The 57,671-nt window shown below is 35.7% G+C and carries 57 protein-coding genes, 3 riboswitches and 1 other annotated feature (1 of these 61 only partly in view); of the genes, 13 read left to right on the top strand and 44 right to left on the bottom strand.

Annotation, left to right across the window (positions count from 1 at the left end; translation table 11 throughout):
* The 3 genes in view from ACQKM9_RS04350 to ACQKM9_RS04340 are tightly spaced (at most 30 nt apart) and all read right to left on the bottom strand, a layout consistent with a single transcriptional unit that may run on beyond the window.
* A protein-coding gene (locus ACQKM9_RS04350; protein ID WP_427733002.1) for a hypothetical protein crosses the window boundary here: on the bottom strand, positions 1–180 show its 5' end (the start). The gene continues 297 nt to the left of window position 1, outside the view; the window shows 180 of its 477 coding nt (coding positions 1–180); the start codon lies at positions 178–180; its stop codon lies beyond the left edge, outside the window.
* 24 nt (positions 181–204) lie between these two features.
* Entirely contained in the window at positions 205–1,080 is an 876-nt protein-coding gene (locus ACQKM9_RS04345; protein ID WP_427733000.1) for a hypothetical protein, read from the bottom strand.
* Positions 1,081–1,110: 30 nt separating this feature from the next.
* Positions 1,111–1,938: a MerR family transcriptional regulator gene (locus ACQKM9_RS04340; protein ID WP_427732998.1), complete on the bottom strand. Its 828-nt coding sequence runs from the start codon at positions 1,936–1,938 to the stop codon at positions 1,111–1,113.
* Positions 1,939–2,048: 110 nt separating this feature from the next.
* On the opposite strand from ACQKM9_RS04340, the gene ACQKM9_RS04335 reads away from it, so the two are divergent.
* The 6 genes from ACQKM9_RS04335 (at position 2,049) to ACQKM9_RS04310 (ending at position 7,624) form a co-directional block, all read left to right on the top strand.
* Positions 2,049–2,495 (top strand): GNAT family N-acetyltransferase, encoded by a 447-nt coding sequence (locus ACQKM9_RS04335; protein ID WP_427732996.1) that lies wholly within the window; start codon positions 2,049–2,051, stop codon positions 2,493–2,495.
* Positions 2,496–2,552: 57 nt separating this feature from the next.
* Positions 2,553–3,908, top strand: a complete 1,356-nt coding sequence (locus ACQKM9_RS04330) for an MATE family efflux transporter (protein WP_427732995.1) — start codon at positions 2,553–2,555, stop codon at positions 3,906–3,908.
* A 341-nt stretch (positions 3,909–4,249) separates the two neighbouring features.
* On the top strand, positions 4,250–4,642 hold the full coding sequence (locus ACQKM9_RS04325) for a DUF485 domain-containing protein (RefSeq protein WP_427732993.1): 393 nt from the start codon (positions 4,250–4,252) through the stop codon (positions 4,640–4,642).
* Between the two features lie 5 nt (positions 4,643–4,647).
* A complete protein-coding gene (locus tag ACQKM9_RS04320) occupies positions 4,648–6,171 on the top strand; it encodes a solute symporter family protein (RefSeq protein ID WP_427733387.1) in 1,524 nt (507 codons plus the stop codon).
* Between the two features lie 296 nt (positions 6,172–6,467).
* Positions 6,468–6,635, top strand: coding sequence for an AbrB family transcriptional regulator (locus tag ACQKM9_RS04315; RefSeq protein WP_427732991.1), 168 nt, complete (start codon positions 6,468–6,470; stop codon positions 6,633–6,635).
* A gap of 170 nt (positions 6,636–6,805) precedes the next feature.
* Positions 6,806–7,624: a carbonic anhydrase gene (locus ACQKM9_RS04310; protein ID WP_427732989.1), complete on the top strand. Its 819-nt coding sequence runs from the start codon at positions 6,806–6,808 to the stop codon at positions 7,622–7,624.
* A 114-nt stretch (positions 7,625–7,738) separates the two neighbouring features.
* Here the strand turns inward: ACQKM9_RS04310 and trpA are convergent, their stop codons facing one another.
* The 33 genes from trpA to ACQKM9_RS04145 form a co-directional block, all read right to left on the bottom strand.
* Positions 7,739–8,515 carry a tryptophan synthase subunit alpha gene (gene trpA / locus ACQKM9_RS04305; RefSeq protein ID WP_427732987.1) on the bottom strand — a complete coding sequence of 259 codons (777 nt, stop codon included), beginning with the start codon at positions 8,513–8,515 and terminating at the stop codon, positions 7,739–7,741.
* Entirely contained in the window at positions 8,505–9,713 is a 1,209-nt protein-coding gene (gene trpB / locus ACQKM9_RS04300) for a tryptophan synthase subunit beta (protein ID WP_427732985.1), read from the bottom strand. Before trpB ends, trpA begins: the two co-directional genes overlap by 11 nt.
* Positions 9,713–10,330: a phosphoribosylanthranilate isomerase gene (locus ACQKM9_RS04295; protein WP_427732983.1), complete on the bottom strand. Its 618-nt coding sequence runs from the start codon at positions 10,328–10,330 to the stop codon at positions 9,713–9,715. Before ACQKM9_RS04295 ends, trpB begins: the two co-directional genes overlap by 1 nt.
* Positions 10,327–11,115, bottom strand: coding sequence for an indole-3-glycerol phosphate synthase TrpC (trpC, locus tag ACQKM9_RS04290; protein ID WP_427732981.1), 789 nt, complete (start codon positions 11,113–11,115; stop codon positions 10,327–10,329). The genes ACQKM9_RS04295 and trpC overlap by 4 nt, the downstream gene beginning before the upstream one ends.
* Complete coding sequence (trpD, locus tag ACQKM9_RS04285; RefSeq protein ID WP_427732979.1) at positions 11,112–12,143, bottom strand: anthranilate phosphoribosyltransferase; 1,032 nt, start codon at positions 12,141–12,143, stop codon at positions 11,112–11,114. Before trpD ends, trpC begins: the two co-directional genes overlap by 4 nt.
* Before the next feature lie 22 nt (positions 12,144–12,165).
* The gene (locus ACQKM9_RS04280) at positions 12,166–13,539 is read right to left on the bottom strand and encodes an anthranilate synthase component I family protein (RefSeq protein ID WP_427732977.1); all 1,374 of its coding nucleotides are present in this window, start codon (positions 13,537–13,539) and stop codon (positions 12,166–12,168) included.
* Between the two features lie 74 nt (positions 13,540–13,613).
* Positions 13,614–13,857, bottom strand: a binding site (T-box leader).
* A 251-nt stretch (positions 13,858–14,108) separates the two neighbouring features.
* Positions 14,109–15,194 (bottom strand): helix-turn-helix domain-containing protein, encoded by a 1,086-nt coding sequence (locus tag ACQKM9_RS04275; protein WP_427732975.1) that lies wholly within the window; start codon positions 15,192–15,194, stop codon positions 14,109–14,111.
* Between the two features lie 473 nt (positions 15,195–15,667).
* Entirely contained in the window at positions 15,668–16,402 is a 735-nt protein-coding gene (gene fabG, locus ACQKM9_RS04270; RefSeq protein WP_427732973.1) for a 3-oxoacyl-ACP reductase FabG, read from the bottom strand.
* 4 nt (positions 16,403–16,406) lie between these two features.
* Positions 16,407–18,029: a long-chain-fatty-acid--CoA ligase gene (locus ACQKM9_RS04265; RefSeq protein WP_427732971.1), complete on the bottom strand. Its 1,623-nt coding sequence runs from the start codon at positions 18,027–18,029 to the stop codon at positions 16,407–16,409.
* Positions 18,030–18,042: 13 nt separating this feature from the next.
* Entirely contained in the window at positions 18,043–19,584 is a 1,542-nt protein-coding gene (locus ACQKM9_RS04260; RefSeq protein ID WP_427732969.1) for a sodium:solute symporter family protein, read from the bottom strand.
* On the bottom strand, positions 19,581–19,805 hold the full coding sequence (locus ACQKM9_RS04255) for a hypothetical protein (RefSeq protein WP_427732968.1): 225 nt from the start codon (positions 19,803–19,805) through the stop codon (positions 19,581–19,583). The genes ACQKM9_RS04260 and ACQKM9_RS04255 overlap by 4 nt, the downstream gene beginning before the upstream one ends.
* A complete protein-coding gene (locus tag ACQKM9_RS04250) occupies positions 19,784–20,551 on the bottom strand; it encodes an SDR family NAD(P)-dependent oxidoreductase (protein ID WP_427732966.1) in 768 nt (255 codons plus the stop codon). The genes ACQKM9_RS04255 and ACQKM9_RS04250 overlap by 22 nt, the downstream gene beginning before the upstream one ends.
* 17 nt (positions 20,552–20,568) lie before the next feature.
* Entirely contained in the window at positions 20,569–21,699 is a 1,131-nt protein-coding gene (locus ACQKM9_RS04245) for an acyl-CoA dehydrogenase family protein (RefSeq protein WP_427732964.1), read from the bottom strand.
* A gap of 5 nt (positions 21,700–21,704) precedes the next feature.
* Entirely contained in the window at positions 21,705–22,562 is an 858-nt protein-coding gene (locus tag ACQKM9_RS04240) for a 3-hydroxyacyl-CoA dehydrogenase family protein (RefSeq protein ID WP_427732962.1), read from the bottom strand.
* Positions 22,534–23,715 carry a thiolase family protein gene (locus ACQKM9_RS04235; RefSeq protein WP_427733386.1) on the bottom strand — a complete coding sequence of 394 codons (1,182 nt, stop codon included), beginning with the start codon at positions 23,713–23,715 and terminating at the stop codon, positions 22,534–22,536. The genes ACQKM9_RS04240 and ACQKM9_RS04235 overlap by 29 nt, the downstream gene beginning before the upstream one ends.
* Before the next feature lie 2 nt (positions 23,716–23,717).
* Positions 23,718–24,491, bottom strand: coding sequence for an enoyl-CoA hydratase/isomerase family protein (locus ACQKM9_RS04230; protein ID WP_427732960.1), 774 nt, complete (start codon positions 24,489–24,491; stop codon positions 23,718–23,720).
* 219 nt (positions 24,492–24,710) lie between these two features.
* On the bottom strand, positions 24,711–26,063 hold the full coding sequence (locus ACQKM9_RS04225) for a sigma-54 interaction domain-containing protein (RefSeq protein WP_427732958.1): 1,353 nt from the start codon (positions 26,061–26,063) through the stop codon (positions 24,711–24,713).
* Between the two features lie 294 nt (positions 26,064–26,357).
* Positions 26,358–27,869, bottom strand: a complete 1,512-nt coding sequence (locus ACQKM9_RS04220) for a cobyric acid synthase (protein ID WP_427732957.1) — start codon at positions 27,867–27,869, stop codon at positions 26,358–26,360.
* 17 nt (positions 27,870–27,886) lie between these two features.
* Complete coding sequence (locus tag ACQKM9_RS04215; protein ID WP_427733385.1) at positions 27,887–28,423, bottom strand: cob(I)yrinic acid a,c-diamide adenosyltransferase; 537 nt, start codon at positions 28,421–28,423, stop codon at positions 27,887–27,889.
* A 22-nt stretch (positions 28,424–28,445) separates the two neighbouring features.
* Positions 28,446–29,009, bottom strand: coding sequence for a nitroreductase family protein (locus ACQKM9_RS04210; RefSeq protein WP_427732955.1), 564 nt, complete (start codon positions 29,007–29,009; stop codon positions 28,446–28,448).
* 45 nt (positions 29,010–29,054) lie between these two features.
* Complete coding sequence (gene cobA / locus ACQKM9_RS04205) at positions 29,055–29,825, bottom strand: uroporphyrinogen-III C-methyltransferase (RefSeq protein ID WP_427732953.1); 771 nt, start codon at positions 29,823–29,825, stop codon at positions 29,055–29,057.
* Complete coding sequence (locus ACQKM9_RS04200) at positions 29,816–30,481, bottom strand: precorrin-2 dehydrogenase/sirohydrochlorin ferrochelatase family protein (protein ID WP_427732951.1); 666 nt, start codon at positions 30,479–30,481, stop codon at positions 29,816–29,818. The genes cobA and ACQKM9_RS04200 overlap by 10 nt, the downstream gene beginning before the upstream one ends.
* A complete protein-coding gene (locus ACQKM9_RS04195) occupies positions 30,457–31,827 on the bottom strand; it encodes a cobyrinate a,c-diamide synthase (protein ID WP_427732950.1) in 1,371 nt (456 codons plus the stop codon). The genes ACQKM9_RS04200 and ACQKM9_RS04195 overlap by 25 nt, the downstream gene beginning before the upstream one ends.
* Positions 31,828–31,894: 67 nt before the next feature.
* Entirely contained in the window at positions 31,895–33,019 is a 1,125-nt protein-coding gene (locus ACQKM9_RS04190; RefSeq protein WP_427732949.1) for a cobalt-precorrin 5A hydrolase, read from the bottom strand.
* Positions 33,016–33,798 (bottom strand): precorrin-4 C(11)-methyltransferase, encoded by a 783-nt coding sequence (gene cobM / locus ACQKM9_RS04185; protein WP_427732947.1) that lies wholly within the window; start codon positions 33,796–33,798, stop codon positions 33,016–33,018. The genes ACQKM9_RS04190 and cobM overlap by 4 nt, the downstream gene beginning before the upstream one ends.
* A complete protein-coding gene (cobI, locus tag ACQKM9_RS04180) occupies positions 33,798–34,505 on the bottom strand; it encodes a precorrin-2 C(20)-methyltransferase (protein WP_427732945.1) in 708 nt (235 codons plus the stop codon). The genes cobM and cobI overlap by 1 nt, the downstream gene beginning before the upstream one ends.
* Positions 34,498–35,712 (bottom strand): precorrin-6y C5,15-methyltransferase (decarboxylating) subunit CbiE, encoded by a 1,215-nt coding sequence (cbiE, locus tag ACQKM9_RS04175; RefSeq protein ID WP_427732944.1) that lies wholly within the window; start codon positions 35,710–35,712, stop codon positions 34,498–34,500. The genes cobI and cbiE overlap by 8 nt, the downstream gene beginning before the upstream one ends.
* The gene (locus tag ACQKM9_RS04170; protein ID WP_427732942.1) at positions 35,696–36,808 is read right to left on the bottom strand and encodes a cobalt-precorrin-5B (C(1))-methyltransferase; all 1,113 of its coding nucleotides are present in this window, start codon (positions 36,806–36,808) and stop codon (positions 35,696–35,698) included. Before ACQKM9_RS04170 ends, cbiE begins: the two co-directional genes overlap by 17 nt.
* Positions 36,809–36,810: 2 nt before the next feature.
* Positions 36,811–37,461 (bottom strand): precorrin-8X methylmutase, encoded by a 651-nt coding sequence (locus ACQKM9_RS04165; protein WP_427732940.1) that lies wholly within the window; start codon positions 37,459–37,461, stop codon positions 36,811–36,813.
* 12 nt (positions 37,462–37,473) lie between these two features.
* Positions 37,474–38,244, bottom strand: coding sequence for a precorrin-6A reductase (gene cobK / locus ACQKM9_RS04160; RefSeq protein ID WP_427732938.1), 771 nt, complete (start codon positions 38,242–38,244; stop codon positions 37,474–37,476).
* Positions 38,241–39,155 carry a sirohydrochlorin chelatase gene (locus ACQKM9_RS04155; protein ID WP_427732936.1) on the bottom strand — a complete coding sequence of 305 codons (915 nt, stop codon included), beginning with the start codon at positions 39,153–39,155 and terminating at the stop codon, positions 38,241–38,243. Before ACQKM9_RS04155 ends, cobK begins: the two co-directional genes overlap by 4 nt.
* 21 nt (positions 39,156–39,176) lie before the next feature.
* Positions 39,177–40,850 carry a precorrin-3B C(17)-methyltransferase gene (gene cobJ, locus ACQKM9_RS04150; protein ID WP_427732934.1) on the bottom strand — a complete coding sequence of 558 codons (1,674 nt, stop codon included), beginning with the start codon at positions 40,848–40,850 and terminating at the stop codon, positions 39,177–39,179.
* A gap of 28 nt (positions 40,851–40,878) precedes the next feature.
* Positions 40,879–41,244, bottom strand: a complete 366-nt coding sequence (locus tag ACQKM9_RS04145; RefSeq protein WP_427732932.1) for a (2Fe-2S) ferredoxin domain-containing protein — start codon at positions 41,242–41,244, stop codon at positions 40,879–40,881.
* A gap of 195 nt (positions 41,245–41,439) precedes the next feature.
* Positions 41,440–41,636, bottom strand: a riboswitch (cobalamin riboswitch).
* A gap of 237 nt (positions 41,637–41,873) precedes the next feature.
* Positions 41,874–42,057, top strand: a riboswitch (cobalamin riboswitch).
* Between the two features lie 202 nt (positions 42,058–42,259).
* Between ACQKM9_RS04145 and ACQKM9_RS04140 the strand changes: the two genes are divergently transcribed.
* Genes ACQKM9_RS04140 through ACQKM9_RS04125 form a run of 4 tightly spaced genes read left to right on the top strand, consistent with a single transcriptional unit; the run spans position 42,260 to position 44,957 of the window.
* On the top strand, positions 42,260–43,021 hold the full coding sequence (locus ACQKM9_RS04140; RefSeq protein WP_427732930.1) for an energy-coupling factor ABC transporter permease: 762 nt from the start codon (positions 42,260–42,262) through the stop codon (positions 43,019–43,021).
* Positions 43,018–43,320, top strand: a complete 303-nt coding sequence (locus ACQKM9_RS04135) for an energy-coupling factor ABC transporter substrate-binding protein (RefSeq protein ID WP_427732928.1) — start codon at positions 43,018–43,020, stop codon at positions 43,318–43,320. Before ACQKM9_RS04140 ends, ACQKM9_RS04135 begins: the two co-directional genes overlap by 4 nt.
* A 1-nt stretch (position 43,321) precedes the next feature.
* Positions 43,322–44,116, top strand: a complete 795-nt coding sequence (cbiQ, locus tag ACQKM9_RS04130) for a cobalt ECF transporter T component CbiQ (protein ID WP_427732926.1) — start codon at positions 43,322–43,324, stop codon at positions 44,114–44,116.
* Positions 44,109–44,957, top strand: a complete 849-nt coding sequence (locus tag ACQKM9_RS04125; protein WP_427732924.1) for an energy-coupling factor ABC transporter ATP-binding protein — start codon at positions 44,109–44,111, stop codon at positions 44,955–44,957. The genes cbiQ and ACQKM9_RS04125 overlap by 8 nt, the downstream gene beginning before the upstream one ends.
* A 321-nt stretch (positions 44,958–45,278) precedes the next feature.
* Here the strand turns inward: ACQKM9_RS04125 and ACQKM9_RS04120 are convergent, their stop codons facing one another.
* Entirely contained in the window at positions 45,279–45,488 is a 210-nt protein-coding gene (locus ACQKM9_RS04120) for a hypothetical protein (RefSeq protein ID WP_427732923.1), read from the bottom strand.
* Positions 45,489–45,549: 61 nt separating this feature from the next.
* Here ACQKM9_RS04120 and ACQKM9_RS04115 point away from each other — a divergent pair, with 61 nt between their 5' ends.
* Positions 45,550–45,753 (top strand): YolD-like family protein, encoded by a 204-nt coding sequence (locus ACQKM9_RS04115; protein ID WP_427732921.1) that lies wholly within the window; start codon positions 45,550–45,552, stop codon positions 45,751–45,753.
* Positions 45,754–46,008: 255 nt separating this feature from the next.
* Here ACQKM9_RS04115 and ACQKM9_RS04110 read toward each other — a convergent pair whose 3' ends face one another.
* The 7 genes from ACQKM9_RS04110 to ACQKM9_RS04080 all read right to left on the bottom strand — a co-directional run bounded on the left by ACQKM9_RS04110 (position 46,009) and on the right by ACQKM9_RS04080 (position 54,934).
* On the bottom strand, positions 46,009–48,399 hold the full coding sequence (locus ACQKM9_RS04110) for a heavy metal translocating P-type ATPase (protein WP_427733384.1): 2,391 nt from the start codon (positions 48,397–48,399) through the stop codon (positions 46,009–46,011).
* Between the two features lie 212 nt (positions 48,400–48,611).
* Complete coding sequence (locus tag ACQKM9_RS04105) at positions 48,612–48,938, bottom strand: ArsR/SmtB family transcription factor (protein WP_427732919.1); 327 nt, start codon at positions 48,936–48,938, stop codon at positions 48,612–48,614.
* 491 nt (positions 48,939–49,429) lie between these two features.
* Positions 49,430–50,071: an alpha/beta hydrolase gene (locus ACQKM9_RS04100; RefSeq protein ID WP_427732917.1), complete on the bottom strand. Its 642-nt coding sequence runs from the start codon at positions 50,069–50,071 to the stop codon at positions 49,430–49,432.
* 169 nt (positions 50,072–50,240) lie between these two features.
* Complete coding sequence (metA, locus tag ACQKM9_RS04095) at positions 50,241–51,149, bottom strand: homoserine O-acetyltransferase MetA (RefSeq protein WP_427732915.1); 909 nt, start codon at positions 51,147–51,149, stop codon at positions 50,241–50,243.
* A gap of 96 nt (positions 51,150–51,245) precedes the next feature.
* A riboswitch (SAM riboswitch) is annotated at positions 51,246–51,353 on the bottom strand.
* Positions 51,354–51,529: 176 nt separating this feature from the next.
* Positions 51,530–52,585: a UDP-glucose 4-epimerase GalE gene (gene galE, locus ACQKM9_RS04090; protein ID WP_427732913.1), complete on the bottom strand. Its 1,056-nt coding sequence runs from the start codon at positions 52,583–52,585 to the stop codon at positions 51,530–51,532.
* A 145-nt stretch (positions 52,586–52,730) separates the two neighbouring features.
* Positions 52,731–53,861: a glycosyltransferase family 4 protein gene (locus tag ACQKM9_RS04085; RefSeq protein ID WP_427732911.1), complete on the bottom strand. Its 1,131-nt coding sequence runs from the start codon at positions 53,859–53,861 to the stop codon at positions 52,731–52,733.
* Between the two features lie 437 nt (positions 53,862–54,298).
* The gene (locus tag ACQKM9_RS04080) at positions 54,299–54,934 is read right to left on the bottom strand and encodes a sugar transferase (protein WP_427732909.1); all 636 of its coding nucleotides are present in this window, start codon (positions 54,932–54,934) and stop codon (positions 54,299–54,301) included.
* Between the two features lie 895 nt (positions 54,935–55,829).
* Here ACQKM9_RS04080 and ACQKM9_RS04075 point away from each other — a divergent pair.
* Both ACQKM9_RS04075 and ACQKM9_RS04070 read left to right on the top strand, forming a co-directional pair.
* Positions 55,830–57,005, top strand: coding sequence for an aminotransferase class I/II-fold pyridoxal phosphate-dependent enzyme (locus tag ACQKM9_RS04075; protein ID WP_427732907.1), 1,176 nt, complete (start codon positions 55,830–55,832; stop codon positions 57,003–57,005).
* An 82-nt stretch (positions 57,006–57,087) separates the two neighbouring features.
* The coding region (locus ACQKM9_RS04070) for a hypothetical protein (protein ID WP_427732905.1) at positions 57,088–57,671 on the top strand (584 nt) is incomplete at its 3' end.

Raw genomic sequence — 57,671 nt, 5'->3', positions numbered from 1 at the left:
GTTAGTTTTGAACTGCTTATGCCTGTCACTTTTAGATACTAGTACAGCTCCCTTTGGAATTTTCGCTTCTATCATTCGCTCTGCATGCCTTGTTATATCGGAATGCACAATTAAAAAATAATACCCTACTAATACCACAATTAATAGTGCTCCTGTTAATACGAATATTTTCTTTGACAACACAACCGCCCACCTTAAACTGACTTATTCAGTCGTTTTAATAAATTGATAATAGATCATTTCATCAGTTACTTTGAAACCTGCATCTGTAAAAACATCCATCTGTTCATCTACATCTAAAAATAACTCAGTACGTGTAAAAGGATGATAGGAAAAGATATGCATCAATGATTTCCTTAATAACTGAGTACGCTTTTCTTTCTGTAAGTTTTGAAATGTATAATGGTGAATTTCTCCCAAATAGTGCATCGGTTCAACTCTTACATATGAATACCCCGAAATATTTTGTACTTCATCTATGTAGAAAAATAGTTTTTGGTCCTCATTTAAATTAGATGTGAACTTTTGCCATTCGTCTTCGTCTATTTGTAAGAACTTACAAAATGATAAATGAAAAGGATGAACATTCCATTGTATTTCAGATGTTTCTTCATTAGTATAGTTTTCAACAGAATCTCTCAATGCCTTTGTTAAATACATTCGTTTCACTTCATTTGCCTGTAGCTTTATTAGTAGCTGGCGAATGCTATAGTTATTTTCATTTACGAGAAATTCAAATGTTCGCAGTTTTGTTGGCATGTCCCTATTTAGTGCCAGCCACATATCTTCTGCTAAATAAGGATATTTTCCTGGATATTTGACAAACGGTCCACAAACTTTTGCTTTGTTTAAATTCATGTAGACATCAAAACCAAGCGCCCCTATAATTTCTCCACGATCATAAGCGACTACGAAAGATTCTTTTAATGGCAAATCAGAGAAATAATAAGTAAGCTTGGAATGGATAGTATGTCGCTCTAAACCACAAAAGCCAATATGATGCTCTTTCTGATTATTCATCATTTCTAAGAATACTGCTAGTAATGGTATATCCGATGGTCGTTGAATTTGTACAGTCATCTGATGCATCCCCCATAACGCCAATGGATATCAACTTTTTTCAACCTCAATCATTATTTTAGTAACGTAATTTTCAATGTCATTAACTGATACTGCATCTAAAATATATTCTTCATATGAATAGCCTTTTAATTGTAACTGATGCTCTATACTATACGCAATCAACCTATCATAAGTTTCAAAAATATTGACTTCCTCGCCTATATGATATCCGACGATATAAAGGCCAGATGGTTTCGTCCAAATGTTCTCTCCCTGCCAACCTTTTTTCATTTTAGTGTATAAATATGAATAATTCTCAAAATCCCTCTCCATTATTTTATCTTTGTGTAGGATTGCTCCAATTGGATGGCCACTATATAACTCATAGTTGTCACTATAGTTGATAAAGTTGGAAACCGATTTAAGAAATTCCTTGTCTGTAGTGTCTAGTGTACTGTCACTTCGTAATAGCAACTCTTCATCAGAATACACTAATGAAATACTTTCAAAGTTGGTTTGTAATGCGTTTTTTGTTATGGCTAATTTAGTATTAAGTATTTCTCGTAGATGAGTAAGATTTTCAATTTTTTTCTCAATCAATTTTGCTTGTTGTTCTAATAATTCAATTGATTCAATTGGCGTTGTATTTTGTAAAAAAGCTCTTATTTCTTTTAACGGCATTTTCAGCTCTTTTAATAACTCTATGACAGCAAAAACTTCATATTGTTGGTAAGAATAATATCGATAGCCTTTTGCTGTTTTGATTTCAGGTGTTAATAAACCAATTTCATCATAATGAAAAAGCGTTTGTTTTTTTACATGACAGATTTTTGCAAATTCACCGGTTGTGAAGTATTTACGTAAATTTTCGCTCATTTAAGTGATCTCCCTTGACTATACGGTTACCGTATACCTTATCATTTCTAATATACCATGTGAAATGGTAAGTAAAAATAATTTTTTTCTATTGAAGGGAACTGATAGTCATGAGTATAGAGATTCATGACGTAACGCAAGAAAATGAAAGTGCCATCATGAAATTAAGTGTGGCAAAAGAGCAAAAAGGTTTTATTGAAACACCTCAAGAATGTTTGCAAGAAGCAAAAGAAGATTTACATTACCACCCTGTTGGATTATACGCAAATAGCAAGTTGGTCGGCTTTGCTATGTATGCATTATTCCCAAATGAGGATGGAGATCAAGTTTGGTTAGATCGATTCCTTATAGATGCTAAATTCCAAGGGCAAGGGTTAGGAAAGATTATGCTTCAAGCATTAATCGAGAAATTAACAAATGAATTTAATTGTCAAAAAATATATTTAAGTGTATATGAAGATAATCCTGGGGCAATTCATTTATATAAGAAATTTGGTTTTAAATTTAATGGTGAACTAGATGTTCACAACGAGAAGGTTATGGTTAAAGCTATATAGTTTAACCCCACATTATAAACGGAAATGTGTGCTTCTCCGTGTTAAGGAGTATTATTAATGTCAGAGTCAACTTTTAAATTACAAAATAATTCGGTGCCTAAGGTTTTTGCATCTTATTTATTCCCTTCTCTTTTAGGGATGATTTTAATGTCTATCAATATTTTAGTGGATGGCATATTTGTTAGTAACGGGATTGGTCCAGAAGCACTTGCGGGTGTAAATATTGCTGTACCTATTTTCTCAATTCTCTTGTCAATTTCTTTGTGGATCGGCATGGGAGGAGCTACATTATATTCCATTTCAATTGGTCAAGGAAATGTAGTTAAAGCTCGTTCGATTTTTACACAGTCATTTGTTTTAGCTATTTCAATTGTCGGCGTTTTAGTAGTTTTCAGCTTATGGAAGCAACAAGAAATTGCTTATTTATTTGGTGCAAGTGATGAAATCCTTCCTTATGTAGAAGATTATCTACATGTTATTTTACTATTTGGTATTGTCTATGTATTAGAGAATATTTTAAGTATTTTCATCCGTAATGATGGTAACCCAAAACTAGCTATGATTGGGTTAATTACCACTTCAGTTTTAAACATCATTTTCAACTATATCTTCATTTTCATGATGGATATGGGTGTAGCTGGAGCCGCTTATGCAACTGTACTTTCTACAGTTGTTGGCGTCATTGTTTTACTGTATCATTTTGTTCGCAAAGAAAGTGTACTTCGATTTGTTAGATTTACAATTGATTATAAATCGATGGCTGAAATACTAAAAATCGGCTCACCAAGTTTTGTTGTTGAAGGGTCTGCAGCAATTATAGTCGTGGCTTATAATATTACATTTAGCCATTTCGTTGGTGAAATAGGTGTAACTGCTTATGCAGTAGTCAATTACTTACATGTTGTTTTCTTAATGCTTTTCCTTGGAATAGGTGCCGCCCTTCAACCTATCGTAAGTTTTCATTTCGGCGCCAAGCTGTATAGTCGCTTACAATCATTTTTAAAAATTGGTTTAATAACTGGTGTTGGGTTTGGTGTAACTGTCTTACTAATTGGTTGGTTATTTGCAGATCCTATGATTACGTTATTCGGAGTGAAGGACCCAGAAGTTATTGCTTTTACGAAAGAGGGAATTTTCTATTTCTTCATCGGCTATTTGTTTTTAAGTTTCAACTTAATTATGGCTGAATACTATCAAGCGATCAAGCGAATCCGATTATCTATGTTTATCATCATGGCAAGAAGTCTAGTATTATTTTTACCATTACTTTGGATTTTACCTAACTATTTTGGGACGCAATATATTTGGTTAGCTTTTCCTTTAGCTGAAGGGCTCACAATAATTGCTCTATTAATAGTTAAAAAACTTTTTCGTAATGTATTACCGGAAAAAGAATTGGGAAATACTGTATAATAATATATTATTTCGTAATTAAATATATATATTTACTCGCTTATACACATATTTTCTAAACCGACATTATAATTGAACTATAATATTAACGATTTTACTGATATTACGTGATTTTTGATAATAATTTTGTGTATTTTTAGTAAAAATCCTAATTCCCTCATCTTAATTCGATGTTGAAATTAGGATTTTTTTGATTTATACAGAAAAAAACCACCATAAAATAGAATTTTTTTAATTTTTTCATAGAAAAAGATTGCTATTTTAGACCAATTTGAATATGATTATCTCAAGGGTTTTGGTAATCACTGCTAACTCTTACTTTTTATAAAGGGGGAAATTCAATGGATCACAAACTTGAAAGCGTTCTCGAAGGTGTTAATAATTCAGACTCTTCTGAAAAAACTACTAAGAAACGTAAAAAAGAGATTACTGCTGATGATTATGTAGCAATTGCTAGTAGTCAAGATTTTAAGACATTAGTGAAAAAGAAGAATTCATTTATCGTTCCGGTCTCAATCTTCTTCTTACTCTTCTACTTCACTTTACCAGTCTTAACGTCATTCACTACAGTTCTAAATGTCAAAGTTATTGGTGACATTCCATTGGTATGGGTTTTTGCTTTAGCACAATTTATCATGACATGGATTTTATGTATGACTTATGTGAGTAAAGCAAACAAATTTGACCAAGAAGCAGAATCGATTATTGAGAAAGTAAAGGATGGTGATTACTAATGGGTATGAGTATGATCGGTATCTTTTTCTTCGTAGCAATCGTAGGTTTAACACTATTTGTTACATACCTTGCGTCGAAGCAAACAAACTCAGCTAGTGAATTCTATACTGCGGGTGGGGGTTTAACCGGATGGCAAAATGGAATCGCGATTGCTGGTGACTACTTATCAGCTGCATCATTCTTAGGAATCGCTGGTGCAATTGCTTTATTCGGATTTGACGGTTTCTTTTATAGTATTGGTTACTTAGTAGCTTATTTAGTTGTGTTATACATCGTAGCTGAACCATTACGAAATCTTGGTCGCTACACTTTAGCAGATATGATCACTGCTCGCTTTGATCAAAAGAAGGTTCGTGGAACTGCTGCAGTAAGCACAATTGTAATTGTACTATTCTACATGATTGCACAGCTAGTTGGTGCAGGCGGACTTATTCAATTATTATTAGGTATTGATTATTGGGTTGCTGTACTTCTTGTTGGTGTTATGATGACAATCTACGTTCTTTGGGGCGGGATGGCTGCAACAAGTTGGGTTCAAATCATTAAAGCTGTTTTATTGATGATTGGTACAGTTATTATTTCTGTAATGGTTCTAATGAAATTCAACTTCAATATTATTGAAATGTTTAATACAATGAAAACAGCAACTCCACATGGAGAAGGTTACTTAGTTGCAGGTGCAAAATATACAAATGGTGTAGATACTATGTCTATGATGATTGCATTAGTTCTTGGTACTGCTGGTTTACCACATATCTTAATGCGTTTCTTCACTGTTAAAGATGCAAAAACTGCCCGTAGTTCAGTTGTTTATGCAACTTGGATCGTAGGTATTTTCTATATCTTAACTATTTTCCTAGGCTTCGGTGCTGCTGCATTCGTAGGTTCTGAGAAAATTATCGGAGCAAATGCTGCTGGTAACATGGCTGCACCACTTCTAGCTCAAGCACTTGGTGGCGATATGTTAATGTCATTCATCTGTGCGGTTGCATTCGCAACAATCCTAGCAGTAGTAGCAGGACTTGTATTATCTGGTGCATCTGCATTTGCTCATGATATTTATGGACAAATTATCAAAAAAGGTAAAGTAACAGAAAAAGAACAAATGAAAGCAGCTCGCCTTGCTTCTATCGGTGTAGCAGTATTCTCTATTATCTTAGCTTTAGGTGCTCAAACAATGAACGTTGCATTCTTAGTATCTTTAGCATTCTGTATCGCAGCAAGTGCTAACTTACCTGTTATCATTTACACAATCTACTACAAAAAGTTCAATACAACTGGTGCAATGGCTGCAATGATCACAGGTCTTGTAACTGCTCTAGTACTTGTAGTAGTAAGCCCTAACCTTTGGAATCCAGAAGGTACTGCAATCTTTACTGGTACTGCTTTATTCCCATTAACAAACCCTGCAATCATTTCTGTTCCTGCTGGTTTCCTAGCAGGCTGGATTGGTTCATTAGTTGGTGCTAAATCTGATGCTCGTAAGTATGCTGAAGTTACAGTTAAAGCAAACACTGGCATAAAATAATCTATCTTTCGACTATCAACTTAAGAAAACTGCTTACTAGCTTGCTAGAAGCAGTTTTTTGTTGCTATATACATAATTTTAATAAGTCTCCAAGCTTTTGCACCGTTAACGACTATTTCGTTTTTAATAAATCTACGTGTTCATTTCCTCTTGAAGAAGATATATTTTATCGTAAAGAATGTATTCTATGATACTGCCTCTGTCACTCCCTAATTTTATTATTCATCTGAATTACTAATTGCTTTTACTTTTTTATTAAGCGTTTTGTAATGGTTAGTTTAGAGAATACATCCATTATGCCTGCATTTTTAAGTTTAGCTCCTGGCGGTAAGGATCAAATGGGTATAATCGCGCACGAAGATGGAGCGGATGTCTCTACAATAACTATATATCAATTGATTCGCATGCTTTATAACTATTTACTAATTCCACCGTTTTTAACGTTTGTTTTAAGACGTTTTTAAAATGAAAATCTGAACAGTTGGTAACATGTTTTATTTATTTGAATGACGTTTAAAAATTATTTTCACTTTTTTAACAATCATTTAACTAATAACTGCAATTTTTGGTTACCTTATTTGTAAGAAGCAACTTAGTAAAAGACATTAGCTTCTGCAAAAAGGAGTGAAGTTTGATGGAAATCAAGAAATTTATCGGTATATTTGTAGCATCTGCCTGTATCTCGGTAGCCGTTTATGGTTCCCTAACCTATGCGCCAGAAAAAAAGCTAGAAGAAGAAAAAGTTGCAACAACAGCGAAACCTATAGAGTGGTCTTATGAAGGAGATACTGCTCCAAATAAATGGGCAAGTTTAGATCCCTCATTTGCAATGTGCGGTAAAGGTACAGCACAATCTCCAATTAACATTGACCTTGAAGATGTATTATTGGACAAAAATTTAGGAGATATCAAAATAAACTATCAGCCTACACTTTTTAAGCTGATGAATAACGGACACACTATACAAGCTACTGATGATTCCGGAAAAAACTCAATAGAAATAGATGGTGATAAATACACATTTTTAAGAATGCACTTCCATACACCGAGCGAGCACCAAATTAATGGCCAACATTATGCTATGGAGGCACATCTTGTTCATGAAAATAGCAAAGGAGAGAAAGCGGTTCTCGGAATACTCATCAATGCTGGTAATGAAAATAAATTACTAAGAGATATTTGGTCAAAACTACCAACTAATATTACAGAAGCAGACATTCCTTTAACCAATACTATAAACCTTGCTAAATTATTACCTACTGATAAGAAAGTATATCGATACAGTGGTTCTTTAACTACGCCACCTTGTTCTGAAGGTGTTAAATGGTCAATTATGGAGCAACCCATTGAAATGTCGAAAGAACAAATTAATGCATTTAAAGCTATTTTCTCAAATAACAACAGACCTGTTCAACCGCTCAATAACAGAAAAGTATTGAAAATGCAGGAATAGTATCAGTTTAGGTTTATAGCTTTTTTTAATTAACTAATGTACTGAAACAAATTTGTTCTTCTCGAATACAAAAAACCCCCATACATACCTCTAATATGTATGGGGGTTTGCATTTTACACAGTTTGTTTATTTAACAACTCTGTAATTTGTTCCTTATTATCATCATGGAAAGCTTTAACAATGGCACTACCTACAATGACACCATCTGCCATGGCACCGATTTCCTTCACTTGCTGTGCATTTGAAATACCAAACCCAGCAAGTACCGGTACATGACTTACTTTTTTCAAATTAGCTAAATGTTGTTCAAGTTGCTCTGTAAATTCTTGTCTCACACCGGTTGTACCATTAACAGTAACAGCATAAATAAATCCTTCTGCAGCTTTAGCAATTTTTTCAATACGTTGTTGTGGACTTGTTAATGATACGAGTTGAATAAGTGCAATATCTGTACCTTGTAATTCACTTGTGATGATAGTAGATTCTTCTAACGGTAAATCAGGAATAATTAGACCACTCACTCCACTTTGTTCACAAGCATCGGTGAAATCTTCAATACCATATGCAATGATTGGGTTCAAATAAGTCATTACTACGAGTGGAGTGTGAATTTCATCTTTAAATTTATTAATAGTTTTTAATATATTACGTAGGTTAGCACCTGCTTCTAGTGCACGATGGCCTGCTTCTTGGATGACTGGTCCATCTGCAACAGGATCTGTAAATGGAATACCCAGCTCTATAGCAGTTACACCACTATCTTGTAAAAACAATATCTGTTCGCGAAGGGAATCTAGTCCTCCGTCCCCTGCCATAATGTAAGCAACAAACGCTTTTTCGCCTTGTGCTACTTTCGCTTTCATCACTTTTTGTAAGGTTTTAATTGCCATTATTAATTCCTCCTAATGCATCTCGAACAGTTTGTACGTCTTTATCTCCACGACCTGATAAGCAGATTACTAAAATCTCGTCTTTTTTCATTTCTTTCGCTAAATTGGCTGCATAGAAAATAGCATGTGAACTTTCAAGTGCTGGTATTATTCCTTCAGTTCGGGATAATAATTGCAAACCATCTAATGCTTCTTGATCTGTCACAGATTCGTACTTCACTCTACCGATATCATGTAAATAGCAATGTTCCGGTCCAACAGCTGGATAGTCTAAGCCGGCAGATATAGAATGCGCTTCTTGAACAAAGCCATTGTCATCTTGCAAAACATACATATACGCTCCGTGCAATACGCCTTCTTTTTGATCTGCAATAGCCGCTGCATGTAAACCTGTTTCGAGTCCACTTCCTGCCGCCTCTACGCCATAAAGCTTAACATCTTTATCATCGACAAATGGATGGAACATACCGATTGCATTACTACCCCCACCAATACATGCTACGATAGCATCTGGTAATCTACCTTCACTTTCAACAATTTGTTTTCGTGTTTCAAGTCCAATGACACGTTGAAAATCACGTACGATTTGCGGGAATGGATGTGGTCCGAGAGCCGAACCTAAAATATAATGGGTATCATCTACATTTGCGACCCAGTAACGAAGAGCTTCATTCACCGCATCTTTTAAAGTACCAGCTCCTTGGTCGACTGAAACTACTTTTGCACCAAGTAATTCCATTCGGAAAACGTTTAACGCTTGTCGTCTGACATCTTCTTTTCCCATAAAAATGATACACTCTAAGTCAAACAGGGCACAAACAGTGGCAGTAGCTACACCGTGTTGGCCGGCACCTGTTTCTGCAACAATTTTCTTTTTTCCCATACGCATAGCAAGTAGTGCTTGACCTAATGCATTATTAATTTTATGAGCACCAGTATGGTTAAGGTCTTCACGTTTTAGATAGATTTTCGCACCGCCAAGTTTCTTAGTTAAGCGCTCAGCATAATAAAGTGGATTCTCACGCCCTACATAATCTTTTAAATAGTAATTTAATTCTTCATAAAATGCAGGATCTTGTTGAGCTTCCTTATAGGCATCTTCTAATTCTATTAATGCAGTCATCAATGTTTCGGGTACGTATTGACCACCGAATTTACCATAACGTCCTGCTTGCTCTTGCCCGATTGTTTTTACCATTAAGATCTCTCCTCACCTTTTGCTGCTTGAATAAATGCTTTTATTAACTCATTACTTTTACGTCCATCTACTTCTACACCGCTAGAGACATCTACCATATATGGTTTAACACGATTAATTGCTTCCCCTACATTTGCAGGAGTTAGACCGCCTGCTAATATGAGTCGACTTTCTGAAATGTCATGTCCTTGTAGTAGTTGCCAATCGAATGATATACCACTTCCCCCTTGGAAATCAGTTCCAGGGGCATCGAATAATAAATAATCTGTCTTATATTTAGAGCCAGTTTCTACATCTCCAACCTTTTTTACTGCTAATGCTTTAATAGAAGGAAATTGAAATGTCTCAATATATTCAGGTGTTTCATGTCCATGAAACTGCACATAGTCAAGTGGTACCGTATCTACAATTTGCTCTAACTCTTCAATTGTTGGATCAACAAAAACGCCAATTTTAAGTACACCTTCAGGCACGAACTTAGCAAGCTCTTTAGCTTTGTCAATTGAAATTTGGCGTTTACTCGGTGCAAATACAAAGCCAATGGCATCAGCTCCTGCTGAAACTGCAGTTTTAACATGTTCGGGTTCTTGTAAACCACAAATTTTTACTTTTGTCATTGTATTTCCACACCTTTCTCCACTTTGAAAGCTTCTAAAGTTTGTGCAACCTCGCCACTTCGCATTAATGTTTCTCCGACTAAAATGGCACTCGCACCATGATTTGCTACAATTTCTGCATCCTTTGATGATTGTATACCGCTTTCACTTATTAATACTCGTTTTTCATGGAAAGGGAAACTGTCTGCAATCTCAGCAGTACGCGCTAAATCAACTTCAAATGTTTTTAAATTACGATTATTGACACCTATCAATCTTGCATCTAACTTAAGAGCTTGTTGAAGTTCATTTGTATTATGTACTTCAACCAGTATTTCTAATTTAGCTCTTTTTGCATATTCATATAGTGTTTGTAATCTCTCTTGTTGTAATGCCGCCACGATTAACAAGATGACAGAAGCACCTGAAGCTTTTGCCTGATCAATTTGTACTTCATGAATGATAAAATCTTTACATAGAAGCGGTATTCCAACGGCTTTAGATACTGCTTTCAAATCTTCGAATGAGCCTTTAAAAAAAGGAGAGTCAGTTAAAACTGATATACAAGCTGCTCCAGATTGCTCATAAATACTAGCTTGCTCTACTGGATTGGCACCTTCATTTATTAACCCTTTAGAAGGAGAGGCGCGTTTCATCTCAGCAATGATTTGTAGTCGTTTTTTTTGATAAAGTGCGTCGAATAGAGATGGTCTTTTAGTTGACCCTTTAATTTTTTCTGGAGGGCTTTGTAGTAATTTAAGGACTTCATTTTCTTTTTCTTTTAAAATCCGATCTAAAATCGTCATTTTATAGCCTCCTGTTTTTTACGAGCTTCACTATATGCCACTACAGCATCTAACTTTTCTAAAGCTTTACCTGATAAAATCGTGGCAATTGCTAGATCGATTCCGACCTTAATGCGATCTACTAATCCGTATGCAAATAAACCAATAGCTGCATTGAAAACAACCGTATCAAAATATGCATCTCTTTCACCACCAAGTAATTTGCGCATAATGATGGCATTTTCATCTGCATTACCTCCACGAATTGCTTCAAGGGGTGCAGATTTTAAACCAACATCTTCAGGTGTTAATGAGAATGGTATTAAATCTTCATGATCTACTAAAACAAAATCATTTTGACCAGCGAGCGATGCTTCATCCATACCTCCAGCTCCACAAACGACAATTCCTCGATCTCGACCAAGCATCTTCATAACAGCTGCATATTCCATTGTGAATTCAGGTCTATTAATTCCTGTAAACTGCGTATCTAAAGTGACTGGATTTGTTAATGGTCCTACTAAGTTGAAAATCGTTGGTTTACCGATTTGGCGTCTCACTTGACCAATTCTTTTTAATTTAGGATGGACATTTGGTGCATATAGAAAAGCTATTCCATGTGTATTTAAAAGTTCAACTGTATCATCAATCGTTAGATCAGTATGAATACCTAGTGCTTCAAGTACGTCAGAGCTTCCTGCAGCACTAGAGATTTTTCGATTACCATGTTTTGCAATTATCACTCCTGCACCAGCCATCACAAATGCTGCAGTTGTACTTATATTGAAACTATTCACACCATCTCCACCCGTACCGCAATTATCCATATATCTTGCAGTCGGAGCAGGTACCTCTAACGCAAAAGATTTCATAATGGTCGCAAGTGCTGCCACCTCATGAGCAGTCTCCCCTTTTTTCGCTAAAGCGATTAAAAATGCCTGAATATCATGCAAAGCTGTTTCATCTTGAAACATTAGCGTTGATGCTTGAAGCATTTCATCAAATAATAAATGTTGATTGTTCTCTACCATTTTTATAAATTGTTTCATCATGCACACTCCTCATGTAAGTTCATTCACCTTGGAAAGAGATTAATGACTTTGCCTTTGCTTCCGTCTCGTCAAACTCATTAGAAGGAATTGAATCTTTAACAATTCCTGCTCCTGCTTGAATATACGCTTTATTATTTTTCACAAGCATAGATTGAATCGTAATAGCAAAATCTATATTTCCGTTAAAACCGATATAACCAATGGCTCCACCATATGTGCTTCGATGCGTTGTCTCAATTTCATCAATAATAGCCATTGCCAAGTGCTTTGGTTTCCCCGTCACCGTTCCTGTTGGGAATGTTGCTGAAAGGGCATCTAGAGCATGAAGTACTGGTGATAATTTGCCTTCGACATTTGACATAAGGTGCATGACGTGTTTAAATCGAATACTTTCCAAGTAGTTTTTCACACGTACTGTAGCAGGTGCACATATTTGAATTAATTCCTGTCTAGCCTCGTCAAGCAACATATTATGATCTGCAATTTCTTTCGGATCATTTAATAACTTTCTTACTTGATGCTCATCTTCATCTATTGTTTGACCGAGACCAATAGTTCCTGCAATTGGATTTACCTTCACTATGTAATCGGTAACACTAACTACATTTTCCCGTGAGGCCCCGATTAAAATATGTTGATCAAATTCTATATAGTACATATAAGGTGATGGGTTCTGTTTACGCAATTTTCGGTAAATTAAAAATGGATTTCCAGTTAAATCGGCAGCTAGTTGACGTGAAAGTACCACTTTCTCGACTTCACCGTTTTGTATATGATGTAAAGCTTGATTAACTTGCTTTTCAAATTCTTCTCTTGTTACATTGCTTTTAAATTCACTTAAATAGTAGTCTTCATCAATCATTTCATTGCCAGTCGAAATTTCCGCTGCAATAGCTTCTAAATCTGGTTTCTCTTGTTCTGGATTGACAGCAGTATGCATAATGGTAACGATATCTTCAAAATGATCAAAAATGATAATTGTTTCATAGATTTGAAAATTCACATCTGGTAGATCCAACTCGTCATCTAATATAGAATCCATCTTTGCTGCACCGTACCCAATATAACCAACAGCCCCACCAGTAAAAGGAAAGACAGATTGTTCTGTAATTCTAGGCATTAATCGTTTTAATTGAGTCAATAATTCACCAGTATACTCGTAGCTTTTACCTGTTGTGAATTGTTTTTCAATTAACTTTTGCCCGCTACCACTATAAGATTTTAGAGGGTTCTCCCCAATAAACGAATAGCGTCCTGATTCTTCGGATTTTGCTGAGTTTTCCAACAAAAATTTTCGTTGTCCTTTTAACCTATTGAATATTAATATGGGTGTTAATGTATCGCCTGCCAATTTCTTCACTGTCGTTCTATAACTTAATTTCTCTCTGCTCATAACTTATCCTCTCCTCTGCTCAACTCTTTATGAAAATTGCATAAAAAAAGTCCTCTCAAAAGGAAAATTCCTTTCAAGAGGACGATATTCACCGCGTTGCCACCTCAAGTTGAAGCATTTAAAATGCTCCCACTTAGCGTATCAAAAAGATACTACCCATAACGTAGGTTAGACGTCTATTAATAATTAGAAGTAGGGTCACTTCGGTTCTTAATAGCTCTCATAAGTCCATTCATATAGGAGATAGATCAGTTTTCACCCGCCACTGACTCTCTACACTACCACACCTATACTACTACTCTTACTCTTCAATTTCTCTGCTATGCTAATCTCAACTGTTCTAAAGGTGGTCTCGCTCCCGAAACCTGCTACCTATCCCGAACAAAATTGTTAAGTTTTATATTAAGCTTTGAATTCTGAAATGTCAAATGATATTTTAAAAAACGAATCCACTGATAATAATTATGATTTTCTTTTTTTTACTTTCATTAAAATATCAAACAGCTAAGTGATTAGAGGCTTGGCTCTACTTCATTAAATACCAAGCCTATTTTCGGATTAAATCAACTTTATTCTTCTTTTATTCTTTTTATTATTTTCAAATATTGCACATCCCCTAGACCATAATTAGGGAACAGATGGAACAAATTTTTCAGTAATTCACCCTGAGGCATTTCTAGATGTTTTTTTATGTAAGCTGTAACTTCATTATCTTCTTTTAAATAATCCAAATATAGTTTAATACCTTGATATGTGACAGGCAATACTTGAACTTTTGGAAGTTGATGTTGGATCAATACTTCTTGATATATTTCTTTGTAACCTGACGGCATTACTTCAATCTCTTCTACATCGTAAGTCAATTCATTAACCATATGGAAGAATACTTTTCCTCTATAATTCACTTGATCCAAATATGCCAGCATTGTTAGCAAATTCATCTGACAGAACATGTCCTCACCAAACCATAAAACGATGCATTTGTATTGATTTACCAATAGAGGTTTTAAAGAGTGAATGGTGATATTCTCATAATCTTGTAAAGACACTTCATGACCTAAAGCTCTTAACTTATTAAATTCATCACTGAATATTGTAAAACATGTATCATTTGAACACATGGCTTCATTAAAAGGAACATAATCACTTTTCCCCATTAACTGATGTTTAGAAAATTCTTCATACATCACCTGCCCATTTAAGACATTTAAAATATCTTTATCAAATTGCTCATTCATTTTATTCTGTAAATTTTCAATCTTTAACTTCTGTGAAATATCCATCATAAAACCTTCCTTTGCGCTATTCATATTAAGTTTCACATAAGACTGTAGTGGTGAAGGATTTTTTCTAAAGGCATTTGGACTGATACCAAAAGTAGTTTTAAAAGCTCTTGAAAAAGCCGCCTGAGATGAAAACCCATATTTGAATGCAATATCAATTGTTTTTTGTTCTGTTTTTTCAATTTCAATTGCAGCCAAATATATCTTCCTTAGTGCCCTATATCTTTTAATACTAATCCCAGCCATTCGATGAAACGTAAAAGAACAGTAATAGGGTGAATAACCCATATCCTTACCTAAGTTCTTTAATGAAAAATCATCAAATAAATTTTCCTCAATCCAGTCTATCATCCCCTGCATCATCTTGTTCAACCTCCACTCCTGCATCTATTATAATTGAAAGCGAAAATGATGTTTTGATATAAGTTGTGGTTGCTTATTATTTTTAATGCTAAATTGAACCGATGTGATTGCCAAATGAATAATGAATTATTAACGAACTAGATCTGTTAATATTATTTTATCAGCAAAGTTTCATATAGATTCTTTACTTTTTTATTTAAATTTTTATTTCTCTTAGAGGCTGGTTTTGTATTTTTTATATAGACTAGCGAGGTTTATATTTTATCAATTAATTGTTGTATATGGTTATCAAGTTAAAGATTCTTATATTATTTATATAGATAATTAAAGGACCAAGAGCGATTTTATGCTCCTGGTCCTTATTAAGGGGAATATTAATAGACAAAAAAAGGCTAGCTTACATTCTGAATAATCAATTGTAAGCTGCCTATATAAGTGTTTCATTCTTAGTTCATTCATAATTTGGTTTACTCAATTCCCCCTTACATCATGATTGCTCCATCTACATGAAGTACATGACCATGAATATAAGATGCTTCTTCTGATGCTAGAAATAGATATGCATTTGCAATATCTTCAGGCTTTCCCATCCTTTGCAATGGTATGGTTGCTGTCATTTTTTCAATGATTTCTTCCGGCATTTTTTTTACCATTTCCGTTAATGTAAAACCAGGTGCGACAGCATTGACATTTATACCTTTACGACCAAGTTCTTTTGCCCAAGATTTCGTCATGCCGATAATACCTGCTTTAGCAGCAGCATAATTTGTTTGTCCAACATTGCCATACACACCGCTAACTGAAGTCGTATTAATAATTTTCCCATACTGATTCGCTACCATATGCATAGCTACTTCTTGGGTACAATGAAAGACACCATTTAAATTTACATTTAATACTTCTTGAAAATCGGTTTCAGTCATTTTTGTCAGCATCGCATCTCTTGTGATACCTGCATTATTTATTAAGATATCTATACGCCCAAATTGATCTATCGTTTTTTGAACCATTGCCTTAACACTTTCTCGATTACTAACATCGACTTCTATAAATAATACTCTTTCTGCATTAAGCTTTTTTGCTGCTTCTTCACCAGCCACTTTAGCATAATCTGCTATTACTACCGATGCACCTTCTTCAAGAAATCGTGTTACTGTTGCATAACCAATGCCATTCGCACCACCTGTAACAATGGCTACTTTTCCTTCTAAGCGCATTTGATCAACTCCCTAATTGGTTCATTTGAAGTTTCTTTAATTCTTCTTCTACTAAAGTTCGTCGTAATAGCTTACCTACTGCTGTTTTTGGCAATTCATCACGAACCTCCACTATCGTTGGAAGTTTATATTTAGCAAGCTTTCCTTTGCAAAACTCAATAATTTCATTTTCATCTAGTTGTTCATCATCTTTTGGAACTACGAATATTTTCACTGTTTCACCTCGATATGAATGAGGTACACCAATTGCTACAACTTCTTTTACACTTGGATGATTGAATACTACTTCTTCTATTTCGCGAGGGTAAATATTAAACCCACTAGCAATGATGACATCTTTTTTACGTCCTACTATAAAGAAGTAACCATCCTCATCCATATAGACAATATCTCCAGTGTAAAGCCATCCATCCTTTAAAGCATTTTCTGTTTCATCCTGCATATTCCAATAACCTTTCATGATTTGTGGTCCTTTAATAACAAGTTCTCCTGGCTCATTAATAGCAAGTGTTTCTTTACTCTCTGCTATCGATACGATTTTACATTGAGTATTTGGAATAGGTAACCCCATACTACCGGGTTTCCTTATACCATTAATGGGATTACTATGTGTAACTGGAGAGGCTTCACTAAGACCATAAGCATCCACTACCTTAGCCCCTGTTAGCTGCTCAAAATGATTTTTCACTTCTACTGGCAATGGCGCTGAACCACTTATGCAGGTATGGATAGAACTAATATCATATTGTTGAATATGCTCATCATGATTCACCGCAACATAAATTGTTGGCGTACCCGGAAACATCGTAATCTGATGTTGATTAAGCAATGTAAGTGTTTCATCACTTTTAAATTTGCTCACAATATACATTGTTGATTTCAAATAAATCATGTAATTCATGGACACTGTCATACCGTAAACATGAAACAAAGGTAATACATTCAATAAACGTTCACTATATGGCTTCGCATGTACTCCTAAAAAAGAATGAGTTTGTACAACATTTGCATAAATATTACTGTGACTTAGCATGACACCTTTTGATACACCTGTAGTGCCACCAGTATATTGTAAAACGGCAATATCCTCTTTTTCATTTAGCGCTACACGCTCAAATTTTGTGTTTCCAGATTTAAATATTTCACTCAAGCTATTAGATTGATTACTATTACATCCTGATAAAAAAACATGTTTAATCGTAGTATCTCCCTTAATTGTTGGAAATTGTTCTGCTAATGTTCCATCAATAATTAGCATCGTTGCTTGTGCATCATTAATTTGAAAATATAACTCATGCTCTGTATACATCGGATTATTTTGAACAATAATCGCACCATTAATAAGTACTGCATAATAACTCACTACATATTCAATACTGTTTGCCATCATTAAGGCAACACGGTCACCTTTATTTAGTCCCTTCTGCCTTAATGCATTTGCTAACTGATGCACTTTTTTCTCAAAGCCAACATAGGTTACATTTTGATTACCTTGCACTAGAGCGATGTGATTTGGATTTTCTTTTATGGCTTCATAAAACACATCAACCATTGTTCGTTGATCAATTTCAATTGTTGTCTTTACATTTTCGGGATAACTTTTAAACCAAGTTGCATTTTGCATCATCGTTCATCATCCTTTATACATTTCTCATCGCCAAATTCACGACCTCTTTTGTCTCTTTAGAAATTTCTTCTTCAAAGTATGGTTCCCAAGCAACACGTGGTGCATCTGGGAAAATCAATGTACAAATCAACATACTTACTGCTGAAAGCCCCATACCAATTGCAACAGCTGGTATCGGTAAAACAAGAATTCCCTTCGTATTTAAGAAACTGAAAATTATATATGAAAGTGCGCCAATAATACTACCTGCATAAGCTGACTGTCTATTAGCTCTCTTCCAATATAAACCGAAGAAAATTGGGCCTATAAATGCGCACCCAAAGAAGCCAAAAACATACGCCGCCACAAGTGCAATAAATGCCGGTGGATTAATGGAGAATACAAATGCAATAATGGAAATAATAATTAATAGAACTTGAGTTATTCGAATTAAAATACCATCTGCAATTTTTTTCGTACTTAAGTTTCGATACATATCATAAGAAACTGCAATTGCAGCCTGTAAAATCATCCCGTTTGCTGTCGATAATGCTGCAGCAAAAATGGCGGCAATAAGAATACCTGCAACAACTGGATTCATATAATTCGCAATTAATAATGGCACAATTTGATCCGTTGCCATACCATTGGGCATCGTTGGAATTAATACTCTACCTCCGATTCCTATCACTAGTAAACATGAGAAGACGAATACTAAAATAATCGTTGACAATAATGGCGTATACACTGCTATTTTCACATTCTTTGATGCTAATAAGCGAGTTGGCCAATGTGGTGCTACTGCTGCACCTAAGGAATTGGAAATGAAAATCCCTAGCATTGCTGCCATCGAGAAGGTACCTAATGGACTAAATAATCCACCTGCAGCCACTGCTGTTCCACCCTCTATTGCAGGTGTATTAATCAATGCTGCTTTTTCAAAAAGTGTTGTCAAACCACCGATATTCCATAAAAGTAATCCCGCTGCTAAAGCAAGGCCAATTATTATGACAACGGTATTTAATACATCAGTTAAAGCAACAGACCATACTCCCCCTAATACTGTGAGTAAAATAAATACTAGGAATATTAAAATAGATATAAAATAACTTAAGCCCGTTACTTGAGAAAGTAAATAACCAATCCCAGTAATTTGAATTGTTACATAGCTAATATAGCCGAACACAATCATTATGGATGACCATGCTTGTAAAAAGCTTTTCTTCACATATGGCTCAAACCGTAATCGCATATATTCTGGAATAGTACGTACTGGAAACATCGGTCGACGTAACTTATACGCAATTAAAGGTAAAAGTGCTGTTGCAAAAAACCAACCTGCAAACCATCCTGTAATTCCGGCAAAACCATTTGCATATAAAATACCTGGAACACCAAGTACCGAAGCAGCACTTACCCACGTTGCAGTAAAATAAAAAATGCTCACTCCTAGGCTCATGCTCCATCCGCCAATTGTAAAATCATCTAAATCTGAACTTTTCTTATTTCCCTTTATGATGAAATAGAACAGAATAGCAACATAGACTATAGCAATTACGAATGTATACATATTCATACGCGGACCGCATCTTCAATCGTATTTTCAACTTTTTTTGGCTTAGCTCCCCATCGTTCAACTCCAGAATCATTAATGCGTTTAATAAAATAAAGTGAATATGTCCAAGGTAATACAATAACTGCAATCCAAATACTTAATGCGACCCAACCATTTGCTGGAATACCTAGAATAGTAACACTCCCTTTATATTTATTATTTAAAGCCCATATGCTCTCCATCCACCATCAAGGAAAATTGTTTCACCTGTAATATATGAAGAGGCCTCACTTGCCAAAAAAATACAGGCACCAACCATTTCATCAGGCTTTGCCATTCTACGCATCGGTGTACGATTGATAACCGATTCCTCAAAACCTTCACGTGTTGATTTGACAACCTCCACTAGTGGTGTTTCTACATATGCAGGAGCTATCGCATTTACTTGCACATCATACTCTGCCCACTCAATTGCTAATGTTTTCGTCAACATCGTTACACCGCCTTTACTTGCAGTATAAGCAACAGATCCTTTTAAACCTTGATCAGAACCTACAGATGATACATTAATGATTTTGCCAGATCTTTGCTTAACCATTACTCGACCAACAAGTTGTGCAAATAAGAATACTCCAGTTAAATTAACACTAATAATCTTTTCAAAATCTTCTAGATTCATATCTAAAGCAGCTACCTTTTTAGTAATCCCCGCATTATTAATTAAAATATCAATCTTCCCATAGGCTTCTATTGTTTTATCAATTACATTCTCAATATCTTCTTTTTTACTAATGTCACAGGTTACAATCTCGCACTGCCCACCTGCCTGTTGAATTTCACCTTGGAGCTTTAACAACTCGACCTCTGTTCGACTACAAATAACTACCTTTACTCCCGCTTCAGCGAATCCTTTAGCAATACTCCTGCCTATTCCTCTACCTGCCCCCGTCACAATAGCCACCTTATCTTGCAAATCGAACAATTTCATATTCAGGCCCCCAGTTATTAGTTCAATAGTTCATTCGCAATAATCAATCGTTGAATTTGATTTGTCCCTTCATAAATTTGCGTGATTTTAGCATCACGCATATAACGTTCTACTGGATAGTCTTGGATATATCCATTTCCCCCTAAAAGCTGAACAGCATCAGTTGTAACACTCATGGCAACATCTGATGCATAACATTTCGCCATCGACGAATACAAGGGAACTTGCTCGTCATGATTTTCTATTCTTTGACCTGCCTCATATACTAGTAGTCGTGCAGTTTCAAGTTGAATAAACATATCTGCAATTTTAGCGCGAGATAACTGGAACTGATCGATTGTTTTCCCAAATTGTGAACGCTCCTTAATATAATCACGTGCGAATTCAAAAGCAGCTACCCCAATACCTAGAGCTTGTGCCCCTACTACTGGACGTGTTTCATTGAAGACATTCATTAAAATTTTGAATCCTGCACCTTCTCCACCAAGCATATTCTTTTCCGATACACGTACATTTTCTAAAAAAACTTCTCTTGTTACTGAACCTCGAATGCCCATCTTTTCTTCTTTTTTACCGAAAGTTAATCCTTCAGTTCCTTTTTCAACAATGAATAACGTTATACCTTTTGTACGATCTTCCGAAGTACGTGTTACAAAAACATAAATTTCTGATTCACCCGCGTTAGTGATAAAAATTTTATGCCCATTTAATATAAAGTCTTTACCATCTCTTCGCGCTGTTGTTTTAACACCCGATACATCAGAGCCCGCCTGAGGTTCAGTAATACCGAAAGATCCTAACACTTCTCCAGTCGCTAATTTAGTTAAATATTCACTCTTTTGATCATGGGTTCCAGCAATTAAAAATGGTGCCATAGTTAGTGCTTGCGTTGAAAGATACACACTAGTTGAAGCACAAGCTTTTGCTACTTCTTCAATTACTGCGAGATGACTGAGGTAATCTGCCCCTACACCACCATATTCCTCTGGTACATGTACGCCAAATAAACCATTTTCCGCAAGTAACTTTATACCGGCCCAAGGTGTCTTACCTTCCTTATCCACTTTGGCAGCTTGTGGTGCTAATTGTCCCTGCGCAATTTTACGAGCCACATCACGTATCAATTGTCTTTCTTCAATTAAATTCATTATTTCTACCTCCCTTTATAATCATAAAAGCCTTTACCCGACTTCTTGCCAAGATGTCCTGCCTCTACCATCCGCTTCAATAGTGGACAAGGTCTGTATTTTGAATCATTAAAGCCCTCATATAGACTCTCTAAAGTGAAAAATAGAACATCGACTCCAACAGAATCCGTTAGTTTCAAAGGCCCAATGGGATGATTTGCTCCAAGCATTAATCCTAGATCAATTTCAGCAGGATCATTACCTTCCATCACTAGAAAAGCTGCCTCATTTAACATTGGTACAAGTACACGATTTACTGTGAACCCTGGATAATCTTTAGCTAAAATTACTTGTTTACCTATTTGCTCACCGAATTGTTGAATCGTTTCAACTGTTTTATGTGATGTATTGATACCTTCTACTACTTCAACTAAGTTCATAATAGGAACTGGGCTAAAAAAATGCATACCAACTATGTTTTCAGGTCGCTTTGTTACAGAACTAATAGCTGCAATTGATAATGAAGATGTATTACTTGCGATAATCGCATGTTCGGGTAAAAGCTCATCTAATTGCTTAAATATAGCCTTCTTTATTTCTAATTTTTCAGGCACTGCTTCGATTGCTAACAGACAGTTATGACCATCTTGTATTTTTGTTGAAAACGTAATACGATCAAGGGTTTCCTGTAAGCCATCGTTTCCCTTTAATTTGTTCACCATTTTTTCAATTTGCTTTTTCGCTCTTTCTAGCTCAAATTCTGTTCGATCTACTAAGATCACCTTGACTCCACTCTCAGCTATTACTTGTGCAATTCCTGCACCCATTAAACCACTACCAACGACTAGTACTTCTTCAAACGATTTCAATAATGGTTGCTGCACCTAGCCCACCTCCAACACATAATGAACCTACACCTGTTTTCAAACCTCTTCGCTTTAACTCATGTAATAGTGTAACGATAATCCTGGCTCCCGACGCACCCACAGGATGACCAAGTGCAATTGCCCCACCATTTACATTTAACTTTTCTTCTGGAATATTTAACTCCGTATTTACAGCTATTACTTGTGCTGCAAAGGCCTCATTAATTTCAAATAGATCAATGTCTTCTAACTTCATCTCAGCACGATCGACTGCTTTTAAAATAGCTGGTACCGGCCCGATACCCATAATGGAAGGTTGAACACCACATGTTGCTGTTGAGACAATCTTAGCTAGTGGTTGCAACCCCAGTCTTTGTAATGCTCCTTCAGATACAATCAATACTGCGGCCGCTCCATCATTTAATCCAGATGTATTGCCTGGAGTTACTGTTCCATCTTTTTTAAATGCAGGAGCGAGATTTTCCAAGTGTTTTAAAGTTGTTGCTCGAGGATGCTCATCCATATTAAAGAAAGGCTCGTTTTCTTTTCCATATATCGGGATAGGAACAATTTCCTCAGCAAAACGATTTTCCTCTATTGCCTTTAATGCTTTTTGCTGACTTTTAAGCGCATAAGCATCTTGAGCCTCTCTTGAAATGCCGTATTTTTCAACTAAGTTTTCTGCGGTAATACCCATATGATAGCCTTCAATTGCACAAACAAGCCCATCATGTAATAATGCATCCACTACTGGCGGGTTTCCCAATCTTGTTCCCCATCTACTTTCTAGCATTAGATGCGGGACGTTGGTCATACTCTCAATTCCCCCTGCAACAATAACCTCGCTTTCCCCGCATTGAATGCGATTGACTCCTTGGATAATTGCAGTTAACCCTGATGCACATTGCATATCAATCGTCATCGCTGAAACCGAAATTGGTAGACCAGTAAGAATTCCAATTTGCCTAGCAGGATTTCCTTTCAAACCAGACTTTAATACATTACCCATATATATTTCATCAACTTCTTCTTTAAGAAATGGCACATCTTCGAAAAGTGCATTCACAACAAATTCCCCTAAATCAACTGCTGAATAGTCTTTTAACGTTTTACCAAAGGATCCAATGGCTGTTCTTTTTGCCGCTACAATATACACATCTTTAACAATAATCACTACTTTCTATAATTTGGTTGTCTTTTTTCAACGAATGCCCCTAAGCCTTCTTGAGCTTCACCATTAATAAGCAATTGTTTAAATGCTTCCTGCTCTAATTGTAGACGTTGTTCTATAATTGAATATTCAATGCCTATTAATAACTTTTTAATTGATCTAATTGCTTGGTTACTTTGTGAAGCGATTTTCATTGCAATTTCTTTACTTTGTAACAAAGGATCTTCTACTACTTCACTAACAAGATTCATGGATAGAGCCATATCAGCATTGAAAAAATCTCCCGTCAATAAGTATCTGGTTGCATTTGAGCTCCCTGCTATCGTTAAAAATTTTTGCGTTCCCCAGCCACCTGGTAAAATGCCCAACTTCACTTCTGGTAATCCAAAAGTCGCATGTTTCGACACTATACGCATATCTGTCGCTAATGCGAGTTCAAATCCTCCGCCTAAACAATATCCTTCTATTGATGAAATGAAAACGATATTACTATCCGACATTTTTTTATGCAATGAGTGCACATTTTTTACGATATTTTCAATTGTCATTTCATTTGCATTTAGCATTTCCTTAATATCTGAACCAGCGGCGAAATGATGCTCTTTTCCTTGGAGAATAACAACATTAGCTAATTTCTCTTGTTCAAGGTGGTCAATTGTTTCTGTCAGTTGATGAATAACTTCACGATTTAATGCATTTTTTACCGTTGGCCGATTTAGCGTAAGTAGAAATATCCTTTTCTCTTCATCTATTATTTTCAATTCAATATATTCCAATCAAACACCTCCTTATAAACTTAGTAGCAATTTCCGTGCCAACTTCATAGCTTATCAATCTCTATTTGTAGCAACATTCTAAACATTAATGTTAATATAACGGTTCATTTCAGAACCATTAGTGGTTCTAATACAAACCAAAATAACATTTGCAAGTAAAATCGGTTCGGAAATAAACCACTTTAACCAAAATAAAAAAATCCCAAAGGAGGGATTTTTTTAAGTAATGTTATATTGATTCATCTTTCTAAGTAAGGTTGTGTGGCTAATGCCCAATACTTTTGCTGCTTTTCTAATTGAAGAGCAGGCTTGCAATGCTTTCATTATTTCATTTTTTTCTGTTATTTCGACCACTTCTTTTAATGGAGAAATTGTCTTTGTAAGCTGTTTCTGAGAAGGTTTCATATGTGTTAGTTCTTGTGGAATATTGTGCTCAAGTATTAGTGGTTCTTCAGATAAAATAACAAGTTGTTCAATCATATTTTCTAGTTGACGTACATTTCCTGGCCATTCATATTGCTTTAAAATAAGTAATGCACGTTCCGAAAACTCTAATGTTTTCTCATATTTTTTTTTGAATTTTTCAAGGAAGAAACGGCTTAAATATTCTATATCATGCTCACGTTCTCTTAATGCTGGAACCTGGACTTGAATGACATTTAATCTATAATAAAGGTCTTCACGAAATCTACCTTCTAGCACGAGTGCTTTTAGATTCTTATTAGTCGCTGCTATATAACGTACATTAAGCTGCTTTTTAACGGTGCCACCGACTCTTGTAATTTCATTTGTTTGTATGGCTCTCAATAATTTCACTTGCAAATGTAATGGCATTTCACCGATTTCATCAAGTAATACTGTTCCATTGTTTGCTACCTCAAGTAAACCTGGCTTATTTGTATTTGCACCTGTAAAAGCTCCTTTTTCATACCCAAAAAGTTCCGCTTCTATTAAATTTTCTGGTATTGCACCGCAGTTTATTTGAATATAGGGTGCAGTTTTACGCTTGCTCAAGTTATGTATATTTTTAGAGATAACCTCTTTGCCCGTCCCTGATTCTCCGAGTATCAGAATAGTCGCATCTGTCTTAGCAATTTTTTCAATAAGCTCTTTAAGATCATTCATTACTGGAGAAATACTCATAATACCTTCTGTTTTTGTAAGGTTTTCGCGAAGTCTTTCTAATTCTAAATAATTTACGGTTGAGTATTTTTGATGCTCATTAAATAATGTATTCAAGGTTGATAAATCTCTGTAGTTAGCAGCATAGCAAATAATAGTTCCTTCATCATCTCTGATAGGCTTACTCGTAATGAAGATTTCTTTACCAGAACTTAATTTTTGGTATATCGTTAAGGGGTTTTTTTGAAGAATTTGCTGAGAGTGCTTAATAATTACTCCTTCTTCTTGCAATTCTTCAGGTGTCGTATTAACAATTTGATCAATACTTACTCCTGAAATCGTTTCCACTGCAGCGTTTGCAAAAAAAACTCGCCCTTCATGATCTGATAATACAAATCCTTCATAGCTTTGTGAAATAGATTTCACTAGAAGTTCTTTTATATTCTTCATTTTACTCTCCCCCTTGAAAGCATCAATTACATAAATTTATTTTTATTAATAGATTCAAATGTTGAATCATTTTCCAAACAGAATTCATTACGTCCAGTTGTTACCAAACATATCCTAACTATACTTTACAACAATTCTTGTTGAGAAGCTTATTACATATTAAATAATAAATTCTATATATAATGGTATCCCAAATTTCCTTACAACAAGAAAACGTTTCAAATAGACGTTCTTAATAAAAAAATCCCGGCAGTCTCATCTAACCCATTTGAGACTGTACCCGGAAGTGAACATTTATATATTTTCAGATGACATAAGGTTCATGATTTCATACACTTTTTCCATATCGGTATGTTTCCTTACATGCTCCGCCAGTAACTGATAAGCATCTTCACGGCGTTGTGCATCGGTTTTAACCTCTTCTGAAATAGCAGTTAAACCCTTTTCAATTCTTAAAACATTTACTATTTCACGAGTATATTCTCGGTTATTAAAAATCCCATGGAAATATGTGCCGATAACACGTCCATCCGATGATACTGCCCCATCTAAACGGCTATCATGTAGTTTTAAAAAGGCCTTTGTATTCGAATCTTGTATTTCAGTTTGTCCGAGATGTATTTCAAAGCCAGTGAGCTCTTGACCATTAGACAATAAATTTCCAGTCATTTGTTTCGTTTTCTTTGACGCATTGAAAACCGTTGTGACTGGTAATAACCCTAATCCTTCTGAATTACGTCCATCACCTTCTATTGCTTCAGGATCTAACAATTGATCACCCAGCATTTGGAATCCACCACAAATACCGAAAATACGTGTCCCTTTTGCACGAAGCTTTTGAATTCCTTCCACAAAACCTTCATCTCGAAGCCATTGTAAATCATCAACAGTGTTTTTTGTGCCCGGTAATATAAGTAAATCCGGTGTACCAAGTTCACTTAATGACCGTACTAAACGAACGCCTACTTCAGGTTCATCAAAAAATGGGTCTACATCAGTGAAATTCGAAATTCTTGGTAAACGAATCATCGCTATATCGATGGCAAACTCTTGTTGTTTTGGTTTTTTAAATCGAAGTGATGATAAAGCCAATGAATCCTCTGCTTCAATATTAATTTCTATGTAAGGTACAACAGCTAACACTGGAATACCAGTTGCTTTTTCTAACCATTCAATACCATCATCTAATAACTCACGCATACCTCTAAATTTATTAATAATAATACCTTTTACACGTTTGCGCTCAGCTTCATCTAATAATGTGAGTGTGCCAATAATAGATGCAAATACACCACCACGATCAATATCAGCAACAAGAATTACAGCTGCATCTGCTAGATGGGCCATCCGCATATTAGCAATGTCTCGATTTTTTAGATTAATCTCAGCTGGGCTACCCGCTCCCTCTAAAACGATTATTTCGTATTCGTCTTGAAGCTTGCGTACTGACTTTTCAACAATTGGCATTGCTTCTTGAACAAAGTTGTTGCGATATGAAGTAGCTGTCATGTCTAGGAAGCGCTTACCATGCACAATAACTTCAGATACCATATCTTGCTTTGGTTTTAATAAGATTGGGTTCATATCTGTCGTTGCAATGACTCTTGCTGCCTCAGCCTGCACACCTTGTGCTCGACCAATTTCTCCTCCATCAACTGTGACAAAAGAATTCAGCGCCATATTCTGTGATTTAAATGGAACAACTTTGTATCCTTCATCCGAAAAAATACGACAGAAAGCAGTACATATCATACTTTTCCCAACGTCAGATGCTGTTCCTTGTATCATTAACGCCTTTGCGGTCAATTCCATTCCCTCTTTCCTTAAAATTCTAAACCTTTTACTGCAGGTATACCTTGTTCGTAATAATGTTTAGTAGCTTCAATTGTAGAAACTAAATCCGCTAGTTGGATTAGTTCATCTTTTGCACTTCGTCCTGTTACAACAAGATGCATTGTTTTTGGTCGATTTTGAATCGCTTCAATTACTTCTTGAAGTGGTAATACGTCGTCGATTGGGAATTTAGCTATTGCTAATGCATTATTGAGCTCATCTAACACGAGTAAGTCAATCGTTGGATCAGCAAGAGCTTCTTTTGTTTTTGTCCAAGCTACTTGTAACGCTTGTCTATGTTCATCGGGCGTTTTAGTCCATGTAAAACCAATACCCATTTGCTCCATTTCAACACCTAATTTTCGAAGGGCCAATGCCTCTCCGTATGTACGTTCTGGAGATTTAATAAATTGCATGTACCTGACATTTAAACCCCGACCTACTGCTCGTAATGTAACACCTAGCGATGCAGTTGTTTTACCTTTACCATCCCCAGTATACACCAAAAATAGACCTTGACGCGCCATATAAATCCCCCCTAACTTTCTTTTATAACCACTTAGTTTTTTCTTCATAAGAAGTACGTTTAGTCGGTGAGACTTCACGACCTTCTTCTGGATAACCAATGAAAACTGTACCAATCACTTTTTCATTTTCAGGAGAACCGATAAAATTTAACATACGTTCATCATGTACTAAACCGACACCTCGTGTACGCCATACAAATCCTAGTCCTAATTCTTTTGCAGCTAACCACATTGAATGGATGGCACAGCACACGGCAAAAATATTATCCTCTGAATCATCAGGTTTATCTGGTATTTGATCCGCTGTTACAACTATGCCAACAGGTGTTGTTGTAACTACTTTTAAAGAGCTCTCAACTAAATGAGGTTTTGTAGGGAAACGTTCTTGTAAATAAGCTTCCGCCATTGCTTCATAGCGAGTCATTGCTTCACCTTGGATAACATAAAAATTCCAAGGTTCGCGTAAACGATCATTTGGAGCAAATGTTGCAGCTACTAATAATTGTTCAATTTTCTCTTTTTCAACAGGCTTGTCCTCATAGTTACGGATTGCACGTCGCTCTTTTAAAACTTCTATAATAGACATTTATTTATCTCCTTTTCATTACTATCTATAACAGTTCACTATATCTTATTGCACGACAACAGAAAGCTGTTTTTCATACCATTTAATTTTATCTCGCATTTGAACAACTTCACCAACTAATACCATCGATGGGTTGTGGTACCCTTCATTAACAACTAAATCATGAATATTTTCTAATGTCCCTGTTAATGTTCTTTGATGTTCTGTTGTACCCCATTCTATAACTGCCACTGGGGTTTTTGCCTCTTTACCATGGGCAATTAATTGAGCGCTTATATAGGCTAAATTACCGACACTCATATAAAAGGCAATCGTATCGATTCCATTAGCCAAAGCATCCCAGTTTAAATGGTCTTGTCCTTTATCTTCTCTACCATGACCAGTAACAATGGCAAAGCTTGATGCATATTCACGATGAGTAACCGGTATCCCTGCATAGGCAGGTGCTGCTATTCCAGCAGTAATACCTGGTATAATCTCATATTCAATACCGTTTTTGGCTAGTACTTCTGCTTCTTCTGCTCCTCGACCAAAAACACAAGGATCTCCGCCTTTTAATCTAGTAACCGTTTTTCCCTCTGATGCTTTTGAAACTAATAAATCATGAATTTGATCCTGAATTAGGTGATGCTTCCCTGGTGACTTTCCACAGAAAATCAGTTCAGCGTCCTTTTTTGCATGTTCAAGTAATTTCGGATTAACGAGTCTATCGTATGCAATAACATCAGCCTTTTGAATACATTCCACTCCATAGACTGTTATTAGTCTTGGATCGCCTGGACCTGCACCTACTAAATACACTTTTCCTACTGCCATGGCGCAATCCCCCTTGTTAAATATTGTTGAAATAGCTTATCTCGTTCGACTATTTTACTTTCTTTCGTTAAAGTTAAAAATTCCGACCTTAATAGAGCTTCTAATAGTTGCTTCTTACATTTTTCATCGATCACATTCGTTAATACTTCCGTACGAGCGTTTTGCAAAAATGCCACGTACTCTTCGTAATAGTCATCAAATTGAAGAGATAAATCATCTTTTAGTTTCTTTGCTAAACCTGGATTTGTACCAGAAGTTGAAACTGCAATTGTTAAATCTCCTCGTCTCAATGTTGCAGGTACTATAAAGTTACTTCCACTTGCGTCATCTACTATATTCACAAGTTGATGTGCCATGGCACTTTCCTTAACTTTTGCATTAACATCTGGAAGATTCGTAGCAGCAATAATACAAAAAGCATCTTCTAAATCAGAAACTTCAAATGACTTTTCAAACCATGTAATGAGACCATTACGCCATTTTTCTTGCAGTTTCTCATGTAGTACTGGGCTAATGACAGTAACAATGGCTCCGGCATTTAATAGTGATGTTACTTTCCGATTTGCCACTTTGCCTCCACCAATGACGACACAATATTTACCTTTCAACTGAAGCATGATTGGATAATATGTCATTGTTGTTGATGTCTCACACATGCATTCACCCACTGCTCTACTAATTCAGGGTTTGATGCGAAGTGGAAATGTGTATATCCTGCAACTAAATTCCCGTTTAAATAACCTTCTGCCTTTTTACCAAAACGCCCAGTTGTTTCATATGCTGGTTGAATTTCCTCTGAAGCTTTAAAAGTGGAGTAATGGAATTCATGCCCTTTAGCCATTTGATTTTCATCAATTATGAAGTTATGTGGAGTGCCGGTAATATCACGATACCCAAGTGCAGCAAGCTTTTCTTGCATTTGTACAGCGCCAGGAATGATACCAGTCATTGGATATGTATTGCCTTTTGTATCTGAAATAGAATCTGTTAAATACATAAATCCACCACACTCTGCTAAGGTAGGCATTCCACTTTTCACTGCGTGTCGTATTGAATGTTTGACAGCTTCTTGTTTTGAAAGCTCCGCCGCAAATTCTTCTGGGAATCCCCCTCCTATGTATAGTCCATCCACATTTTCTGGTACTACTTCACCATTTACTGGTGAGAAGAAAACAAGTGATGCACCGTATGCTCTTAATAACTCTAGATTTTCTTCATAATAAAAATTGAAAGCAGCATCCTTTGCTACAGCAATTGTTATGCCTCTAGCATGTCGTTGGTCAAATAATCCAGTAGAGAAATGCGCAATTTCAGAGGTTTTTGCCAATTCATATATGCGATTTATATCGACTGTTTCTGAAATGAGCGATGCAAGTTGGTCAAAGAATGGATTCAATTCACCGCGTTCAATAGCAGGTATCAAACCTAATTGTCGACTTGGAATATCAATACCCTTTTCGCGTTTTAAATATCCTAGTACAGGAATACCACACTCTTGTTCAATGGCGGCCTTAACTATTTTATAGTGATTTACACTACCAACTTGATTGGCAATGACCCCTATAATATTTGGCGTATCCGAAAGTATTTGGAATCCTTTAACGATGGCTGCTACACTACGGGCCATACTGGCACAATTAACGATAAGTAATACAGGACTATCCGTGATAACACTAATTTCAGCTGTAGAGCCTGCATCATTTAGCGGACTTTTACCATCATAAAACCCCATAACGCCTTCAATAATGGAAATATCTGCTCCTGAACTCGCACGGACTAGCATTTCCTTAACGGTTTCATGATCAAACATCCAGCTATCTAGATTACGAGAAGTACGGCCGGTTACCGCTGTGTGATATGAGGGATCTATATAATCTGGACCACATTTGAATCCTTGCACTTGATAACCTTGCTTTTGCAAAGCAGCCATTATCCCAATTGTAAACGTCGTTTTTCCAACGCCACTTCCTGTACCTGCAATTACTAGTCTTCTTGAACTCATCACTTATCCCCCGAGATTGCAATTAAAACCGGCATAAACAACCGGTTTTAATGAGCAATTGATACTATTAATCATGTGACATGACGGCAACTGAAATGGTTGTGTTACCTGATTTTTTCTTTACTAATGCTAAATCATCTGAACTAGTATATAAGCGAACTGCTGGTTCACTTACACCATAAGCACCTGTATATTTGAACACAGTATCAGATGGTGCTTCGATTGTGGCAATATTCAATTCAGATGGTGTGTAGTACTTAAAATCCCATCCATATTTTGCGACAATTTGAAGGAAACCTTGCTCATCTTTTTTTAGATCGATGGTACATAGTGCTTTGACACTTTTAATCGAAATTTGAAGTTCTTGCAAAGTTTCCAAAATAACTTGTTCAATCTCTTCTGAAGATGTTCCGCGATTACAGCCCATTCCGATTACGACATTCTGCGGACGATACACAACACCATTTTCTAATATGGCTTCTTCAGCTTTCGTTAGCAATCGGTGCGTAATGATTAATGCCCCTTTTGGCTTTGCCTCTAGAGCTTTTGTAATGCTCGGATATTGTTTGATGTTTTCTGGCATAGGTGTTTGTAGATGCCACCAGTTTTTCTCACCAGATTCTTGAACAATCGCAACAGGTTCTTCATTTACTACGGAGGCGCTTACAGGTGTTAACTTATCTGCTGAGTCCCAAACCCAGCCAAAGCGAGAACCGAAAAGGTCTACGGGAATTGTTTTTTGAACATCTGATGCAGTTGTAATAACTGCACGAGCATTTAATGCAGAAGCTACTTCATGTGTTAATTCATTTGCTCCACCTAAATGACCTGATAGAACACTGATGACATTTTCCGCACGGTCATCAATGACTACAACTGCAGGATCTGTCTTTTTATCTACTAAAATAGGTGCAATCATACGTACGACAGCACCAAGTGAAATTATCATGATGATACCTTTATATTGTTTGAATAGTGTTGGTAACAACATGCGTACACTTCCTGTAAATAGTTGAATATGCTTTTGTTGTTCATCACCTTGTTCAAATTTACTCATATAGTATACGTCTGAGTGTACAAATGATCGATGTAAATTACGTGCTGTTTGTACACCGTGCTTCGTTATAGCAACAATGGCAAATTGATTATGTTGAACTACAACCGGTTCTATACCTTCTTGTAATTCAATCATTGCGGCTTCACACCTTTTCGGAATCCGTGAGTAAATGTTGCATCGTATAATTTTGAACGGTACTCATCTTTATCATGAATATTAGGATCAAGCGCCCAACCTGCTAAAATCATTGCATGTTTACGAATTCCATTTTTACGCATATCTTCATCTAAGTTTATCAATGTAGTACGAACGATTTTTTGATCTGGCCAAGAAGCTCTTTGTATTACGGCAATTGGCGTCTCATCGCTCCAACCTGCTGTTTGTAGTTCTTTGACAATTTTCTTTGTTAAAGTAGCGCTCAAAAATAATGCAATTGTACAATGGTGACTTGCTAAATCACTCAGTTTTTCAAATTCAGGTACTGGAGTACGGCCTTCTGCACGAGTTAAAATGAGTGTTTGCGTTAAATCTGGTATTGTTAACTCAGCTCCAATAGCAGCAGCTGAAGCGAAAACTGAGCTGACACCAGGTATGACTTCTGCATGAATATTTTCCTTCTTAAGTAATGCTAGTTGTTCCATTGTCGCACCGTACATTGCAGGGTCACCTGTATGGATGCGAGCTACGGTTTTTCCAGCATTCACTCGGTCAACGATGACACCGACCATTTCTTCTAAATGCATACCTGCTGTTTTAATTACTTCGGCTTCTGGTTTTGCTTTTGCAATAAGCTCGTCATTTACTAGTGAATCTGTATACATCACTACATCTGCCGTTTGTAAAATATTTAAGCCCTTTACTGTGATTAAATCTGGATCTCCAGGACCTGCGCCAACTATGTATATTTTTTTCATTATTTACGCACCACCATTAATGTTAAGTATTCTAGCTCTGCATCTTCTAATTCATCCATTGTCCAAATGACTTCCTCATCCGAGGTAACTTTTGTTACGACTGAAGCTTTGTCAAATAGATTTAATTCTTTTAAAACTTGAATCATTAGATCCATTACCTTTGCCACTTTAATGAATACAACAGCATCATGGTCTTCAAGTGCTTTTTTCATAGCAGCATAATCATTGGTAGCTGGAATAATCGCAACATGGTCATCCCCATCAGCAAGTGCAATCCCTAAACGTGATGCTGAACCGTTGAAAGATGATATACCCGGTACTGTTTTAATCTCTATTTCTGGGTGCAATTCTTGCATCAACTTCATCATATGAATGAATGTACTATAGAGTAGAGGATCGCCTTCAGTTACAAAAGCAACGTCTTTGCCCTCTTGTAATTTTTCATATACTAGTTCAACTGCTTTATTCCACTCTCTATCAAGAATCTCTTGATCCTTCGTCATAGGGAAAACAAGACCAAGCATATCTTTTTCACCCGGACGAATGTATACATCAACAATGCGTTGTGCATAACTTTTACTTCCTTTGCGTTTTCGCGGATAAGCGATAACTGGTGATTCCTGAATCACACGGAATGCTTTAACTGTAATAAGTTCAGGATCTCCAGGACCTACTCCTAGACCGTATAAAGTACCAAAATTACTCATGGATGTCTTCCTTTCGTTTAGCCGTAATTATATAGATTGGATTCAATGGTACAAATCGTTTCATACCTAAAATTGGTTTACTTCTAGAAATTTGGGCATGTATAATAGATGTTTCAAAACCAAACTCCTCAAATGCTTCATTCGCGCGATATAAATTTTCGATGGTCGCAGCATTTAAAACAATTCTTCCACCTTTAGTTAAACGCTCACAACATGCTTTTAATAGATCCTTCATGTTACCACCTGTACCACCGATGAAAATGGCATCTGGATTCGGGAATGTATCTAGACCTTCAGGCGCTTTGCCATGTATCGCTGTTAAATCTGTACGGAATTTCCGTTGATTTTGTAGGCAATTTTCAAGATCAACTTCATTTTTTTCAATGGCAAATACTTGTCCTTCTGGTGCAAGCTTTGCAGATTCAATAGCCATTGAACCTGTACATGTACCGATATCCCAAACAATACTGTTACTCGTTAATTGCATGGCATATAAACTTAGGACACGAATTTCTTTTTTTGTAATCAGCCCTTTATCAGGTTTACGTTGTGAAAATTCTTCATCATCAATGCCTAATGTCCAGTTAGGGCTTAATCCTACTTTTTTTAAAATGACAACATTTAATGGAGAGAACTCAAGGTTTTTCATGTCCTCTAATTCAAACCAACCGTATTTTTCACCTTCACCTTGTATGTTTTCTGCAACAAAAGCGCGATATTCTGTCATACCAAAGGATAATAAATATTCCGCAATTACACTTGGGCTATTATCAGAATCCGTTAACAAAGCAATTTTCGATTTGCCATCAATCTTCTGCGCTAAGCCCTTCATACTTCGTCCATGAACACTTATTAAATACGCATCTTGCCAACTCTCACCCATTTTTGAGAAAGCTAATTGAATGGAACTAAAATAAGGATAAACTTCGACATCTATTTTGCTTGCTAAATAACCACCTAGACCGTAAAACAAAGGATCTCCTGACGCTAAGATGACCGTTTTACGCGTTTCATTTTTCAATTGTTCTACTAGAAATTTCAACCCACCTTTTACAACAATTTTTTCGCCCATATAATATGGAAAGAATTCAAGTAATCTTTCTCCGCCTACCAATACTTCACTTTCTTCAATCCACGAAATGTATTGAGGTAACAAACTCTCTTGTCCGTTATCTCCAATTCCGATCAATTTAATCGATTGAGTCAATACAATCAGCCCTCCCTAATAATTGTCCTTTCATGGAATAAATGGCAGTATCCATTATAAGTCCTCCTCGCACATGGTTGAGAGACGCTGAACAACATGCTTCACATAAATGATTGAAAAATTGATCATAACCAGCTTCCATCATCATCTCACCAACTTGAGAAGCTGTATTTGCTCCTACCACTTCTTGCACTAGCTCATCAGGTGCTCCGACGTCTTTTGCAAGTTCTGCCATGAATTCAAAATTAATTGCGGCACTTTTCGAGTGAACCATCATGACACCTTGAGCAACTTTAGAGAATTTTCCCATCATACCTACTAATGACACTCTTTTAACTCCTAGACGTTTACAGTGCTTTAATGAAAAACCAACAAAATCACCCATCTCAATAAAAGCTTCCTCAGATAGTCCTTCATATTGTTGCATGCCATATTTTTCACTTCGACCACCTGTTGTCAACACGACATGTTCACAACCCATGGCAACTGCTACACTAATCGCCTGAACAATACTGGCCATATAAGCCGAACTAGAAAAAGGTACAACGGTTCCTCTAGTACCTAAAATAGAAATACCTCCGATAATTCCCAATCGACCATTTAACGTCTTTTTTGCAATTTCTTCTCCATTAGGAACAGAAATGACAACTTTTACTCCACGGTCAATTTGAAATTCATCTAGCGTTTCTTGGACAGTAGTGTTCAACATTTTCCTTGGGACTGGATTAATTGCAGCTTCTCCAACAGGAACAGGAAGACCCGGCTTGGTCACTCGTCCCACGCCGACTCCTCCATCTAAAATTATTCCAGGTTGATCACCCCAGCTGACAGTAGAAATAATCAATGCTTTATGTGTTGCATCTGGATCATCTCCAGCATCCTTTATCGTCTCACAACTTACTGAATTTCCTACAAAGGTATTTTTCTCTATGGTAAATGTCGCATCTCGGCCCACCGGCAAATGGATCGTTGCTGTTTCTTGTGCTTCGCCAGTAATAAGAGCCGTTAAAGCTGCTTTTGTTACTGCTGTTGCACAAGCACCTGTTGTATAGCCATGACGCATTTGCGATGGATCTTTTTTCTCTTTCTTTTGCATTGTTAAGCCTGGTCAGCTAATAATGAGATGGCATTAAGTGCAGCAACAGTTACGGTACTACCACCTTTGCGTCCAAGGTTCGTAATAAACGGTACTTCTGTGATTTTAGCTAATTCTTCTTTTGATTCCGCAGCAGATACAAAACCAACAGGCATTCCGATAATTAAATCAGGTTTTACTACACCTTCTTTAATTAAGCGAATCAATTCAAGTAATGCAGTTGGTGCATTTCCAATTGCGTAAATACCACCCTCATGTAAATGCGCAGCTTTTTGCATTGACATAATGGCACGTGTAGCACCTGCTTCTTTTGCTGCTTTCGAAACATCTTCATCAGAAATGTAGCAATATACATCTCCTCCGTGTTTTTGGAAACGTTTATGTCCTGTACCACTTTCAATCATCTGCACATCAGCGATAACTGCTTTACCAGAACGAATAGCTCTAATACCCGCTTCAATCGCATCTGGATGAATGATGACTGAGCGACCTAAATCAAAGTCGGCTGAAGCATGAATAATACGACGAATGATTTTCCATTCATCTTCAGTAAAATCATGCTGACCATATTCCTCTAAAATAGTAGCAAAACTATGTTCGTAAATTTTATCTGGATCAACTGTTAAAGGTTTAAAATCTGTTCTAAAATCCATTTGGACTGCCTCCTAAATTTGGGAAAGTTGAGTTTGTAATGCTTGAATTACATCTATAAAAGTAGAATGAACATTCTCATAAGCTACTTTCGGTCTTGCAATCATAATTGTTTCAATGCCACATTCTAGAGCTGCTGTTAATTTTTCATCAACTGAACCTACTTTGCCACTTTCTTTTGTAATCATTAAAGTGACACCGTATTGCTTATAAAGTGCCATATTAAGCTCTTTTGAAAATGGACCTTGAATAGCAACAATATTCTTTTGCTCTACACCAAGCTCTGCGCATTTTTCCATGTTATCTAAACGTGGTAGCATACGGGCAATGACTCTTGTATCCTCTAAACCTAATAACTTCTCAGTAAATGTACCAAGTGTTTTACTGCCAGTTGTCAGCATGATGACACCACGTTTTTTGGCCGCCAAATTCGCTGCTTCCTCGTAGTCTTTTACTAAGATTAATTTGTCATTTTCGAATTGCTGACTTTCACGTTCATAACGGATATATGGCACACTTGCTAATCTTGCACCCTCTAGCGCGTTTTTTGATGCCTCTTCTGCAAATGGATGTGATGAATCAACTACAGTTTTTAGATTTTTTGATTGAATAAATTGAGCCATATCTTCAGCTGTTAGACGTCCAATATGTGTTTCTATATTTGCTTCAACTAAACTTTTTGCAGCTGATTCAGTGACAACAGTTGCTAAAATCGGGTATCCAATTCGTTGTAACTCTATCGCCAATTCTCTTGCATCGCTTGTTCCTGCTAAAAACAAAATCATTTTACAGTACCAGCATGTTCGTGATCATGTTCATGGTGGTGGTCATGATCGTGGTGGTGATGATGGCCGTGTTCATGATCATGGTCATGATGGTGATGATGCTCTACAAATTCCATTGCATTGATACGGTATTGGCAAGTATCACAGTTCATTTTCACATCACCTTGAAGTGATTCTACAACTCTATCTGCTAATACTGTTTTTAGTTCAGCATGATAACCGAAGTAAGCCGCTAATTTCACTTCTAATTCAGGGTACGTAGTTTGATAACTTAAAACCATTTTTTCCATACGTTCCATCAGAATACCTGTGAATAGGAAGTAAGGAAGCATAATTACTTTTTTTGCTCCGAGTTGCTGACATCTTTCAATACCTTCCTCAACTGTCGGGTAAGTTACACCCATAAATGCACATTCTACTGTACGAACATTTAACTGTTCCCAAAGCATACGGGCAATTTTATAAAAGTCACTATTAGCATCTGGGTCACTACCACCACGTGCGATTAATAAAATAGCTGTATCTTTATTTTCCTCTTCATGATTGAAACCAGCTTCTGTTAACCGCTCTTTTAAAATTGAGAAAATGGATTCATGTACACCTAGTGGACGACCATATGTAATTTCTACAGTAGGATATTTTGCTTTACCTTCGTCAATCGCTGCTGGAATATGAATTTTCGAATGTCCCGCTTGTAATAAAATAATCGGAATAACATGGATGTCTGTTGCACCTTTAGCAACACAATTATCAATTCCCTGCGCAATGTTTGGTGATGCGAATTCTAAAAAACAAGATTCTACTAGTAGTTGATCATCTAAAGTTGGCTTTAATTGCTCAACAAATTTGTTAACCTCTGCATTACCTTCTGCTAAACGACTACCATGACCTACGAATAATATGGCTTTCATAAATACAATTCCCCCTTAGTGTTAATCCCCGCAAGGTGCAGGTTCAATTTCAATTTTTGGTGACATATCTTGATAGTTAAATCCTTGAATTCGCTTCACACGTTTGAAGTATTTGAACAAGCGCTCGTTCGGATGTGCGTTTTGACGATATTCTTCAACAATATTGCTGACAACTTCTACAATTTTCTCAGGCTCGATGCCCTCTGCTACCGGTTGTCCTGGATGAGCCGTTCTACCAACTGGTTTCGCACCTACAAAAAGATCAAATTTACCTTTTCGATAGACAATTCCGACGTCCTCCATCACAGCTTTGTAACATGCCATACCACAGCCATTAAAACCGATATTAAATTCTTTAGGCATGTTCAGACCGCCAAGTTTTTCTTGAAGTTCCTCTGCATATGGAATACCGCCAGTTTTTTCACCATTACAGAAATCACATGCTTTTATTGTGACAACATCACCTACTGGTGACAGAATAAAGTTTGCTTCTTGCAGTTTAGCTGTAATGATATCTGGTATTGTTGTTGGAATTTTCAAAAGAATATTATGATTTGGTGTATATTCCATTGTCCCTTTTTCTCCAACTACTTCAGCTAATGTCAACATTTGTTTTGGTGTAAATCTTTTATTGGCAACCCCAGGGCTTACGGCTAATTCGAAAATAGATTCCATTTCTTGTTGTACAAAAGTAGTTTGAGTTTCCACTTGTTGACCCGTCACACGAGTTAATGCATCTAATGCCATTTCAAAAGAGCTAATTTCAGGTTTTGGTTCTGTTTTTATAACTGACTGTAGCTGGGCTCTTTCTAAAGCAGGTGTACTTTCAATATTTTGACTACGCTGAATACCGGTTTCTTGGTCCATTGCCCATGGCTCAGCCTCTTCTTTCAAGCGTTGATGTGGTTTAAGTGGTTGTTTTTCGGCATTCAATGTGTACTTTCTTTGGTAACCACGAGGTGTAATCATCTTATTGTCATACAAAAATGTCGATGAATTGCCGATGACAACTGTCGTTAACATGCCAATATCATGATTCAACATATCTTTTAAATTAGTAATGATGATATTTTGTCTATCACGATAGGCGCTTTTTACTAACCCTACTGGTGTTTCAGGTGAACGATACTGTAGTAAAATACGTTGTGTTTCGACAATTTGGCGTGTACGACGGCCACTACGTGGATTGTAAAGAGCTATTACAAAATCCGCCATTGCCGCAGCTTCCACACGTTTTGCTATTAAATCCCATGGAGTTAGATGGTCACTTAAGCTGATCGTACATGAATCATGCATGACTGGTGCGCCAAGTAAAGAAGCACAAGAGTTAATAGCCGAAATACCAGGAATAACTTCAATTTCAACACCAGTTTCTTCTGTCCATCCCTTTTCGATTAACACTTCATAAACTAGTCCGGCCATTCCGTAGACACCGGAATCTCCACTTGAAATAACTGCCACTTTTTTACCATTTTCAGCTTGTCTTACAGCTTCTTGAGCCCGAGAAACTTCTTCAGTCATACCTGTACTGATGACTGCTGTATTACTATCAATTAAATCTTGAATGAGTTCAACGTACGTTTTATAACCGATAATGAAATCACTTTCTTGCAATGCTTCAACTGCTCTAGTTGTAATATGTTTAAAATCACCTGGACCAAAACCGACTACATAAAGTTTTCCAAGTTGCGACATTCAAACATCTCCTTTTCGTTACATCTAACTATTTGTTTTTCGAAATACCTTTAATCGCTCCTGATGTCGGGTTTTGCGTCATGTTGCCATTAATTGTTTGGTATACAACATGAGGTGCAACTTGCTGATCCATACAATCACGTACAATTTGACGACCAATTTCAGGAGATTCAGCTTTATACCAAGTACCTTGTGGATATGCAATTACGACACAGGCATCTTTGCAACGCCCATTACAGCGAGTTCGAGTAGTATGTATTTGTTCGTCAATCTCAAGCATAGCAATCTCATCTCTGACTGCCAGCGTTACCTCTTCCGCGCCTTTCTTCAAACAACTACTGCCATTGCAAATAAGCAAATGGCTTTTCATACTTTCTAAATTCCAAGTTGTCATAGTGTTCCTCCCATACGATGTTCATCATTTTTCAAGAAAAATCTATGGAAATAGGGTGAATTGGCAACTAGTTATCTATTTTGGCAAATAAAAAAACCTTAATTCAAAGAATTAAGGTTTAAAAACTAGATTATTCAGACAACACAAAAAATAAGCGTCGTCCACTGTAGCCTTCACCTTTCCCTCCGAAAAGTATCGTTCATAATTATAAAAGCAGGTTTCCTGGCTTACGCGTCACTTTACTTTGATCTCTTCCCAGTATTTCACCAGTGAGTATTATCATTTCATCAGCGGTACAGTAGCGGGGGCTGCATCGGATTCTAACCGATTTCCCTATTATCCAACATGCTCAATAGTCCAAACATGTCGGCACTTTTAAATTTGATATTCAATTGTATTATTCAGTAAATTCTAAATCTGTAACTATCATATACTAAATTTTACTAGATTCAAATAGTTTTTTTATGAATATTATCTTGTCATAATTTAAAGTTTGCATTTTCACCTATATAAAGTCGTTCAAAACAGTTATATCTACTTTACTACTCATTTTCAATATTTTTGAAAATCACATAAAAAAAATCTAGTAGAAAGAAATTTCCCATGATACACTATATTCTGAAATCAAACAATTCAATAAACTTTATGGTGTTAAATTAGCGTTTAACTGAAAAGGGAAGTCGGTGTTAATCCGGCGCGGTCCCGCCACTGTATTGAGGAGTTTTGCTACAAGATGTCACTGTCAAATGACGGGAAGGCTGTAGCAAAATGATGAATCTAAGCCAGGAGACCTGCCATAAAGTGAGGAACTGTTTCAACCTACGAGGATGGGTGTGAAAGTGAGTAAGTCTTATTTTTTGATGACTTTTCCTTCACGCACTTCTTTCTATGAAAGAGGTGCTTTTTTATTTAAAAAAATTGCTGTACGCCCTATCTAGAGAGGTATTTCATAGGAGGTGTTATTTGTATATCACTGTATATCCAATAAAAATACATAAACAAAAGGGAGAATAATATGAATAAGTTAAAATTAATATTTATCTGGAAAATAATCTACTTTTTAGCATTTGTCATGATTGTTCCAAAACAAGCATTTGCCATGCACATTATGGAGGGGTTCTTACCTGTTGAATGGGCTATCTTTTGGTGGGCAGTAACAATTCCGTTTTTGATTATTGGTTTCCGATCAATAAGTAAAACAATTAAGGAAAATCCAGATACTAAAATGATGCTTGGCTTATCTGGGGCTTTTGCTTTTGTTTTATCTGCACTTAAAATCCCTTCTGTTACAGGTAGTTGTTCTCACCCTACTGGTGTAGGTTTAGGAACTGTATTATTTGGACCATTTGCAATGAGTATTGTAGGTTTTATTGTTCTTTTATTCCAATCATTGCTTTTAGCTCACGGTGGCTTAACTACACTTGGTGCAAATGCTTTTTCAATGGCAGTCGTTGGTCCTCTAATTGCTTACGGTGTATACAAAGGGACTTCTAAAGCAGGCTTACCTTTTGCATTTGCTGTATTTTTGGCTGCAACTTTAGGTGATCTTGGCACTTATCTAGTCACTTCTATTCAATTAGCACTTGCTTTCCCTTCTGAAGTCGGTGGATTCTTTGCTTCTTTCACTAAATTCAGTAGTATTTTCGCATTAACGCAAATTCCTTTAGCTATTTCTGAAGGTATTTTAACTGTGGTCATTATGAATTTCTTAAAAAAATACAACGTAGCTGAGCTAAAAGCGCTGCGCGTTCTCTCGAAAGGGGCTGAACAACGTTGAAAAAAAATCTAATACTAATCTCAATCGTTGTCATTCTTGCAATCTTCCCTCTTTTCATTCAAAAAGGAGCTGAATTCGGAGGGGCTGATGGTGAAGCTGAAGCTGCCATTGGTGAAATAAATGCTTCTTATGAGCCTTGGTTCTCAAGTATTTGGGAACCACCAAGTGGTGAAATCGAAAGTCTATTATTCTGTCTTCAAGCAGCGATTGGTGCTGGCTTTATCGGTTACTTTGTTGGTTTAACAAGAGGTAAATACAAACGAAAAGATACTGTTAAAAATAAAGAGGGGCAAATATAAGATGCTTCTTATTGATAAATATGCTTATATGAATCGTTGGCAGCATATTCATCCAATAGAAAAAATGGTATTTACCTTTTTTCTGATGTTATTTTCGTTAACTGTGAGAGACACACTTGTATCACTCATCACACTTATTGTGATGAGTGCTTTTACAATTTTAGGTGCAAAAATTCCTTTTAAATATTATTTCAAGTTATTATTAGTACCTAGTTTTTTCCTATTATCGAGTATGCTGACCATTTTGATTTCATTTTCAAGTAACTATTCCTTAATTACCTCATCACTTTGGACAACTAAATTTCTAGGATTACATATTTTTATTACGGAAAATAGTGTTGAGACGGCAATTCAATTATTTTTTACAGTGCTAAGTAGTATTAGTTGCTTATACTTCTTAACATTGACTACACCTGTACATGATATTTTACATGTCTTAAGTAAGCTGAAAGTACCAGCATTATTAATCGAATTAACCGAGATCACATATCGCTTCATTTTTGTTTTTTTGGAAACATCACTTAAAATTCATCAAGCACAAAATTCTCGTCTTGGTTATTTAACTGTAAAACAAAGTATTAATTCGTTAGGGTTACTTGTTTCCTCCTTATTTGTCCATGTGTTTCAGCGTTCTAAAGAATTAATTATTGCGATGAATTCTCGGTGCTATACGGAAGATATAAAATTATTAGAGAATGAATATTCATTTTCTAAAAGAAATTGGGTAGTAATTGGACTCATTTCAATTAGTATTGTATCTGTTCATATTCGGTTCGGAGGAAGTCTAAATGGATGAGCTATTTTTTGACATTCAACACCTTACACATAGCTATCAAGATGGCACGATTGCATTAAACGAACTTTCTCTTTCTATAAAAAAGGGTAAGAAAATTGCATTACTCGGTAATAACGGTGCTGGTAAATCTACATTATTTCAGCATTTAAATGGGATATTGCAACCCACTTCAGGTGAGATACATTTTAAAGGTCAAAGGATGAAATATGGACGAAAATCTTTATCACAGTTACGAGAGCAAGTTGGCATAGTCTTTCAAGATCCGGATTCTCAATTATTTTCTGGCACTGTAAAACAAGATATTTCGTTTGGACCTATTAATCTTGGCTGGTCTAAAGAAAAAGTCGTTGAACAAGTTGACTGGGCGATGCAAGAAACTGAAGTTATACCCCTACAACAAAAACCGATTCACTTTTTGAGTTTAGGGCAGAAAAAACGTGTCGCTATTGCTGGAGTTTTAGCAATGAATCCCGATGTCTTTATTTTAGATGAGCCATCTGCAGGTCTCGATGCATATTATTCTAAGCAAATCATGTCACTTTTAAATACGATTCATAAACCGCATAAAACCATTATTTTATCGACACATGATGTGCATTTTGCATATGAATGGGCTGATGAGATCATCGTCATGAGTGATGGACAAATTCTATATCATGGTGATCCCATCTCCGTTTTTAAACAGCCTAATTTACTTTCAAAAGCTCATCTTGAGAAGCCCTGGGTATTTGAAACGGCAGAGCAATTACAACAAAACGGCATGTTAGCAATTGATGCCCCCTTTCCTCGAAATAGGGAGCAATTATTTCAACAATTTAAGACCAACATAACTGTAAAGTAACATGTTTATTCTAAAACCGTACTAGATTTTTACTAGTATGGTTTTTATTTTCTCTTAGATGCTGGATTTTGATTTTTATATATAGACTAGCGAGGTTTATATCAAATCAATATTTAGTCATATATTATTAGTAGTCTTATTACTATTTACATTTAATATAGAAATAAACAAAGCCACGAGAACTTTTTGCTCATGGCTTTGTTTAACATTCTACTACTTAGCTTCCACTTGTTCTAAAGTGGGTTTTTCATTTTTAGTATCCACTTTGAAAATAGACATAAACAATACTACTTAAGACTAAACCAACCACAAATGTTAGTATTACTCCCATCCCAGGCTGTTACCTTTGAAAATCCCCTTTGCAAATGGTGCAGTGAATAATGGATTTGAAGTAAACAGAAGTCCAACAATTACACTTACAAACCATATAATTACATTCCCTTTATTCACAGCAATCTTTTTATCACCTGATATGATTAACCTTGCTTTTTGTGAAGAATAACGTAATCTGCCACCAATATAGCTGTCCAAACTGCCAAGCCAATACCAACAACTACTGAGGACATTTGAATGAACCTAAAAATCACCATTTATGAATAACACAGAATGGCAAGCAAATAATGATGTCCCAAAACCTATAATTGATGAGCAAAAGTTTGAAGAGATAAATTTCATAATTCAAAACGCTTTAAATAATAAATTGAAACTTGAAGTCCAATACTATTCAAATAATTCTCTTAAGATCATTCAAGGTATTATTGATAAAATTGACTATTTTAAAAAAAATTTCTATTGAATCCTCTCATGATGGACTTTTATGTATAAAGTTCTTTGATATTATTGATGCAACTATTGAAGAATAAATTACTTCAGGCTCAAAATATAATGGCGAGACAAGAGACCCTTATTTAAACTACAAACTGACTACTTGATGGAAATAAAGGAGGTTTACTTAGCTGTTGATTTACATTAACAGTAAGTAAACCTCCTTTTTATAAAAATTCACCAAAAGAAAAAGTGTCGACGATTACCCTTCTATAGTAGATGAATATTATTTAAACTTTAACAATCGTAAGGCATTTAAAATAACAATTAATGCTGCACCCGTATCGCTTAATACCGCCATCCAAAGTGTAAGATAACCCGGGAAAATTAAGGCAAGTGCAATGACTTTGATAATTATAGAAAACCAAATATTTTGTTTAATAATAGTCAAAGCTTTTCTACTTAACTTCACTGTATGAGGAAGTTTATCAAGATTATCCGCCATTAAGACGATATCAGCTGTCTCCATAGCCGTATCTGTTCCGGCTCCTCCCATTGCAATACCTAAATCTGCTGTCGCAAGGGCTGGAGCGTCATTAATACCGTCTCCTACCATGGCAACCTTATGTCCTTCACTTTGTAATTTCTTGATAGCCATCACTTTATCCTCAGGCAATAATTCTGCGAAATAACGATCAACATTAGCTTCTGATGCAATCATTTTTGCAGTTCCTTCATTATCCCCAGTTAACATTACGGTTTGCTTAACTCCACTTTGTTTTAAAGCTGTTAAAGCTGTAGCTGAAGTTTCACGTATTGTATCAGAAACTGCAATCAATCCCATGACTTGCTCATGAGTACCAATTATAACTACCGTTTTCCCTTGATTTTGTATTTCTTGAACATGTTTTTTTACATTATCTAAAGATACGTCCAGTTCTTCAAATAGCTTTAAATTACCGGAGTAAAAAACATCTCCACCAATCGTTGATTGAACACCCTTGCCTACGATATTCTTAAATAACTCTCCATTTTTGGGCTGGATTCTTTTATCATTCACATACCCCACAATTGCTTTAGCGATTGGATGAGTTGAGTATTCTTCAAGTGTTAAGGCTATTGAAAGCAACTCTTCTTCTGACACATTTAACGCATTAATGTACGATACTTTCGGTTTCCCTTCAGTCAAAGTTCCAGTTTTATCAAACGCAATGGCAGTGATAGCCCCTGATTTTTCTAAGAAAGTTCCACCTTTGATTAAGACACCGTTCTTCGCTGCGTTTCCAATAGCTGTTACGATTGCAACTGGTGTAGAAATAACTAGAGCACAAGGACAAGCTATAACGAGTAATTCGAGCCCTTTATAAAACCATTCTCCCCAAGCACCTGAACCAAGTAGAGGAGGCAAAATCATTATTATTAATGCTAAAATAAACACAATTGGTGTATAAATACTTGCAAATTTATCTACAAAAGCTTCCGTTGGTGCTTTTTGTTCTTGTGCTTCTTCGACTAGATGAATTATTTTCGATATAGTTGTATCTTCAACTAACTTAGTGACCCTAATTTCGAGGGAACCATGTTCATTTATAGTCCCTGCGTATACAAAATCACCAATATTCTTATCTATAGGAATGGACTCACCTGTAATTGGAGCCTGATTTACACTTGATTCTCCTTGAGTGATTTCACCATCTAATGGAATTTTATCACCTGGCTTAACAATGATGATTTCCCCGACTTTTATCTCTTCCACCGGTTTTTTAATGATTTCTGAACCAATACTCACCCAAGCTTCAGCAGGAGCTATATCCATAAGATTACGAATAGAATTTCTTGTGCGTTCAATCGATTTAGTTTGTAGTAAGGTACCAATTGCAAATAACCAAACAACTGTAGCCCCTTCAAGCCATTCACCTATAAGCGCAGCTCCAATAGCTGCAGCAGACATTAGAACATTCATATCCAGTGAACGACTTTTAATTGCATAAAATGCACTCTTAACCGGCTTATAACCACTTATAATCATTGCCATTACGTATAGACCCGATGATATCAACGTAGGAACTCCGGTATATGAACCGATAAAACCTAAAGCTATTAGTACACCTGACAAGATGACTAAGCTGTCGTTTTTATTTTTATGAGTCTTTATCAATTGTTTATTAGACGGTAATGAAGCTTTAAAACCAATTTTAGAAACCTCAGAAATGATATCTTCATCAGTATTAGAATGTTCAATTTTCATTTTCCCCGTAGAAAAATTAACGCTCACGATTTTAACGGATATAATGTTATTTAAGTGATTTTCTATGCTCTTAGCACAGCTACCACAGTCCATACCTTCAATAGTAAAGATCTTTATATTTTCCTTTTGATTTAATGGTTCTACAGAAAATCCGAGTTTATTAATTTCACTCTCAATTGGAATAAAAGCATTTAGGTTACTTGAAACCACTTGCATTTTTGCTGTATTATAATTAACTTTTACTTCAGTTATATCCTGTAATTTACTTAAACCTTTTTCAATGGTTTTTGCACATGCAGGACAATCCATTCCATGTACTCTGAATGACATTCTCTCTCCTGAAGTAAGAGGATTCAAAAACGCCTCTTCTTTCGGTTGTTCATTACTACTACAACAACTTGTTTTAACCGGAATTATATCTTCAGTCATTGTAGTAGAACTACTGCAGCAACTTACCTCTTCTATTTCTTTTACGATTTCCTTTGATATATTATTACTACAACAATTAGTTGCTTCTTGTTTAAACTCTTGGGAGGCGTTATCAACGGAATCTTTGTTACCTGTACAACAGCTTGAATTCGCTTGTTTTACAGGTAGTTCTTCAGAAGAACTACAACATTTATCAGCCAAATTAATCACCTCTATTTGATATGATGTTTACAACATTCAACATCATTTTGAACATCTTCAAGAACTAGATCGAACATGGTTAATAGATCCCTTATTTGTTGATTTCTTAAACTGTAATAGCAGTATTTCCCTTCATTTCTTCCCACAATTATTCCACAGCCTTTTAAACAGGCAAGATGTTGTGAAATGTTCGATTGGTTCCCTTTAATTTCCTCTACAATTTGTGTTACCGTTTTTTCTTGATTTTTTAGACATTCGAGAATTTGAAGCCTAGTTTTATTAGAAAAGCCATGAATTAGTTTAACTTTCATATCAATATTAAGATCTATATTTTGCATACATTTCCTCCTTACATATTAGTCATTTCTAATGTGTTTTATAATTATTATATTAGCTCTGGCTAATATGTGTGTCAATTAGAAAAAAAAAAAAGAAACGCATCCAACTGTTAATAATTAGAAACAATTGGATTTGCCTCTTGTAGCTTTATAAAAAATTTTGTTCATTTATGATAAAAGATTGATTAAAATCATCTCTCCTCTATAGATTTTTTAGAGGTGAGATGATTTTTTTATTTAGGTATTTATGTTAATTTGAATCTGCTACACTAAGTTGGACATAAAAAATAAGGGCAAAAAAAATATGTGATGCAACATTTTTTTACAGTTAATTCGAGCGCCAGTTACGGTTAACTGACTCTTGACCTACAAAAAAACACCTCCACGTTGATTACTAAGGTAGGATACCCTTTTTTCAACGTGGAGGTGTTTTTATTTGTCTCATATTTATAGGTTAGTGCATAATATTGCTCGTTATTTTTAAAGTAAAGTTAAGAAATTTGTTCTTTTAAGAAAGTAACTAAATCTAAGTGATTAGCTGGTGTAACTCCGTGACCGTCTGGATAGCTCTTAAAAGTGACAGATGCACCTAACGACTCTAAGAAGTCTTTACTTTCAACGCCCCATTGATGAGGAAGAACATAATCATATTCACCATGTGAGATGAAAATTGGCATATGTTCCACTGATTGCTTATGATATTCATTTTTCACAAAATCAGGAATATAACCACTTAAAGCGACAACAGCTGTTAATTTACCCCCTAAAACAAAGGCTAGTGATTGAGCTAAAATAGCTCCTTGGCTAAAGCCCATCAATACCACTTTCTCTACATCAATATTATAAATAAAAGAAGCTTCATCTATAAATTCTCCGATAAAATGAACTACTTTATCAAAAACTGGACGGTCTGGTTCTCCTGTACCTTGAATTGTAAAGAATGCATAACCAGGTTTTTGTGTAATAGGGCCACGTAAACTAAAGATATGACAACTTTCTTCAAAATCAGCTACTAAACCAGGTAAATCTTGCTCATTACTCCCCATCCCATGTAATAAGAAAATAGCTGGGTATTTTTTTGATGGATCCATATTTTTTGGTTCTGTATGAATAAATGTAAAAGGTGATTTCATTAATTGTCTTCCCTTCGAGATAAACTACATTTATCATAGCATAAAGTAGGCTTCTAAGGTGCTTACCTAATGATTTTAATAGAAAATGGTTTTTACTTATAAAAAGTATCTACAATTAAGAGAAAATGCCCTATTCTATTTATCTAATGGAATAGATCCTTTATCTATATCATTCCCACTCAAATGGTGTTTCTTGGTACACATAGTAGTTCAACCAGTTAGAGAACAATAAGTGAGTATGTGAACGCCAAGTATTAAATGGTTGCTTTGCTGGATCATCATTTGGAAAATAATTTTGTGGAACCTCTATTTTCAACCCTTTAGCAACGTCACGAGAATATTCATCTGCCAATGTATGAGCATCGTATTCAAAATGCCCGGTAATCATGATGTGCTTTTCATCTTCTGATATTACGATAAATACTCCAGCATCATCAGAGGCTGACAATAGCTTGAGCTTTGGATGATCTTCAACTTCTTCAATAGCTACTGATGTATTCCTTGAATGTGGCGCGGTGAATAAGTCATTAAAACCACGAACAAGTTTCACAGTTGGATCTGTGATTGTATGATCATAAATTCCTGAACATTTCTTCGCCAACGGGAATTTTCCAATACCATAATGATGGTAAAGTGCCGCTTGTGCACCCCAACAGATATGCAAAACAGATGTAACATTTGCTTTGGTCCAATCCATAATACTGACGATTTCTTCCCAGAATTCAACATCTTCAAACTCCATTAATTCAATCGGTGCTCCCGTTATAATCATGCCATCAAAGCGTCGGTGCTTAACATGTTCAAACGTCGTATAAAATGATTCTAAATGTGTTTTACTAACATTTTTTGAAACATACGTCGCAGTATTTAAAAACGTTACGTTCACTTGTAGTGGTGTATTACCTAGGAGACGTAACAATTGAAGCTCGGTTTTCTCTTTTTCTGGCATCAAATTCAAAATTAATATATTTAAAGGACGAATATTTTGGCTTTTTGAACGGTCCTCTTCCATTACGAATATTTTTTCCTCTTTTAGTAATTCCGTTGCCGGAAGGTTTTTTGGAATATTAATTGGCATTACTAATTCTCTCCCTTTCCTTTTGTTTATTATGTACACGTATGTAAAAAGCCCTCATTCTTAGGATAAGAATGAGGGCTAATTCAACACGCTCGTTTCTTATCTTCCAAGACTATTGTCTTGTAGGACTTAGCACCTTTCTGATTGAATCAGAGGTTGCTGAAGCTTCACAGGGCCTTATCCCTCTGCTTCTCTTGATAAGAATATATAATTGATTTAATCCTATCACTAAATTGTCAGATAAGCAAACATTTCTGTCAATTTAATCATAGGAAATAAGCCCTCATAGTTTTCCTACAGGGCTTTGGAAAAATATTTTATATCAGGGTAGTTCAGTATATTTAATATAGTAAAAAAACTATTCCATTTTTATGCAACAATTACAAATCAGTTATATATAACAACTGATTTTCCGCTAAATTCCTTACTTTATAACCATTTGGATTATTTCTTTGCCATCTCCAAGCATCTCTACACATATCTTCTAATGTTTTTTCTGCTACCCAACCCAGTTGTTGCTTTGCTTTTGTCACATCTGCATAGCTAATGGCAACATCACCTTCACGTCGATCGCTAATAAGGTATTTAATTGGAATACCGGAAACATATTCGAATGTTTTTACAACTTGTAGGACGCTATATCCTTCGCCTGTACCTAGATTAAATACTCTCCATCCAAACTTTCCTATTAAACTTTCTAACGCTTTTACATGACCTTTTGCTAAGTCTACTACATGAATATAATCACGAATACCGGTTCCATCAAGCGTCGGATAATCATTTCCATAGATATTTAAATAGGGTAATTTACCAGTGGCCACTTGTGTTATATAAGGCATCAAATTATTCGGAATGGAAAAAGGATCTTCTCCTATCATGCCACTATCATGTGCTCCAATTGGATTAAAATAACGTAATGAAACTATTGAAAAAGAATGATTGGATTGTGCAAATTCATATAAGAATTTTTCAACAGCTAGCTTTGTTGTTCCATAAGGGTTCGTTGTATTTAAGGATGCAGTTTCTGGGATAGGACATTGATCTGGGGTGCCATAGACAGTTGCTGATGAACTGAAAACAAGTTGCCGTACTTTATATTTATTCATTATTTCCACTAACTGTATTGTGCTCACCAAATTCTGCAAGTAGTATTTGATAGGATTGTGGAGGGATTCTGGAACAGATTTGGAACCTGCTAAATGAATGACACTATCTATTGAATAGTTTTGAAACACTTTTTCTAAATCTTCTCTATGACTAATATCTACGGAGAGACATGTTATTTTTTTCTTTGTGATCGCTTGCATACGATTGATTACTTCCATATTACTATTAATAAAATTATCTACAATAATGATTTCATGACCAGCTTGTATTAACTCGATACAAATATGTGAGCCAATATATCCTGCTCCACCAGTTACTAGAATGTTCAATGCTTCTCTCCATTTCTTAACTTCTTTGGATTACTAATTACATGCTTCCCTCCGGTACGAGATGTCTCTTGGATAATCGCCTCCTTTATTGAAAACATTCAAATACTTGTCTTATTAAAAAAACTAGAGAAATGATGATAGAAACTTAGTGATGATCAAGTATTGTTACATCTATTAACTCTTTCTTTACATTGTGCGCCTGTAAATACTGGCTCACTGTTTTATCATACATAGAATGAAATGAGAATCTATCTTCGAAATAACGGCAACCTGCATGACCTAGTTGTAGCCTTAAATCGCGATTCTCTAGTAATTGAATCAACCGGTCTTTAATAACTTGTATATCATGATTTACTATATACCCTGTTTCACCATCGATAATTATTTCTGGTACCCCCCCTACATTCGAAGCGATAACCGGTAACTGAGCTCTCATTGCCTCTAAAATAGAGATAGGTAGTCCTTCAAAATTAGACAAAAGGACAAATAGGTCAGCCTGCTGTAATTGTGTTTCTATATCATCACGAGAACCTAGAAATGTAACACGATGAGCAATATCATGTTGTAGCGATAATGCTTTTGTAGCCTCCATCTCTTTTCCATCGCCTATGAATACGAGCTGCCACTCTTTCTCTTTCATTGTGGACAGTACCTCAATCAATAAATCTTGCCGTTTAGGTTGCTCAAATCTTGCTACCATAATGATTTTTGGTATTTTATTTTGAGAAAAGACTTGTTTACCACTACTATGAATACCGTTATGAATCGTCGTCATATTGTCTTTTTTCCCAACTTTTTTCTCTATAGCAAGTGAGTAATCATAATTTGAAACAGTAATAATCTTTGTCGTTTTTCGGGCAAATGCCCTCTCGATTTGTTGATAAATCCAACGTTTTATTGGTTTTACACCTTCCGTAAATGCCCAACCATGTACAGTGAAGATAGTTGGTATCTTTAAAGAAAAAGCTGCTAACCTACCAACTACACCCGCTTTTGATGAATGTAGAGCTACAACATCTGGATTGATACGACGTAAATTTGAACGTATTTCAAAAAATGCACGAATATCAGCTACAAGGTGAATAGCCCATTTTAAATGTTGAAGTTGTATTATGCTTATATTCTTTTCATTTAACGGCTGATAAATGAGTGCCCCTTTTGAAGTGAGGATTGTTATTTCATGTCCATCTACTGCTAGTTGTTTTGTGAGAGCCAGTACATGTGTTTGTGCTCCGCCAGTTGTATCTAATTTCGTGATTATTTGAACAATTTTCATTACCTCACCTTTCTTAGATCTTTGTATTATCCAATAAACTCTGATCTAATCATTATTAATGTAACTGATTACCATATGCCAAATTTTTTACTATTAAAGCTAAAATATTGAAAGCTCATAATTACATAAAAACTTCATTGAAATTTTCTAGTTTTTAATTTGGAGTTAATAGTCGCTGTTAAAGGTCTAAGATTTCTGACTGTAGTACAGTTTCAAATACTAAAAAACCTTCAAAGAATCTATTATGTATTAGTTAAAATAAGCTAATATTTCTTCTCACTCCAACTTTCATGACTTTACATCTCTAGTTTACTAAATGTCTTTCCGCTTGATTTTGATCTGTAGTGAAGAAAATAATGATGATTAAACATCATTATTTTTCGACTTACGTGCAATACATGGCCATATAATGGATGAAATATGACTTGAAGTACTTTTTAATAAGCTCCCTCTCGACTAAAAACTACACGTATAGTGCGCATTAAAATTTTGATATCGAGTAGAAATGAGCAGTTCTCTACGTAATCAATGTCATAATTTATTTTTCTTCCATGAGGAATATTAGAACGTCCATTTATTTGCGCCAATCCTGTAATTCCTGGTTTCATATACAATCTTTTAGCTTGTTCTAGATTATAATAAGCTGTAATTTCAGGTACTTCAGGTCTTGGTCCTACTAAACTCATTTCACCCTTTAAAACATTAATAATTTGTGGTAGTTCATCTAAGCTCAGTTTTCTTAGTAACTTCCCGATTCCAGTCATCCGCGTATCCTGTGAACTCTTAAAGACGAACTGTTCAGGTACCCCACCTTCCCAGTCATTTACCTTGTTCTTCTGACTAAGATTATTACGCATCGTCCTGAACTTCCAAATTTGAAAGTTTGAGTAATTTATTCCCGTTCTCTGTTGAGTAAAGAAAATAGGTCTTCCGGATACAAATAGTAATATAATTGCTATTATTAGCATGAAAAGTGCGATAATTGGCAATAAAATACTAGAAATAACTATATCTAATAGTCTTTTTCCATATTTAGCGTAAAATCTAGGCCTATCTATTACATTCGCTTGCATTTTTAACCTCCATTTTTACCATAAATTTCGAACTTCACCTATAACAAATGTATTGATTATATTACTTAATTTAGAATACGCGTTACATTTTTTTCAAAAATAAATTATGAATAGAAGATAAAAATTTACGTTAAGTTCATTCTAAACCTTTATTTTTCAAGGTCTTATCTTTAAGAAATATATGAACATTACTCTTCTATTATGATGAAATCTAAGTCGAGTATATTTGTTTTCAAAATATTTCTATATAAATGAAAGAGAAACACAAATAATAAGCCGAATGTTATAGTTTTTTTGAAAATTTAATAAGGTTTACAACATTTACTTAGTAAAAAGCAATTTTATATTTGCAACTTTTGAAAATGTGTATGATTTTTCAAAAAAAAAACCAAATGCATATCATATACATTTGGTTTACCTTATGAAATTTTATTTTGAACTTAGAAAGCTGTAGAGGTAGATTCAATTGGTGATGCACTTACTTTATGACTATATTTCAATCTAGTCTTAATCTGTATTATAAACTGTTACAAAATCCAATTATAAGAACTCTGATTTTTCTCTTTAAAAATGATAATTGATTTATTTGCAATAACTTAAAACAATACTTCGATTGTTATATTTTTGTATATTTATATAATTTTAATTACCATATAGTGGTGATGTATATTTTTTTAAATAGATAACATGATTCCAATATACCTAATCCAATATATTAAATCAGTTAATATGAACTAGAAATTCTTTTTTTATTTTAAAAACACTCATAAACATTGAACATTCAGAGAAATTTTTTCAAATTATATGAAATTACTTAAGTTTAACTGTTACATAATAGCTTTAGTATGTTAAAATATTTCTTAAAATTACTTTTGCAACTAAGGAGTGCTTGCATGTGAAAATCGAAAAATCAAAAAAAATGGCTATGTTTCCAAAAGCAATATTCGGTGATTTAAAAGCGGCGGCCAATGTGAAAGCAGCTGAAGGCGTTAAATTAATCGATTTAAGCTTAGGAAGCCCGGATCTTCCACCAGACGAAAAAGTACGTAAAGTAATGTCTGAACAAAGTGCATTAGCCAGCTCATATGGCTATACACTAAGTGGTACAAAACGTTTCTATGAAGCGGTAGCACGTTATTACAAACGTCGTACTAATGTAGATTTAGATCCAAATACGGAAATTATTCAAACAATGGGTTCACAAGAAGGACTTGTTCATTTACCGATGGCCTTCTGTAATAAAGGTGACTATGTACTAACGACGAACCCAGCCTACGTAGCCTTTGATGCCGGTATTCATCTTGCAGAAGCTATTCCTTACTATATGCCTTTATTAGAAGAAAATAATTACTTACCAGATTTCGACGCAATTCCTGTAGAGGTTGCTGAAAAGGCAAAACTGATGATCCTAAACTTACCAGGAAATCCAGTACCTGCAATGCCTAACGAAGAGTTTTTCGCTAAAGCAGTTGCATTTGGCCGTAAATATAATGTCATTATTTTACATGATGCTGCCTATTCAGAATTCTATTTTGAAGGCGACCGTCCATCAAGCTTCCTTGCTACACCAGGAGCAAAAGAAGTCGGCATGGAAATCAACTCTCTTTCTAAAAGCTTTAGTTTAGCTGGTGCACGTATTGCGTACATAGCAGGAAATGCTGAGATGATCTCAATTATCCAAGAACTAAAATCTAATTTGGATTACGGCACTTTTGAGCCAATCCAAGAAGCTGGTATTGTTGCTTTAGACAATGCTGAAGAAATAACAGATCGTCTTCGTGCTACATTCTCAAAACGACACCATATTTTAATGGATGGTTTAACTAAAATTGGCTGGAACGTAACACCTTCAAAGGGTGGTATGTTCGTCTGGGCTAAATATCCAAATCAAGAAATGAACGATATCGACTTCGTATATCACGCAATTAAAGAAACAGGCGTAGTTATGGTACCAGGAATCATCTTTGGTGATGCTGGATCGGGTTATGTACGCTTAGCACTTGTTCAAAAAGAAGAATTAATCGCTGAGGCTGTTGAACGACTTGCTACATTATCTGTAGTGCACGCTTAATCTATTTTGACCGCAAGAGGGTGATTCCTTTTGCGGTTTTTTTTTTTGAGGAAAAGTTGGTGAATTTTTCTTGTGAGTTTATTTGACTTATCAAGCTGTTTTCGGGTTTTCATTTGCACTCCTTGAGCGCTTATTTAACATACTCCTGTTTTTTAGTCTACCTGTTACGTTATTGGGCTCTGCTTTTAACCTACTCGCTCTTTTTTGGCTTCCTTTTGCGCTACTGGGACTCTCCTTTAACCTATTTGGCTCTCCTTTTAACTCACTGGTGCTTTCTTTTAACCTACTCGCTCTTTTTGGACGTCCTTTTGCTCTACTCGGGCTCTCTTTTAACCTATTCGGCTCTCCTTTTAACTCACTGGTGCTTTCTTTTAACCTATTCGCTCTTTTTGGACGTCCTTTTGCTCTACTCGGGCTCTCCTTTAACCTATTCAGCTCTCCTTTAACCTATTCAGCTCTCCTTTTAACTCACTGGAGCTTTCTTTTAACCTACTCGCTCCTTTTGGACGTCCTTTTGCTCTACTTACGCTCTCTTTTAACCTATTCGGCTCTCCTTTTAACTCACTGGTGCTTTCTTTTAACCTACTCGCTCCTTTTGGACGTCCTTTTGCTCTACTTACGCTCTCTTTTAACCTATTCGGCTCTCCTTTTAACTCACTGGTGCTT

It is taken from the genome of Viridibacillus sp. NPDC093762 (assembly GCF_050279675.1).
Taxonomy (GTDB): domain Bacteria; phylum Bacillota; class Bacilli; order Bacillales_A; family Planococcaceae; genus Viridibacillus.
Note: the sequence above shows the minus strand (reverse complement) of the source record. Positions and strands in the feature narration are given on the sequence as shown.

Coding starts and splice junctions, on each gene's coding strand:
- ACQKM9_RS04155 (WP_427732936.1), bottom strand. CDS start 39,155: ATGAAAGCCATATTATTCGTAGGTCATGGTAGTCGTTTAGCAGAAGGT.
- ACQKM9_RS04340 (WP_427732998.1), bottom strand. CDS start 1,938: ATGAGCGAAAATTTACGTAAATACTTCACAACCGGTGAATTTGCAAAA.
- ACQKM9_RS04195 (WP_427732950.1), bottom strand. CDS start 31,827: ATGAGTTCAAGAAGACTAGTAATTGCAGGTACAGGAAGTGGCGTTGGA.
- ACQKM9_RS04170 (WP_427732942.1), bottom strand. CDS start 36,808: ATGCAAAAGAAAGAGAAAAAAGATCCATCGCAAATGCGTCATGGCTAT.
- ACQKM9_RS04320 (WP_427733387.1), top strand. CDS start 4,648: ATGAGTATGATCGGTATCTTTTTCTTCGTAGCAATCGTAGGTTTAACA.
- cobI (WP_427732945.1), bottom strand. CDS start 34,505: ATGAGTAATTTTGGTACTTTATACGGTCTAGGAGTAGGTCCTGGAGAT.
- ACQKM9_RS04330 (WP_427732995.1), top strand. CDS start 2,553: ATGTCAGAGTCAACTTTTAAATTACAAAATAATTCGGTGCCTAAGGTT.
- ACQKM9_RS04200 (WP_427732951.1), bottom strand. CDS start 30,481: ATGTGTGAGACATCAACAACAATGACATATTATCCAATCATGCTTCAG.
- ACQKM9_RS04250 (WP_427732966.1), bottom strand. CDS start 20,551: ATGAAATTGTTCGATTTGCAAGATAAGGTGGCTATTGTGACGGGGGCA.
- cobM (WP_427732947.1), bottom strand. CDS start 33,798: ATGAAAAAAATATACATAGTTGGCGCAGGTCCTGGAGATCCAGATTTA.
- ACQKM9_RS04215 (WP_427733385.1), bottom strand. CDS start 28,423: ATGGCGCGTCAAGGTCTATTTTTGGTGTATACTGGGGATGGTAAAGGT.
- ACQKM9_RS04335 (WP_427732996.1), top strand. CDS start 2,049: ATGAGTATAGAGATTCATGACGTAACGCAAGAAAATGAAAGTGCCATC.
- ACQKM9_RS04345 (WP_427733000.1), bottom strand. CDS start 1,080: ATGACTGTACAAATTCAACGACCATCGGATATACCATTACTAGCAGTA.
- ACQKM9_RS04125 (WP_427732924.1), top strand. CDS start 44,109: ATGGATGAGCTATTTTTTGACATTCAACACCTTACACATAGCTATCAA.
- ACQKM9_RS04225 (WP_427732958.1), bottom strand. CDS start 26,063: ATGAAGAATATAAAAGAACTTCTAGTGAAATCTATTTCACAAAGCTAT.
- ACQKM9_RS04100 (WP_427732917.1), bottom strand. CDS start 50,071: ATGAAATCACCTTTTACATTTATTCATACAGAACCAAAAAATATGGAT.
- ACQKM9_RS04245 (WP_427732964.1), bottom strand. CDS start 21,699: ATGAATTTAATTGAAGAAAGACAATTGATACGTGATGTGGCTCGTAAA.
- ACQKM9_RS04310 (WP_427732989.1), top strand. CDS start 6,806: ATGGAAATCAAGAAATTTATCGGTATATTTGTAGCATCTGCCTGTATC.
- ACQKM9_RS04260 (WP_427732969.1), bottom strand. CDS start 19,584: ATGAATATGTATACATTCGTAATTGCTATAGTCTATGTTGCTATTCTG.
- metA (WP_427732915.1), bottom strand. CDS start 51,149: ATGCCAATTAATATTCCAAAAAACCTTCCGGCAACGGAATTACTAAAA.
- trpC (WP_427732981.1), bottom strand. CDS start 11,115: ATGACGATTTTAGATCGGATTTTAAAAGAAAAAGAAAATGAAGTCCTT.
- ACQKM9_RS04080 (WP_427732909.1), bottom strand. CDS start 54,934: ATGCAAGCGAATGTAATAGATAGGCCTAGATTTTACGCTAAATATGGA.
- cobK (WP_427732938.1), bottom strand. CDS start 38,244: ATGATTTTGTTTTTAGCAGGAACAAGCGATGCAAGAGAATTGGCGATA.
- cobJ (WP_427732934.1), bottom strand. CDS start 40,850: ATGTCGCAACTTGGAAAACTTTATGTAGTCGGTTTTGGTCCAGGTGAT.
- ACQKM9_RS04105 (WP_427732919.1), bottom strand. CDS start 48,938: ATGCAAAATATAGATCTTAATATTGATATGAAAGTTAAACTAATTCAT.
- ACQKM9_RS04190 (WP_427732949.1), bottom strand. CDS start 33,019: ATGATTGAATTACAAGAAGGTATAGAACCGGTTGTAGTTCAACATAAT.
- cbiQ (WP_427732926.1), top strand. CDS start 43,322: ATGCTTCTTATTGATAAATATGCTTATATGAATCGTTGGCAGCATATT.
- ACQKM9_RS04115 (WP_427732921.1), top strand. CDS start 45,550: ATGAATAACACAGAATGGCAAGCAAATAATGATGTCCCAAAACCTATA.
- ACQKM9_RS04165 (WP_427732940.1), bottom strand. CDS start 37,461: ATGGATTTTAGAACAGATTTTAAACCTTTAACAGTTGATCCAGATAAA.
- ACQKM9_RS04280 (WP_427732977.1), bottom strand. CDS start 13,539: ATGAGCAGAGAGAAATTAAGTTATAGAACGACAGTGAAGAAATTGGCA.
- ACQKM9_RS04295 (WP_427732983.1), bottom strand. CDS start 10,330: ATGACAAAAGTAAAAATTTGTGGTTTACAAGAACCCGAACATGTTAAA.
- trpB (WP_427732985.1), bottom strand. CDS start 9,713: ATGGTAAAAACAATCGGGCAAGAGCAAGCAGGACGTTATGGTAAATTC.
- cobA (WP_427732953.1), bottom strand. CDS start 29,825: ATGGCAGTAGGAAAAGTGTATTTAGTAGGTGCAGGTCCAGGCGATCCA.
- ACQKM9_RS04325 (WP_427732993.1), top strand. CDS start 4,250: ATGGATCACAAACTTGAAAGCGTTCTCGAAGGTGTTAATAATTCAGAC.
- ACQKM9_RS04085 (WP_427732911.1), bottom strand. CDS start 53,861: ATGAAAATTGTTCAAATAATCACGAAATTAGATACAACTGGCGGAGCA.
- trpA (WP_427732987.1), bottom strand. CDS start 8,515: ATGGCAATTAAAACCTTACAAAAAGTGATGAAAGCGAAAGTAGCACAA.
- fabG (WP_427732973.1), bottom strand. CDS start 16,402: ATGCGCTTAGAAGGAAAAGTAGCCATTGTTACAGGTGGTGCGAATGGC.
- ACQKM9_RS04140 (WP_427732930.1), top strand. CDS start 42,260: ATGAATAAGTTAAAATTAATATTTATCTGGAAAATAATCTACTTTTTA.
- ACQKM9_RS04265 (WP_427732971.1), bottom strand. CDS start 18,029: ATGATGCAAAATGCAACTTGGTTTAAAAGTTATCCCGAAAATGTAAAG.
- trpD (WP_427732979.1), bottom strand. CDS start 12,143: ATGAAACAATTTATAAAAATGGTAGAGAACAATCAACATTTATTATTT.
- ACQKM9_RS04255 (WP_427732968.1), bottom strand. CDS start 19,805: ATGGAGAGCATATGGGCTTTAAATAATAAATATAAAGGGAGTGTTACT.
- ACQKM9_RS04210 (WP_427732955.1), bottom strand. CDS start 29,009: ATGTCTATTATAGAAGTTTTAAAAGAGCGACGTGCAATCCGTAACTAT.
- ACQKM9_RS04315 (WP_427732991.1), top strand. CDS start 6,468: ATGCCTGCATTTTTAAGTTTAGCTCCTGGCGGTAAGGATCAAATGGGT.
- ACQKM9_RS04145 (WP_427732932.1), bottom strand. CDS start 41,244: ATGACAACTTGGAATTTAGAAAGTATGAAAAGCCATTTGCTTATTTGC.
- ACQKM9_RS04110 (WP_427733384.1), bottom strand. CDS start 48,399: ATGACTGAAGATATAATTCCGGTTAAAACAAGTTGTTGTAGTAGTAAT.